The organism is Duganella sp. Root1480D1 (genome assembly GCF_001427305.1).
GTDB lineage: Bacteria > Pseudomonadota > Gammaproteobacteria > Burkholderiales > Burkholderiaceae_D > Rugamonas.
The window spans coordinates 57,246-113,936 of the sequence record NZ_LMFZ01000009.1 but is presented as its reverse complement, the minus strand read 5'-3'; the positions used below and the strand labels follow the sequence as shown (position 1 = coordinate 113,936).

The following is a 56,691-nucleotide window of genomic DNA, read 5'->3' as shown; positions in this document are numbered from 1 at the left end:
GCAGGGCCAGCACGGCCATTTTCGGACCCAGGTCGGAACCGCCGATACCAATGTTCACCACGTCGGTGATCGGCTTGCCGGTATGACCCAGCCAGCCGCCATTGCGCACCTTGTCGGTAAATACTTTGATGCGGTCCAGTACCGCGTGCACGTCGGCGTTCACGTCCTGGCCATCGACCGTCTGCACCTTGCCGCGCGGCATACGCAGGGCGGTGTGCAGCACGCTACGGCGTTCGGTAATATTGATTTTTTCACCGGCAAACATGGCATCGCGCTGCTCGGCCACGCCGCGCGTGCGGGCCAGGTGCACCAGCAGCTTGATGGTCTCGTCGTCGGCGCGGTTCTTGGAGTAATCCAGGAACAGGCCAGCCGCATCGACCGTCATGCGCGGGAAGCGGCCAGGGTCCTTCTGGAATAACTGGCGCATTTGCCAGTCGCGGGCATCGTGGGCGTGGTTTTCGAGGGCCTGGTAGGCGGCGGTGGAGGTCAGGGCGGGCAAGCGCATAATGTCCGGTGGCGTATGGTTTTGTGAATTGTGTTTAACTATACAGGAAAAACAGGTAAATTCACTACAAATCTTTTCGTGTGTAGGCGTATTGCGCCGCTTTCGGTCAGAATTCGGCCTGTTTTAGCGCAAGGATAGCGCTCGCGTTTGGAAATTTTGTAGTAAAATTTCCGGAAATTCATTGAAAAGGAACGATCATGCCGTTGCATCCAGTCCTGGAAAAAGTCACCGCACGCGTCATCCAGCGCAGCCGCGTTTCCCGCGGCGCCTACCTGGCGCACCTCCAGGCGGCCCGCGTTAAAGGCCGCACCCAGCGTGGCACCCTGTCCTGCACCAACCTGGCGCACGGTTTTGCCGCGTTCCCGGCAAACGATAAGCTGATCCTGAAGGAAGTAAAGCAGCCTTCCGTGGCGATCATTTCCGCCTACAACGATATGCTGTCGGCGCACCAGCCGTTCGAGACCTTCCCGGCCATCATCAAGGATGCGGTGCGCAAGGTTGGCGCGGTGGCGCAGTATGCGGGCGGCACGCCGGCCATGTGCGACGGTGTGACCCAGGGCCAGCCGGGCATGGAGCTGTCGCTGTTCTCGCGCGATGCAATTGCGATGTCGGCGGCGATCGGCCTGTCCCACAATATGTTCGACTCGGTGCTGTACCTGGGCGTGTGCGACAAGATCGTGCCTGGCCTGTTGATCGGCGCGCTGCACTTCGGCCACCTGCCGGCAGTGTTCGTGCCGGCCGGTCCGATGACTTCCGGCCTGTCGAATAAGGAGAAAGCGGCGATCCGCCAGCGCTACGCGCAAGGCAAGGCGACGCGTGAAGAACTGCTGGAAGGCGAAGCCCAGTCCTATCACGGCGCCGGCACCTGCACGTTCTACGGCACCGCCAACTCCAACCAGCTGCTGATGGAAATCATGGGCCTTCACCTGCCGGGTGCTGCCTTCATCAATCCGGGCACCCCGCTGCGCGATGCGCTGACTGCCGCTGCCGCCCAGCGCGCGGCGCAGATCACCGAGATGGGCAGCGAGTACATCCCGGTTGGCCATATCGTGGACGAGAAGTCCATCATCAACGCCGTGGTGGGCCTGCTGGCCACCGGCGGTTCGACCAACCACACCCTGCACCTGGTGGCAATTGCCAAGGCCGCCGGCGTGGTGATCGACTGGGACGATTTCAATGAGCTGTCGGCCGTGGTGCCGCTGCTGTGCCGCATCTACCCGAATGGCGACGCCGACGTGAACCACTTCCACGCCGCCGGCGGTACCGGTTTCGTGATCCGCGAACTGCTGGACGCCGGCCTGCTGCACGACGACGTGAACACCATCCTCGGCAAGGGCCTGCGCGCGCACTGCGCGGAGCCATTCCTGAACGAAGACGCGACCGGCGTGATCTTCAAGGAGGCGCCGCTCAAGAGCGCGGACGAGAAAGTGCTGCGCGGCGCAGCCGAACCGTTCTCGAAAGACGGCGGCATGGTGCTGGTACAGGGCAACCTGGGCCGTGCCATCATGAAGGTCTCCGCCGTCAAGGAAGAGCACCGCAGCGTGGAAGCGCCGGCGCTGGTGTTCGACTCGCAGGAAGCCTTCATGGCCGCTTACAAGGCCGGCACGCTGGATCGCGACTTTGTGGCCGTGATCCGCTTCCAGGGTCCGAAAGCCAACGGCATGCCCGAACTGCACACGCTGACCCCGGCGTTGGCCAACCTGCAGGACGCTGGCCGCAAGGTGGCGCTGGTGACCGATGGCCGCATGTCCGGCGCCTCGGGCAAGGTACCGGCTGCGATCCACGTGTCGCCGGAAATCCTGGCGGGCGGTCCACTGGGCCTGGTGCGCGATGGCGACATCATCCGCCTTGATGCCGCTTCTGGCACGCTCGAAGCGCTGGTCTCGTCCGACGTCTGGCACGGCCGCTCGATGGCGCAGGCCGACCTGTCGCCTAACCAGATCGGCATGGGACGCGAACTGTTTTCCATGTTCCGCAACATCGTGTGCGCCGCGGAGCAGGGCGCAACCAGCTTCCCGCTGCCATCGCCGATCCAAACGACCGTGCCGCTGCACGGCGAAGACAATGTGGGCAATACCATGCCCGGTTCCGATGAAGATTTCCTCGCAAAGAAAGCCTGACATGACCCTGCTTGAAATTATGCGTACTTCGGCCGTGATCCCCGTGATCGCGATTGACGACCCTGACCATGCCGTGCCGTTGGCGAAAGCCCTGGTGGCAGGCGGCATTCGCGTGCTGGAGGTGACCCTGCGCACCCAGCACGGCCTGGGCGCGATCCGCGCCATGAGCCAGGTGGAAGGCGCCATCGTCGGCGTCGGCACGCTGACCCAGCCTGAGGAATTCGCTGCCGCGCGCGATGCAGGCGCGGTGTTCGGCGTCTCGCCGGGCCTGACCGATGCGCTGATCGGCGCGGCCAAATCCAGCGGCCTGCCGCTGCTGCCGGGCGTGATGACCCCGTCGGAGGTGATGAAGGCGCGTGAGCAAGGCTTCAAGCAACTGAAGCTGTTCCCGGCGGTTCCGGCCGGCGGCGTGGGCATGCTGAACGCGATTGCCGGCCCCTTGTCTGACGTGGTGTTCTGCCCGACTGGCGGCATTTCGCAAGACACCGCGCCGGCCTTCCTGTCGCTGAAGAACGTAGCTTGCGTCGGTGGCTCCTGGCTGACCCCGAAAGACGCCATGCAGGCTGGCGACTGGGACCGCATCACCGCCATCGCCAAGGCGGCCAGCGCGCTGCGCCACTGATGGAAGTCATCGCCCGGCCATTGACGTCGGGTGAGATCGCGCTGGCCCGGCTGGTGTTCGGCGGCGCGATCGACTACCAGCGGGTGCGCATCCACAACACCCGCTTCATTCCTTTCCTGCAGCGCAAAGACGTCTGCATCACGCCAAACGGCGAAATGTATTTCCACATCTCCCGCTTCCGCGAAGACTTTTCGCGCACCACTGAGTGCGAACAGCATTGGTTCATGCACGAGATGGCCCATGTCTGGCAGTACCAGCTTGGCTACCCCGTGATGTGGCGCGGTGCGATCCGTCTTGGCCTGAGCTACGATTACGAAGTGTCGCCCGAATTGCGGCTGTGCGACTTCAATATGGAGGCACAGGCCGAAGTGCTGGCGGACTACTTCGCCACGGTCTACCTGCACAAGCAGGATGCGGGTTTATACCATGACATGCTGCGCGACTTCCTGCGCAATCCCTCATCTCCTGCCAACCTGCCGCGTATATTTTTTGCTAACAATGTGCTATCGTAGTTGCTTTAAGGCACATTTTCGCACCCATGACTAACCCGTACCAGGCACCAGCTGCCAACCTCGATCTCGCCGCGCAGCACAGCGCTAATTCAGACCAGCAAGTTGGCGGTTTCTGGCTGCGCGTCGCCGCCAAGCTGCTGGACTTCGTCATCATGTTGCCCTTGGTTGGGGTCACCTATTGGCTCAGTACCACTTCTCGCTTTTTCTACCTGTCCTGGATTGTTCCCGGCATCATTACCGGCTTGTGCTACTCGGTCTACCTGGTGGGCCGCTACGGCGCTACGCCGGGCAAGCTGGTGATGAAATTGCGCGTCCAGATGAAAGATGGCTCGCCGGTTACGTTCACGGCAGCGTTGATTCGCGAGGCACCGGTAATGCTACTGGGTGCCGCGATCAATCTCGGCCTTGGCCTGTCGGCCCTGTCGATGGATGACGGCACTTACCTCAATTATGGCTTCTTGGCGCGCAGCGAAGCCTTGATGGCGTCGGGGCCGGGCTGGCTCACGGCGGTGAATTGGATCATGCAGGGATGGACCTGGGTTGGCGCAATCGTCATGCTGCTGAATTCGCGCCGCCGCGCCGTGCACGACTTCCTGGCCGGCACAGTCGTCGTAAAAGTGGCACGATTGAGCTGATGGGCGATCGCACTATCAATCTCGCCAGCGCGGATACCAGCAATCCTTTCATTCAGCCTTCGGCTGTTGGCGCTGTCTTCGGCGGGCCTAGGGCTGAGGCTGTTAATTTGCTAATGATGTGATATCTTTATTGCCCTCGTAGATTTCCACATCAGTCGCCATGCAGAAAACTGCACTGATCATTGTCGATATGCAGGTCGGCATGAGCTGGCCGGAGCCGGCCGAGCGCAACAACCATCAGGCGGAGCAGGTCATCGCTGGCCTGCTGGGACGGTGGCGCGAACACGGTGCCCCGGTGGTCCATATCCGCCATATGTCACGTACCGTAGGATCGCCATTCTGGCCAGGCCAGCCAGGCGTCGAGTTCCAGGCTGCGCTGGCGCCGTTGGCGGGCGAACACGTGGTGGAAAAGAATGTGCCCGACGCCTTTATCAATACTGGGCTGGAGCGCTGGCTGCACGCGCGCGGGATTTCATCCGTGCTGGTGGTTGGGGTCAGCACCAACAACTCGGTGGAAGCGACCGCTCGCACTGGCGGCAACCTTGGTTTCAAGGTCTTTGTCGCAGCGGATGGCTGCTATGCCTATGCGCAAACCGATTATGACGGCGTGCGCCACAGCCCGCAGGTAGTTCATGCAATGGCCCTATCCAACCTGCACGGCGAGTACGCTACGGTCATTCAGTCGCAGGACGCCATTTCAACATTACTGATCAAGTAAGCTTAGGGGAAGAATAGATGGGACTCGAGATCGAAGCAGCTGGCGACCTGGTGACGGCCAGCCTGGTGGCCAAGGAAGTTGAAGGCGACACCGGCAAGACCGGCGAACATGGGCACAGCGCACCATGCGCCAACTGTGGCACCCTGGTCACCGCCAACTACTGCGGAAGCTGCGGCCAGAAGGGGCACCTCCACAAGTCTGTACTGCACCTGGGCGAGGAATTGATCCACGGCCTGCTGCATTTCGATACCAAGGGCTGGCGCACCCTGCCGCTGCTAGTTGCACGCCCAGGCCAGCTGACGCGCCGCTACATCGACGGCCAGCGCACACGCTTTGTGTCACCGCTGGCGCTGTTCCTGTTCATGATGTTCTTCATGTTCTTCGTCTTCTCGCTGACGATGGGCACCAGCTCGGGTCCAAGCACGGGCAAGGTCACCGAAGGCAAGAACGGCAAGGCGGCCTTCGAACAGAAGATGAACGAAAAGATCGCTGAGCAGAAGAAATTGGTTGCCGAGGCGGAGGCAGACCTGAAAGAGGCGGAACCCGGCACGGCGGAAGTCCCGGAAGCCCAGCACAAGCTGGATGAAGCAAAGAAAGCGCTCGACGGCCTGAATAGCGCCCTGGCAGCCGGCAAGATTGCCATGACCGGCACCGCCAAGTTCACGGAAACCATTAAACCGGCCAGCAGGAACGCGGGCAAGGAGACCGCGAAGGAAACGCCGAAGGATACGGCGAAGGAACCCGCGAAGGAAGCAACGACAGAGAACGCGACCACCAAGGAGCCCGGCATCCTTGAGGAGATTGTGCACGATGTCACCGAGGGGCTTACCGACCAGGACACGGCGGTCAACAAGAACTCCAGTCATTCCGAGTCCGGCTGGATCGGCAAAGGCATCCGGCATGCGGTCGATAACCCGGAACTGGCCAAGTACAAGCTGAAAAACGCGGCGTACAAATACTCCTTCCTGCTGGTGCCGATCTCGCTGCCTTTCCTGTGGCTGATGTTCTTCTGGCGCCGTGGCATCACGATGTATGACCACGCCGTGTTCTCGCTTTATTCGCTGTCGTTCATGTCGCTGCTGTTCACTCTTGTCGCGACCCTGAGCTACTTCGAATTCAGTGGCCTGGCGGCCAGCCTGTTCGCCTTCATCCCGCCGGTGCACATGTTCCTGCAACTGCGCGGCGCCTACGGCCTGTCGCGCTACGGCGCCTTGTGGCGCACCTGCTTCCTGCTGTTCATGACTTTTATCGTGTTGACCATGTACGCCCTGGTCGTATTGGCGCTGTCCGCTACTTAAGGTCCAGATGGAGTTTTACTCAAACACGCTGACGCCAAGAGAGCAATTCGAGGCTGAACGCGAGAGTCAAAACTGGAACGACCTGGAGCACCTGCAGGATGTGCTGAAGTATTACTCAGGATATTTTCGGCAAGCGGCTGTGGAGCGCTGCGAGAAGCTTGGACTTCCCGGGGCACTTCCGTTCGTGGCTTCGCGCTTGAACGACTGGGTGCCCCAGGTCCGACAGGCTGCCAGGAAAGCTGTGCTGGCAATGCTGGATGGGGCGAGCCTGAGCGAACAGCTTGCGACCCTGGTGATTGTGCAATCCCTGCGCAATGCGGGCAGGGTTGACCATGGGGAATGGATTTCGGAATTTGAACTCAAATTCCTGTCCACCATTGGGAAAGAAGATCTGTGGAACGCATTCAAAACTGGTCCGCGCAAACAGTCCCGCACCTGCTTCGACTTGATTCGCAGGCATGCGTTCATGCCCATTGAGCAATTGCTGGAATATGGAGTTGGGTCGAGGGTGGATATCGTCCTTGCTGCGAGGAGCGTGGAATTTGCAGCGCAACTGGATGCTCCTGCCAGGTCGGCTGTTTTAAAGCGAGGATTGGACTCCCATTTTGGTGCGGTCCGTCGAGCCGCCTTGCAATTGCTTTTGGCCCAAGGCGAGGCTGGAGCGATGGTGAACGAGTGCTTGCTGGACAAGCACGCCACTGTGCGTTCGCTTGCCATGAGCCATCTCGCGAGTCGTCAATTCGATCTCAAAGATTTCTATCGAGAGGCGCTGAACCCTGCGACTTCGCCAGCAGCGAACATAAGGATCGCCTTGCTGTCGCTGGCAGCTTTGGGCAGTGTTGAGGATCTTGATGCGATCAAGGCATATACCTCTGCTGCCAGCGCCGGTGTCAGGTTGGCCGCTTACATGGGCTGGTTAAGGCTTGTTCCCTCCGAAAAGGATACCCTTGTTTTACTGGCATTTGCCGATGTTGCGCCGTCCATTCGCAAGTTCGCACGGATGCTGCTTGAACGGTATGGAGCTTACGCGAATTTTGCTGACCTTTACCGGTTACTTGGACCAAGCGACGACTTGTTCAAAGTGATTTTCATGGTCCGAAGCCATAAATGGAACTGGCTGGAAGCGATAGCAATGCTTGCTCGCGATACCCCGCTGAATTCGCATGTGGCAGCCGAACTGGCGCGCGAGTTGCGTAGTTGGATTTCCAGTGCGCGGTGGGAACGCCACAGGCCAATAGGCAAGCAAGGGGAGGAATTGTCAGATCCGGCGACAATGGCGCACCTTGAGGCGTTGATTGCCGGTGAGAGCGAGCTCATAGAGCAGCTACGTGGGCATATTGCCTTGGGAACTGCGAACTGAGAATTCGAGGTTAGAATGCTCGCAATTCTGACGCAGGTTGCATATGAAAGTTGACATCGAACGAATCCGCGCTGGTGCTGCAGGCGCTGAGGCAGCGGGTTTCCTGCTGGCTGGCCAGCAGGCACTGATCCACCAGCAAGGCTGGCTGAAAATGCTGGCGCCGCGTGCCGCCGGTGGAGCGGAGATGCCTCTGCCGCAAGTGGTACGGCTGGAGGAGGCGGTCGCGGAAGCGGATGGCAGCATGGGTTGGGTGGTCACGCTGTGCGCGGGCGCGGGCTGGTTTGCCGGCTTCCTGCCGCCTGAGACGGCGCGCGAAATCATTTCGACGCCGAACGTCTGCCTGGCGGGCAGCGGAGCGCCGACCGGCTTTGCCGATAAGGATGGCGAGGGGTATCGCATTACAGGCCGGTGGGACATCGCCAGCGGTGCGCCGATGGCGACGCATTTCACGCTCAACGCGGCGCTGCGCGAGAATGGCCAGCCGCTGCCCGGACCGGATGGCGCGCCGCGGATTCGGGCCTTCGTTGTGCCGGCCGCGCAGGTGGTGGTCGAGCCGACCTGGCGCAGCTTTGGCATGAAAGGCTCCGCTTCGCACAGTTACCGAATCGAGGATGCCTGGGTGCCGGCGAGCCATGGCTTCACGATCGATCCAGCCCACGCTACGGCACCCGGCACGCTGTATCGCTTCCCGTTTATGCTGCTGGCATGGGTCACGCTGGCAGCCAACCTGTCCGGCATGGCGCGGCACTTCCTGGCCTTGGCACAGGAAATCGTTGCGGCGCGCCGCCAGCCGCCTGCCAGCGCACAGGATGCGCTGGCACGGGCTGCCGTGGCACTGGAGGGCGCGCGTGAAGGCATGGCCGTGTTGCTCGACCAGGCATGGGCACAGGCAGACGGCGATAGTGGACGTGTCGGCCAGGCGCTTGATACGCAGTTGCGCGAAGCCGCAATGGCGCTGGTACTGGCGGCGAGACGGGCGGTGGGCGACACTTATCCTTACTGCGGGCTGCGTGCCGCGCAAGAAGATTCCGACATCAACCGCGTCTGGCGCGATTTCCATACCGCCAGCCAGCATGCCCTGTTCACGCCATGATTGAATTCCTGTTCGAATTAATTGGCGAGTTCCTGATCCAGGTAGTGGTGGAAGCATTGGTGGAATTGGGCTTTCACTCGTTCGAAGGGGCGTCCCGGCGTCCGCTGAATCCCTGGGTGGCAGGCTTGGGCTACGCCATTTTTGGCGCCATTGCCGGCGGCATCACGCTCTGGCTGCTGCCCGATCACCTGGTGCGCAACGAGGTGCTGCGCAAGCTTAACCTGCTCATTACGCCGCTGGCGGCGGGCGGCATGATGTGCCTGATGGGTGCCTGGCGTGTCCGGCGCGGCGATGACGTGCTGCGCATCGACCGCTTCGCGTATGGTTATCTGTTTGCGCTGTCGCTGGCGCTGGTACGTTTTATTTTTGCACAGTAGGAGAGCCCTGATGGCCTGGCTGATTTTTAAATACCTGGTAACGGCCGGTGTCGTGGTCGCGGTGTCGGAATTCGCCAAGCGCAGCGATCGCCTTGGCGGCTTGATTGCCGCGCTGCCGATGGTGACGGTGCTGGCGCTGATCTGGCTGTACGTCGAGCGGCAGCCGCAGGAAAAAATCGCCAACCACGCCTGGTACACCTTCTGGTACGTGGTGCCGACGCTGCCGATGTTCCTGGTCTTCCCGTGGCTGCTGCCGCGCCTGGGCTTCTGGCCGACACTGGGCGTCAGCGTGCTGTTGACGGTTGCCTGCTTCGCCCTGTTCGCAATGTGCGTGCGTCGCTTCGGGATTGAACTGCTCTAGTCAGGCCGGCCGGATCAAAGCGAGTGCACGCGATTGCGGCCGCATGCTTTGGCCTGGTAGAGGGCGCGGTCGGCGGCGTTAATCAGCTCATACACTTCACCGGCATTGCTGCTGTCGCTGCTGGCCACGCCAATACTGATGGTGACGATGCGTTCCTCGGTGCGCGAGGCCTGGTGGGGGATGCGCAAGTCGCGCACCTTGCGGCACATGGCGTTGGCCATCATTACCGCCGCGTCGGCCGGCGTGTCGGGCAGGATCACTGCGAATTCCTCGCCGCCGTAGCGCGCGAACAGGTCGGCCGGGCGCTGCTGCATGGTGGATAGTGCAGAGGCCACCGCTTCCAGGCAGGCATCGCCTTGCTGGTGGCCGTAATGGTCGTTGTAGGCCTTGAAGTAATCGATATCGAGCATCATCAACGACAGCGGAGTGCCCATGCGCCGCGCACGCCGCGCTTCGCGGTCGATCGCCATGTCGAAGTGGCGGCGGTTGGCGACGCCGGTCAGGTCGTCCAGCAGGGTTTGCGAGCGCAGGGCCACGGCTTGCTCGCGCAGCAGGTTTTCGCGCTGCACGGCGGCGCTAACGTCGCTGACCTGGATCAGGCAGTAGCGTTCACTATTCCCCAGGTTGAGCGGCGTGACCGTGATCTGCTGTTGCATGCGTTCGCCTTTTTCGGCCGCAGACTTGTTGGCGTAGAGCGGCAGCGGCCAGCGGTTCAGCGTTTGCGACAGCAGGGAAGGCAGGTTGCTGCGCAGCGCCTGGCCGATGGCGGCCTCCAGCCGCTTGCCGCGCTGCTCGGGGAACAGGTCGAAGAAGCTGCGCTCCAGTGTTTCGGCGCCGAGCACGCCGGAGTGCTGGTCCATCCAGCGGTTCCACAACACCACGCGCTCGTTGGCGTCGAGCACCAGCGTGCCGACGTCGATGCAATCGATAACGCCCTGCAGAAGCGGCAGGGACTCGACCGAAGATTTCATGGCTGTGCTCCGCCGACCGATCGGTCGAGGAAGTTTGCCACATGCTGCTTCAAGTCGTGCAGCGCGGTCATGTCCATGATGAAGGCGACGTCGCCGGCAATCTGCTGGCGCTCGATGACGAATTCGATATGCAGCATCAGCACCGCGTTTTCGCCGCTGCCGGCATGGGCCAGGATTTCTTCACTGTAGCCGATGTGGTAAGCGGGCAGCGAGCCATGCAGCTCGTGCCCCAGCAGGTTGGCCAGCGAACCGACGCAGCTGTTCAGCAGGATATTGCCGATCTCGCTCATCGCTTCCTGTTCCATGGCCGACAATTCGGCCAGCGGCATCGCTTCGCCCACCATCAGGCGCACGATTTCCTGGCTCTTCTCTTCCGGGAACATCAGGATCGCTTGCGTGTCGAAGGCACCGCTGTAGTGCTGGCTGATGCCGCACAGGCGGCCGTTGCCGGCGCTGCGGCTGGTCAGCAATTTGGCGGCGGTGGCACGGGTCAGGAAGCTGATGGCAGGCACCGACATGGTGACCGTTTCGTTGACGATCTCGCTCATGGCGGAGGCAGCCTGGCCCACGCCAATATTGAACAGCTCGACGAGGGCGTCGTGCTCCAGTTCGGTGAGCCGGACCATGGTCAGGCTTCCAGCGGCGCAATCAGTTGCGCGATGCGCTCGGCGGTAATCGGTTTCTCCATGAAGCCGACGCCGATTTCCTCGGCGCGCTGGCGGGTGGCGGCCTGGACATTGGCAGTCAGCAGGGAGATGTGGGCATTGGGCAGCATCGCACGCAGTGCGGCGGCGGCATCGACGCCATTCATGCCCGGCATATTCACGTCCAGCAGCACCAGGTCGGGCTGCAAGCCCTTGGCCTTGGCGATGGCCTCGTCGCCGGTGGCGGCTTCTTCAACAACCCAGTCGGCATGGCGCACCTGGATGTGCTGGCGGGTCAGCATGCGCGACACGCGGCTGTCATCCACGATTAATACGGTACTTGGCTTCATTGGCGTTTTTCCCGGCTTCAGTTGGCAGTTCGGATAAAATAGGCAACCTTTATTGAATCCATTGTAACTATGACGCAAGACAAATTGAAACAGGCTGTTGCTATTTCGGCGATCGAGTACGTGATCGACGGCGAAATCATCGGCGTTGGCACCGGTTCCACTGCGAACTTCTTCATTGATGAACTGGGCAAGATCAAGCACCGCATCAAGGGGGCTGTTGCCTCGTCGGAAGCGACTGCAGCGCGCCTGGCCGGTCACGGCATTCCTGTCTATGATCTTAACGAGGTTTCGGAAATCGCGGTGTACATTGACGGCGCCGATGAGATCAATGCGGCAGGCCACATGATCAAAGGCGGTGGCGCAGCCCTGACCCGCGAAAAGATCGTGGCTTCGGTGTCGAAGCAGTTCGTCTGCATCGCCGATGGTTCCAAATTGGTAGAGACCCTGGGCAAATTCCCGCTGCCGGTGGAAGTGCTGCCAATGGCCCGCAATGCGGTGATGCGCCAGCTGGCAGCCCTGGGCGGCCAGCCTAAGGTTCGCAGCAAGGCCGGTTCCGACGAAATCTTTGTGACCGACAATGGCGGCAATATCATCGACGTGGCTGGCCTGTCGATCACCGACCCGGTCGCCCTGGAAACCACGATTAACCAGATCGTCGGCGTAGTAGCCGTCGGCCTGTTCGCTGCCCGCGGCGCCAATGTGTGCCTGCTGGGTACCCCAGACGGCGTGCGTACCGTCAAATACTGATTCTTCCCTTTAGAAAGAGCCTATGAAACGACTGTTCCTGCTGTTGCTGGCTGCTGGTGTGTTGAGTGCTTGTGCTACCAAAAAACAGGTCGCCGAGGCGCCTGTGAAACGCAAATCTGTGCTGGAGGCGGAAGCTGCCGCCAGGCGCGCGATGATTGATGGCGTGCCGGTGGAAAAAGTGGAATTCCGTCCAGGTATTTCGTCGGCAACGGTGGAGCGCCTGGCCAATGCGGAAGAATGCCGCGGCGGCCGTGGGGCCGGGCTGGTGACGGAGCGAGGTCCGGTGGAGATTTACCGCATGTCCTGCAGCAACGGGAAAGTCTTCATGGCGCGCTGCGAGCTGCGCCAGTGCAAACCGATGAATTCTGACGTGGCAAGCCGCTAAAATTAAATGGGGACGTACCCCATTTAATTAGCAACAAATAAATGGGGTACGTCCCCATTTAATTTCAGGCGCTGGGCGGCACGTAACCTGCCGCCTGGTCGGCGCCTTCGCCGAAGAAATGCTTCTCCATCTGCGCGGCCAGGTATTTGCGCGCACGCACGTCCGCCAGGTTCAGGCGGTTTTCGTTCACCAGCATGGTCTGGTGCTTGATCCAGGCAGCCCAGGCTTCCTTGGACACGGATTCATAAATGCGCTTGCCCAGCTCGCCCGGATATGGCGGGAAGTCCAGGCCTTCGGCTTCCTTGTTCAGTTTGATGCAATGGACGGTACGGGCCATCTTCGGTGCTCCTAAAAAAGTCAATTATAAGGTCTTGATCAAGACTTGCGACTTGCGCTGCCAGTTGTAGAGGCGCTGGCGGTCTTTCGGCAGTGCGTCCACCGTGGCAGGGATGAAGCCGCGCTTGATGAACCAGTGCGCGGTGCGGGTGGTCAGCACGAACAGCTTGCTGATGCCCTGCGCCCGGGCGCGGTTTTCCATGTGCTTGAGGATGCGCTCGCCGTCGCCCTGGGTTTGCACGTCGGGGTTGACGGTAAGGCATGCCATTTCGGCCATTTTTTCTTCCGGGAAGACGTACAGTGCCGCGCAACCGAAGATCACGCCATCGTGCTCGATGACCGAGAACATCTCGATTTCGCGCTCGATCAGCTCGCGGCCGCGCTTGACCAGGGTGCCGTCGGCTTCCAGCGGCTCGATCAGCTTGATGATGCCGCCCACGTCTTCGATGGTGGCCGGGCGCAGCGATTCCAGGTTCTCATGCGAGATCATGGTGCCCACGCCATCGTGGGTGAACAGTTCCAGCAGGGCCGAGCCATCCATCGCGAACGGCACGATGTGGGCACGCTCGACGCCATTGCTGCAGGCCTTGACGCAGTGCTTCAGGTAGTAGGCGGTGGCGTCGGGCAGGAAGCCCGCCTGCAACACGGCTTCCGCCTGGTGCGAGGACAGTTCGCGGATTTCGGTGCCGCCGGCGTCGGTCATCATCTCGGTTTCCGTGATGAACACCAGCTTGTCGGCATGCAGGGCGATGGCGGCGGTGCAGGCCACGTCTTCCATTGTCAGGTTGAATGTCTCGCCGGTCGGGGAGAAGCCCAGTGGCGACAGCAGCACCACGCCATCCGACCCCATGATGGAGTGGATGGTTTCCGCGTCCACCTTACGGGTCAGGCCGGTCAGCTCGAAGTCGACGCCGTCGATCACGCCCAACGGGCGGGCAGTGATGAAGTTGCCGGAAATGATACGGATCGCGGCGTGCGACATCGGGGTATTCGGCAAGCCCTGGCTGAAGGCGGCCTCGATGTCGAGGCGCAGTTCGCCGGCGGCTTCCTTGGCGCATTCCATGGCGGCCGTGTCGGTGATGCGCACGCCGTTGTGGAAGCGGCCTTCCACGTTTCGCAGCGCGAGCTGCTCGGCGACCTGGGGACGCGAACCGTAGACCACGGTGACGTTGATGTCCAGCGCATGCAGCAGGGACAGGTCGTGGGCCAGCACTGAGAGGGCGCCGGCGGCAACCAGTTCACCAGGGAAGGCGACTACGAAGGTCTTGCCGCGGAAGGCGTGGACGTAGGGGGCGACGGAGCGCAGCCAGGAGACGAATTGGATAGGGTTTTCCATTATCCGCGCATTATAATGCGCTGCGCGGTTTTCGCGCCCAAACTATGTAAAAAACGATGTCTGAAGCAAGCAAGAAAAATCCTCCCCAGCAACCTGCCGGCCAGCCAGGCCAGCCAGCCCGCCGCGCCCCGGCGCCCCAGGCTGCGCAAGCGCGCCAGGGCGGGGAGCCGCGCCGTGGCGAGCGCCGGGAGCGCGAGAGCGCGGAACAGCGTGCCGAACGCGAAGCCGCGCGCGCATTCCGCAACCCGCTGCCGCCGATCATCTTCCCTGAAGAATTGCCGGTCTCCGGCCGCCGCGCAGAAATCGCCGAAGCACTGACCAGGCACCAGGTGGTCATCGTCTCCGGCGAAACCGGCTCCGGTAAGACCACGCAGCTGCCGAAGATCTGCCTGGAACTGGGACGCGGACAGAAAGGCCTGATCGGCCACACCCAGCCGCGCCGTATCGCCGCTTCGTCGACAGCAAAACGCATTGCCGTGGAACTGGGCTCCCCGCTGGGCGAGCACGTCGGCTACAAGGTGCGCTTCAACGACACCTTGAGCAAGGGTGCCTCGGTCAAGCTGATGACCGACGGTATCCTGCTGGCCGAGACCCAGACCGACCCGCTGCTGAAAGCTTACGACACGATCATCATCGACGAGGCCCACGAACGCAGCCTGAACATCGATTTCCTGCTTGGCTACCTGAAGCAGATCCTGCCGCGCCGCCCGGATCTGAAGGTGATCATCACCTCCGCGACCATCGATGCCGAACGCTTTGCCCGCCACTTCACGCAAGAGGGCAAGCCGCCGGTGCCGGTAATTGAAGTCTCCGGCCGCCTGTACGCGGTGGAAGTGCGCTACCGCCCGGTGGAACGCGACCAGGTCGTGGCGCCCGGTGCGCAGCAAGGCGCCGACGCCAAGGGCGCCCGCACCGCCGCCGCGCGCGAAAAACGCGACCTGATGGAAGCCATCGTCGACGGCGTCGATGAACTCTGCCGCATCGGCAGCGGCGACGTGCTGGTGTTCCTGCCAGGCGAACGCGAAATCCGCGACGCTGCCGAAGCCCTGCGCAAGCACCACCCGCCGCACGTGGAAATCCTGCCGCTGTTCGCCCGCCTGTCGGTCGAGGAGCAGGACCGCGTGTTCCGTACCACCAATGCGCGCCGCATCGTGCTGGCCACCAACGTGGCGGAAACCTCGCTGACCGTGCCGGGTATCCGCTACGTGGTGGATGCCGGCCTGGCGCGCGTGAAGCGCTACAGCTACCGCAACAAGGTCGAGCAACTGCAGATCGAACCGGTGGCGCAATCGGCCGCCAACCAGCGCGCCGGCCGCTGCGGCCGTGTCGCCGATGGCGTCTGCATTCGCCTGTACGACGAGCAGGATTTCCTGCAGCGTCCGAAGTTCACCGATCCGGAAATCCTGCGCTCCTCGCTGGCCTCGGTCATCCTGCGCATGAAGTCCCTGCACCTGACGGACGTGGAGAGCTTCCCGTTCATCGAGCCGCCGCCGGGCCGCGCAATTGCCGACGGCTACCAGCTCCTGCAGGAACTGGGCGCGGTCGATGACGACAACCAGTTGACGCCATTGGGCCGCAAGCTGGCCAAGCTGCCGCTGGACCCGCGTGTGGGCCGCATGATCCTGGCGGCGCAGGAATACGCCTGCCTGACCGAGGTGCTGATCGTGGCATCCGCGCTGTCGGTGCAAGATCCGCGCGACCGCCCGGTGGAACACCAGGGCGCCGCCGACGAGGCGCACAAGAAGTTCGCCGACGAGAAGTCAGAGTTCCTCAGCTACCTGAAAATCTGGAAGTGGTTCGAGGGCGCCATTGAGCACAAGAAGTCGAACCGCCAGTTGATGGATTCGTGCCGTGCCACCTTCCTGAACCAGCTTCGCCTGCGCGAATGGCGCGACGTGCACTCGCAACTGCTCACTATCGTGAAAGAGCAGGGCTGGCGCACCAACGAACTGCCGGCAACCTACGACCAGCTCCATATGGCGCTGCTCACCGGCCTGCTGGGCAACATCGGCTTCAAGGGCGAGGACGAACCGGGCGGTGCCTATCTTGGCGCGCGCGGCATCAAGTTCCATATCTGGCCTGGCTCGCACTTGTCGAAGAAGCCGGGCAAGTGGATCGTCTCCGCCGAATTGGTCGAAACCACGCGCCTGTACGCGCGCTGCGTGGCCCGCATCGAACCGGAATGGATCGAGAAGATCGGCGGCCACCTGTTGAAGAAATCCTGGGGCGAGCCGCGCTGGGAGAAGCGTCCGGCGCAAGTCACGGCCTCCGAGCGCGCCACGCTGTATGGCCTGGTGGTCTACAGCCAGCGCCGCATCAACTATGGCCAGAAGAACCCGGTCGAAGCGCGCGAGATTTTCATTCGCGATGCGCTGGTCGGCGGCGATTACGACACCCGTGCGCCGTTCTTCGCCCACAACCATAAGCTGGTGCGCGAGATTGAAAACCTCGAGCACAAATCGCGCCGCCAGGACGTGCTGGTGGACGACCAGTTGATCGAAGCCTTCTACGATAAGGAAATTCCGGCCGACGTGGTGAACGGCGCCGGTTTCGAGAAGTGGTACAAGGACGCCTCGGCCGACAATCCGAAGCTGCTGTACCTGATCCGCGACGACTTGATGCGCCACGAAGCGGCCGGCATCACGACCGACCTGTTCCCGAAAAAGATGATGGCAGCGGGGCTGGAGATGCAGCTTTCCTATCACTTCGAACCGGGCACGCCGCGCGATGGCGTGACGCTCACCGTGCCGCTGTATGCGCTGAACCAGCTCTCGCGCGAACGCTGCGAATGGCTGGTGCCGGGTATGCTGAAGGAGAAGGTGCACCTGCTGCTCAAGACCCTGCCGCAAAAGCAGCGCCGCCACATGGTGCCGCTGCCGGATTATGCTGCCAGGTTCTGCGAGCGCACCGAGTTCGCGCGCGGCGACCTGATCGACGCGATCATTGCCGACATCCGCAAGCAGATCACGATCGGCGTGCTGACTTCCGACTTCAAGCCGGAGCAACTGCCGGCGCACCATTTCATGAATTTCAAGGTGGTGGACGAGCATGGCCGCCAGCTCGACATGGGACGCAACCTGGCCACGCTGCAGGCGGAATACGGCCTGCAGGCGCGCCAGAGTTTCCAGCGCATGGCCGAAGGCGGCAACAGCCCGGCTTCCGCCGCGCAATTGGCCCAGCTCGCGGGCGCCGCCGCTGCTCCGGCCAGGCCGAAGCACGGCGGCATCGCAGCCGATGCTACACGTAGTACAAGCCCGGCCCGCGCGCCTGCAAGCGCACCGGCCGCTGCTGCGCCGGGCGCTCCTTCGCAGCATACCAACATCACCACCTGGAGTTTCGGCGAGTTGCCGGAATTGCTGGAAATCACGCAGGGCAAGCTAAGCCTGATCGGCTTCCCTGCGCTGGTTGACAAAGGCACCCACTGCGACCTGGAAGTGTTCGACGATCCGAACGTTGCCGCCCGCACCCACCGCATCGGCCTGCGCCGCCTGTTCATGCTGCAGATGCGCGACCAGATCAAGTTCGTCGAGAAATCGATTCCGAACCTGCAGCAGATGGGCATGCAGTTCATGTCCATGGGCACGCAGGAGGAATTGCGCGACCAGATCATCGCCAAGGCCATCGACATCGCTTGCCTGCAGGACCCGCTGCCGGTCGACGAAGCAAGCTTCATCAAGCGCAAGGACGAAGGCAAGTCGCGCATCGTGCTGCTGGTGAACGAGATCGCCCGCCTGGTATCGCAAGTGCTGACCGAGTACCACGGCCTGCCCAAGCGCCTGCAAGGCATCAACCAGCAGGTGGCGCAGGACATGCAACAGCAACTGCAAGGCCTGGTGCACAAGCGCTTCCTGATCGAGAACGAGTTCTCGCAGCTATCGCACTTCCCGCGCTACCTGAAGGCGATGAATGTGCGCCTGGAGAAGCTGCGTGCCGATGCCGCGCGCGATGCCAAGGCCATGTCGGAATGGAACCAGGCCGCAGCGCCTTACCAGCGCCTGATGCGCGACAAATCGGCCGGCAAGAACACCGACCCGAAACTGGTGGAATACCGCTGGATGCTGGAAGAGCTGCGCGTGTCGCTGTTCGCCCAGGAGCTGCGGACGCCGATGCCGGTCTCCGTCAAGCGCCTGATGAAGGTGTGGGAATCAATGCAGCGCTAACGAAAGAACCGCCTGATGTCGAACTGGAAAAGTCGCTGTGCAGTCTCCTTGCTTGGACTGGCAGCCGTTGGCGCCTTTGCTGGCGATATACCTGATGCCGACCCGTATGACCATAAGTCCGCTGGTCCCATGGTCATTTTGCCGGCCGATACCGACGGCGCGAGCGACGGGGCATTGTCGATGCATCTTGCCGGCCGCGAATACCGCTCTGGCGCGGGCTGGTGGGCGCTGCGCTGCAATGATGCATGTGAGTTGCTTCCATTGAGCCTGACGGTCAGTTCAAAAGACCATGCGGTATACGATGCTCCACCCATGCGTGGACAGCTGCTGCAGTTTTCCCCGCGCTTGCAGGTGGACGGGGTCATCGCCGTGCTCAAGCCGTTTCGCGCTCCACTGGACAAGCTGCAGCTGAAAGCCGGGCCGGTGGCATCGTGGGTTCCCGGACGGGAGTGCAAGCCGAAAAAAGGGATACGGCGTGAGGGCGGGCATATCATGGGCGGCGAGTTGGTTTTGCCTGGAGGTGAAAAATTCCTGTTCGTGCCGCGCCAGGAGCCGCTATCGAAGGCGGCGGCCCAAGCCGGAATCGCGCCCGAGTACTGGCTGGAGCTTCAGTCGGGCGGCAAAAAGCAGCGGATTGGCGAATTCGAATTCGACATCATGTGGGGCGAAGGCAGCACGCTGGAGCCATCGGCATATATTCGCTGGGTGGGCGACCTGGATAACGACGGCAAAGCTGATTTCATCATCGATACGGGCGCGATCACGAAGAAACTGACGCTCTACCTGTCCTCGCTGGCGGGGCCGGGCGAACTTGTCGGGATGGCCGGCAGTTTTGACTACCTCGGGCCGGACGAGGCGGGCTGCTAGATACATCAGCGCCCTGAAAAGCGCTGGCGATATTCACCGGGACTGACGCCCAGCAGGCGCTGGAAAGTGCGGCGCAGGTTCTGTTCCGTGCCATGCCCGGTGGTGCCGGCAATAGCCTTGAGGGGCAGCGTGGTCTCTTCCAACGCACGCCGGGCAGCTTCGAGGCGCATCGTTTCTACGGTGCGCGCAGGGGTGCATCCTGTTTCGCTGGCGTAGCTGCGGGCAAAGCTGCGCGGACTCATTTTTGCCTGCTCCGCCAGGCGTTCCACGCGCAGGTCGTTATGCAGGTTCATGGCGATCCACGCGTGAAGGTCGGAAAATTTACCGTTCTCGCGCGCCTGCGCTGCCAGCGGTGCGCTGAATTGCGACTGCCCGCCGGCGCGCTTCATGAATACCACCATCTGCCGGGCGGTTTCGATGGCGACGCGGTGGCCATAGTCGTCGTTGATCAGGGCAAGTGCGAGATCGATGCCGGCGCTGACGCCAGCCGATGACCACACCTCGCCGTCGCGGACATAGATCTTGTCCTGGTCGACTGCTATTTGCGGATGCAGCTTCCGCAGGCGCTCAGCCCACTCCCAGTGTGTCGCCACACGGCGCCCGTCGAGCAAGCCGGTCGCGGCCAACATGAAGGCGCCGGTGCAAACCGATGCCAGGCGCCTTAACGACGGCGCACGCTGGCGTATCCAGTTCACCAGTGCCCGTGGTGCAAAGTAGGTATCGCCAGCGCAGCCGCCCGCCACCAGCAGGGTGTCGATTGCGCTGCCGTCGAGCGAGGCGAGGGGAACTGTCATGCATGCCAGGCCGGCGCTGCTGGTCACCAATCCGCCTTCGGCCGAAGCGACGATCAGTTCATACAAGGGCGGCCTGCCGGCCGAGTGGCGGCGGGTGGCGCTGGCGAAGGCCTGCAATGGACCGGTAAGGTCCAGCAGGTTCATGTCTTCATACGCGAGTAGTACGATGCGGAGGGAACGTGGCGGCGGCATGCCCCCAGTTTACCTCACCGGATAGCCGGGGTATTCGAACTCCAGCGCAACGCGTTGCGCGGTGCGAGCCCCATGGGAGTCGGCGATATTTGCCAGCACGCGGTCGAGCGAGCCGGCAAGGACCGGCAGCATGGCAGTTGGCGCGTCGGCTGCGCCGGTAACGCGGTCAGGCAATATTCTCAATCCATGCCGGCTTGCCAGGGCAGCGTCGCTGGCAGCCACTATCAGCACCCGGCTGCGATGCGTGCGGGTATAGGCGTCGCTGGTGTAGGCGAGGGCGATTTCATCGAAGCCTTCGGATAACGGCAGGCCGATGTCGTTCACGCCGTGCAGCCATTGGTCGGTGTAATGCGTGAGCCAGACAGACAGGTTGTGGCCGAACTTGGGGGCGTACACGCCGCTGTCGTGGTGGCTGCTCCAGTCGTCGCCCCCCAGGCCTGCCGCGACGCTCGCGGCCTTTTCACGGCCGGCAATGGCTTCCACCAGTGCCAGCGCCAGAGGTTGGGCGGCGCTGATGCCGGCGCTGGAAATGACGTTGCCATCGGCGACATAGCGCACGTTTTGCAGCCATTCGGTTTCGGGGTATTTCTCGACGCGATGGTCATGGGTGGCCCAATGCGCCGTGCCGCGCCGGCCTTTCAGCAAGCCGCTGTTGGCCACGACCAGCGCTCCATCGCAAATGCTGACCACTGTGGCACCCTTGGCCGCTTGCGCCCGCAGCCAGGCGAGCAAAGGCGCGAATTGCACGCGGCGCATGGCTGGCACGATGATGTAATCCGCGCCTTCGGGAAAGCGCTGGTCGAATCCTGCGGCATCGAGATCGGGCTGCACGCGCAGCCCGGTATTCATGGTGATGGCGGCCCCATCGTCGGCAACGGCCAGCACTTGTGCGATGCCGGCGCGCTGCAGCACGCCGTAAGGCAGCATGAAGTCGGTAATTTCGGTGGAAACGCTGTCGCCGAGGATCGCGATCACAGGGCGTTCGTGGCCGGGACGGGGCTGGTAGGCCGGCAACTCGCCCGCATGGGCGCAGGACAATACGAACAGCAGGAAGGCAAAGAGTAAACGCATGGCGGATAATCGGCTGGTGGATCGGCAGCCGATTATCCGCGCTGGGTGAGGCTCAGGACTGACAGAAAACGTTCAAATCCTGCCAATCAATAATTGCCCTTGTCGCCGCTCGAGCTGCCGGTGGAGCCGCCGCTATAGCTGCTGCCGCTGGTCGATCCGCTTTGCATGGTGCTGGTGCCTGAACCCATCACGCTGCCGGTCGAGGTACGCATGCCGGTGGCGCTGGTGCCATAGAAATTATGGATCTGCGTACTAAATTCTGGGTTTGCCATGTCTGGCCAGCGGTCCTTGTCGAAGCCTGGTGCGTTTTCCAGTTTTTCCTTGGTGCAGTCAAGGACAAATCGCTTGTTGACAGTGTCGAGCTGCAATGCCTGCCATGGCACGGCAAACAGCTTGTCGCCCATGCCCAGCACGCCACCGAAAGACAGCACCGCATAAGCGATCTGGCCGGTCTGCATGTCGAGCATGATTTCCTTGATGTCGCCAAGATCTTCTTCCTGGCGGTTATAGACGTCTTCACCCATCAGCGTGTCGGCGCCCATCAGGCGTGGGCCTGGTCCATCGTTGTCGTCACGGTCGCGATAGATGCCGAATTTGTCGCGGTCTAGATAGCTCATTCTGCTCTCCTCATTTGTGTGATCGAGTGAGGCCAGAATAGCCCAAGCCGCGTGTGCAAGGCGCGCGCTACGCTAGTGCGGCGTAGTCCTACAAGAAGAACGCAATGGCAGCAACTGCAGTCGGCGCAAGGGCTCCCGCCAGCAAGCCAAGCGCGCTGATTGATTCATCGCGGAATCCTTTGCGCAGCAGCGAGATGCCGGCGGGATTCGGTGCGTTGGCGATCACCGTCAGGCCGCCGCCGGCAACGGCGCCTGCTACCAGCATGTATTGCGCATGCGGCGAGATGCCGTCGATCAGCGAACCGAGATAGGTGAGGGCGGCGTTGTCGGTGATGGCAGTTAAGCCCAGCGCGCCGAAGAAGAGTGCCAGTGGCTGCAGGCTTTCGACAATTGGTTGCAGCCACCATTGCTGCATGCTGCCCAGTACCACCAGGCCGGCCAGGAAGAAGCCGACCAGCAAGGCTTCCTTCAGGATCAGCGGCGACTGGTGTTGCGGATAGGCGGTGGTGAAGCCGAGGAAGAACAGGAACAGGCCGAGGAACAATACCGGATGGTGCGCCAGCATGACCACCGCTGCGAGGAAGGCGAGGTGGATCATGCTGGTCAGCATAGGCGCGGGCGCGCGGGCGGTGAGTGCTGGTGCGTCGCCTTTGTTGGCGCCATTGCGCAGCTGTTCGCGCAGAAGCCAGGTCACGGCGGTGGCGTTGACCAGCACGGCCAGCGTCGCTTTCCAGCCAAAGTTGGCGGCCATGAAGGCGCTATCCCATTGCCAGGTTGCGGCGACCATCAGCACGGGTGGCGCGGCGTAAGCGGTCAGCGTGCCGCCGATCGAAACGTTGACGAACAAAACGCCAAGCGCGGCGTACTTCTGCCATTCAGGCACGCCATCACGGAAGATTTGCGGCGCCAGCATCAGTGCGGCGAGCGTCATGGCGGCAGGCTCGGTGATCAGTGAGCCGGCCAGCGGCACCAGCGCAAGGCCCATCCATGCCTGCAGCAATGGACGGCCGCCGGACAGCACATCGACCAAGCGCTGTACGAAGTCCAGCACCGGCCGCGAGGCCGCCACTACCATCACCACGAAAACGAACAGCGGCTCGGTGTATTGCTGCGTTTCCGCGTAGGCGATGGCATTCTGCGGCCCGGCCACAAAGGCCATCACCACCAGCAGAACCATGGCCCAGAAACCAAACACCACCTCCACCTCGCCCAGCAAATGCAGCAAGCCTGCATGGCGCGAGGATTTGTGGGACATGCGCTCGAACGCTTTCGCGCTGAAGGTGTGCAATAAGGCAAGGGCAAACAGGATGGCGCCGATCAGTTGCATGGCAGGTGGTTTTTAGTTGGCAATATTGCCGATTCTATCAGTCAAGCGCTATCCGATGGGTTCTTGCGTTGACCGGTATCGGCGTTGCATCGGAGGCGCTAGGCTGCCTCCATGGCCGATCACTACGATAGCCCTTGGAAGAAGGTGCTCAAACATAACTTGGTAGCGCATTTGCTTGCCCGCCAAAGTCGAGTTTGTACGCCACATGAAGTCCTGTCTTCAGACGACTACGCTATGGCTGGCACGGACGGAATCATCGAGAGGAGTGAAATACCTTGCATTCAGTGTTGCGTTGCAGCAGACTGCAAGAACGTGGTGATGTAATGGGCGTTTTGCTGTTGATCGGTGTGTTCTTGAACAGACGAATCTCACTGGACTGACCATGATTACGACGGGAGCGATTGCTTCACACCGGGTGGGTGAATATATGAGCGTCGACTTCGAGCGAATGGCTGTGACGTTTTTGCAATACTGGCTTCCTAAAAGAAACTAAAATCGTACCGATATTGGTGCTACACTAAGACTAGGACAGGTTCGTTGCTGGAGGGCATCATGGATATTTATCAATTGGCTGCACAGGTGGGACAGCCTTCCCTGCACAGGATCGTTCTCAAGGGCTTCAACGGTCCTTATAGTCTTGGAGTCGGTAAGGCTCAAAACTCCGATGAGGCGGTCTTGGTTTTAATGGTTCCGCCGTCTGCTCGCGAAACTTTCCCCAGTGCAGTCAAGATCGGCAATGATTCGGTTTCGGTTGTTGTGAAACGCGACTTCCAACAGCCTGTTCCGCTCGGTTCGCGAGGAGGAAACCTGGTCTCAATTTGACTAAAGGGGCCGAAGACTCCCGGGGAGGGAGCCTCTGGCCAGCTACGTCAGCTGATCAAACAAGCTTGCACTGCAACGCTGCGAGGACCAGATTAATGTCGCACGCGTAGGTCTGGGTCCCATTGCCAGCATATAGCAGACCGACGACTGCACCATCGTTACGAAGAATGGCCGATCCAGAGTCGCCATGGTCGGAGAACAATGTTCCATTATTTCCTTCGATGATAATGTTGTTGCGGAACCAACATGGGCCTGGCGTATATCCAACAGGTCCAACAACCGCTCCGATTTGTTTTATGGTCCCCCAGGTCAGGCCTGTGGTGCGACCAACCTTATATACAACATCACCTACTGCAGCAGCCGCAACACCATTGGGAGCCGCCACGCCACCAGGAGCGGGCGGCAATCGTGTCGGCAAATACGATTGCTGAGCTTGTGTGGAGTAGTTAGGTGTGACTAGCGCAATTGCTGCATCGACGTCGTTCAAAATCGCGGTGCCTGCAGCGACAGTCGCAGCTACTGGACTGGGCTGCAGTAGGACAAAGTCGGTAAGCGTTGCGACCTGCCGATTTGGATCGAATGTCGGACCACCCGGGTGCAGAATTCGGTCCGTGCTCTTCTTGCCGCTGTTTTCGCCAGCCAATACGTGGTTGTTTGAAAGGATCGCGACTTTTCCTTGGTATTCGACAAAACAGCCCAGCGTGCCGACAATCATGTGTCCGCCGTTGATTACGCCTTTGCGGATATCGTCGTCGAAGTTCTGCAGTTGCAAGCCACATACAAGTGGGGTGTTGAAAAGTTGCTCAGGGACGACGCTGCTTGCCCCGGGGCTGCCAGGACCCGAGTGAGGCAGGCGCACCATGCACATGGGATCATTTTGGCTAGATACGTATTCGATGGGAATTCCTTCGAAGGCCGAGGATGGGGCTGCTGCCTGCCCGGCTGCCAACGGCAAAATCGCTTTCTCGTTTCTAATTGCAATGAAGCCGTATCCGCCGGTCGTCTTACCAACACCGACAGAACGGACTTTAGGATCCGAGCCAAACACGTGGGCGGCCGCCTGTTCAATCAATCCAAGCGCTTTTTCAAGTTTCGTAGACATGTCGCCCCCATAAGGTGGTTTGGATTATCAGCAAGACTTCTCTTGATCGCGCATTGCGGCTGTTCTAGCGTGTCTTGTGAGTCGGTCCGCTCTCCATAAAGCGAAACACTCCGCGCTTCTGTCTAGGGTACAAGTTGCCGAATTGCAAAGCAATCTTTTGGTAATTGGTATTGGATTTGATAGTTGGCATTTCCGCGATACCGTGAGTAAGCGGTTAGCCGTCCCACCTGTTCAGCGGGTTTAGGCGGCAAACAGCGCTTTGTAACCAGCGTAGTCATCAACCATAGGATGCCGCGCCATCCCTCCAGGAAGGCTCCTTGCATGCGCTGGTGCGCTGCAAAGCGGTTGACCATCCAAAATTTCCTTGGCCGTGCCAAGCTCCTTTCCTTAACTTTAATTTCCTGTTTCTGATTAAATTGCAAATAACACTGCTCCAACCTTGAAACAGGTTTTTTCCTCGCGCCGGTAGGATTATACTGTATGCATATACAGTATGTTTCCTCATGGCGCTTCTTGACCCCCAACCCCTGCACCCGGCCCTCTGGCTGGCCTCCCAACTCACCAGGGGAGCCACGTCCTGTGTGGATACCGGCATACCAGTCCTCTCCCATCAGTTGCCGGGAGGAGGCTGGCCCACGGGCGTCCTGACGGAGTTGCTACTCCAGCAACCTGGCATCGGTGAATTGCGCTTGTTGAAAGCCACCCTGGCCAGCCTGACCCGCCCTGCGGCCTTGCTACAGCCGCCATATGCCCCGCAAGCGCTCGGTCTCGACTTGCCTCCGCAGCAACTGCTATGGATTCGCAACACCGGCAAAGCCGCCGACAGCCTGTGGGCGGCCGAGCAGATCCTGCGCAGCGGCAGTTGCGGCGCGGTGCTGTTATGGCAACAACACATCCGCGCCGAATCGCTGCGCCGCCTGCATCTGGCAGCCCAGTGCGGTGAAACGCTGTTCTTCCTGCTGCGGCCGATTGCTGCCGCCCAGGATTCCTCGCCCGCGCCGCTGCGGCTGGCGCTGCGGCCGGCGCCGGGCGGCATCAATATCGAATTCGTCAAGCGCCGCGGACCGCAGCGCGACACGCCGCTGTTCCTCCCATTAACCCCAACCCTGTTGCAACGCCATGCGTCTGTGGATCGCCCTCTACCTGCCCCGGCTACCGCTCGAAGTGTTCTGTCCGAACTGGTCGGATGACCTGTGCAGCGTCGTGCTGGAACAGGAGGGCGTACTCGCGGTCTCGTATCGCGCCCATGTGATGGGCGTGCGTCCCGGCATGCGTCGCAGCGGTGCCCTGATGCTGGCGCCTGAAGCGCAGATGCACGAACGCGCCCCGCAACAGGAAAGGGAAGCCTTGCAGGCAGTCGCCATGGCCATGCTGCAATACACGCCGCAAGTGGCGGAAGGCGAGGGCGCCACCCTGTTGCTGGACGTGGGCGCCAGCCTGCGCCTGTTCGGCGGCATTCGCCGCCTGTGTCGCCTGGTGAGGGACAGCCTGCAAAAGCTCGGTTTCAGCGGCGTGCTGGGCGTGGCACCCACCGCGCGTGGCGCCTGGCTGCTGGCGCGCGCCGGCGGCGGCCGCATGCTCAAGCTGGATAGCCTGCTGCGCCGGCTGCATCGCCTGCCGGTAGGCTTGCTGCCGCCGCTGCAGCGCCACCAGCGCTGGCTGGACGGCATCGGCTGCCTCAGTATCGGTGACCTGGTGCGTTTGCCGCGTCCCGGCCTGCAACGCCGCTGCGGCATCGAGGTGCTGGACATGCTCGATGCCGCGCAAGGCCTGGCGCCTGAAATGCACGAATGGATCGAAGCACCGCCCAGCTTCAAGGCCAAGCTGGAACTGTTCGGCCGCATCGAGAATACCGACCTGCTGCTGGCCGGCGCCTGCCGCCTGCTGCAGCAGCTGACCGGCTGGCTGTGCGCCCACCAGTTCGCCGTCTCGCGCATACGCCTGTTGCTGGAACATGAGCGCGGCCGCGAAGCCTGTCCGCCGACTCCGGTGGAAGTGATGTTGGCCGAACCTACCTGGCGCGACGAGCACATCGTGCGCTTGCTGAAGGAACGCCTGGCCAAGGTGGAGCTGCCGGCACCGGTGATCGGGCTGGCGCTGGAAGCGGCCCAGGTCGAGCCGATGGCGCCGCTCAGCGATTCGCTGTTCCCCGACCCCGGCGGCAGCCCGCAGGACCGCCAGCGCCTGTTCGAAGTGCTGGTGGCGCGCCTTGGGGCGGAGAACGTGCTGCAGTCATATCCCAAGGCCGACTACCGCCCCGAAGTGGCCAACCGCTGGGTGCCCTTGCACGAGAAGGTGCGCCCGGCCGATGTGGCGAGCCAGATGCCGCCGCGCCCCTTGCCGCGCCCGGCCTTCCTGCTGCCCAAGCCGATCCCGCTCCTGATGCGCGACCACCGCCCGTTCTACTGCTCGCCGCTGCGCATGGTGTCGACCCCCGAGCGCATCGAGGCCGGCTGGTGGAGCGAGACGCAAAGCCGCGACTACTTCATCGCCGAGGGCGAAGACAATGCCTACTACTGGGTATACCGCGAACGCACCCCAGGCACCGAGGAAACGCGCTGGTACCTGCATGGTTTGTTCGCCTGACCCTGTTATTTGTTGACCTTCCCCGGCAGCGACAAGTTGCCTGAAGCGACCTTGAACACATTCGCCACACACAGCAGCGGGCTATGGACGCTGGCGTTCACCCGAAGTGCAGCGGTCACGCCGTCAAAGCTGCTTGCCTCGACGACGCCGATATCGTCGAAGGGAACGCGCACGTCGACCGACCCATCCTTGAAGGCGGGCGACCAGCCGGGACTGTCGATCAGCAAAGGCAGGCCAGGCCAGGTCTTCGGCAGGCGCGGCTTGCCGCCTTCCGGAATATCGACCACCTTCAGCGCGTCTTTGCCGCATTGGGCGTCCGGCTTCAAGACGACCCAGTGCGAATGCCAGACATCGCCGTCATTGTCGAGGCGGCCATCGCCGTTTTCATCGAACAGCGGCGTGTCGTCAAAGTCTGGATGGGCGGTCACGGCAAATGCCAGGATGCCAGTCTTTGCTTCGAACCCGACGACGGAAGGATCGAGGCTGGTGGGCCAGACGTAGGAAAATACGGAACTGCCCGCCAGCTTGCCCGACTTCGCAGGATGGGACGAACCGGCACTGCCTGAAACTGCCATGTGAAAAATCGCTGCGTTGCCCTGGGTGCTGATGCGGGTATGCACGATGTCGAACGGGGCCATGACTGCCTGGTTTTTGGCCGTCGGGATGCCGCCGTGATGGGCGCCGTCATGTGCAGTTGCCGCGCAGGTAATGCCAGCCAGCAGGGCGCCCGCCAGCCGGGCAGTTGGGAACGATCGCATATTTTGTCCTTTCAGTTGCTTGTTTGGGAGGACGTAGTATGTGGCTCTGGAATGTATAATTGGGTTCAATTTGTACTGTATTCATACCAATTCGTTCAAATGCCTGTTCCAGACCCTATTGATCGCCTATCCGGCATACTCGGCCGCTTCCGCATCCAGGCACAACTGCATCACGCCGGCGCCTTGTGTGGCCTCAGCCATTTCGATGCGAGCGAAGGGCATGGCTACCTGCATGTCCTGCGGCGCGGGGAGCTCACGGTAAGCCACCCTAGCGCGCAGGACGCGCCGGCATCGCTTCGCTTTGATGAACCGGCAGTCTTGCTGTACCCGCGCCCATTTACTCACCTGTTCCACAATCCCCCAGCCGAAGGCTCGGACTTTACCTGCGCGCGCCTGACCTTTGAAGGAGGGCTGGACAACCCTTTGGCACGGGCGCTTCCTCCGGTCATCGCACTGCCGCTGGCGCGCGTGCCGGGACTGCAGGTGGTCCTTGACTTGCTGTTTGCCGAGACCGAGCAGGTTCGCTGCGGCCATCGGCTGCTGGCCGACCGCCTGTTTGAAGTCGCCGTCCTGCAGTTGTTGCGCTGGCTGCTGGACCATCCACACGAAGCAGGAATACGTCCTGGCCTTATCAACGGCCTGTCGGACCCGCGACTGGCCCGCGCCCTGGTGGCAATGCACGATGCACCAGGCGAGGCCTGGACTCTCGAACGAATGGCTCAGCAGGCGTGCATGTCCCGCACGGCGTTTGCCAACACCTTCCGTGAACTGGTGGGACAGACGCCTGCCGACTACTTGACCGGATGGCGCATCGCCATTGCACGGAACCGTTTGAAAGAAGGACGGCCGATCAAGCTGCTGGCGGACGAATTGGGCTACGCAAATCCCTCGGCGCTGTCACGCGCGTTCGCGGCCAACGTCGGAATGTCGCCGCGCGACTGGTTGGCGAGTACGCGCACTGAAAGCAGTTGAAGGAAGGCGTATGATGGGCGCAAATTGGGAGGAGCGCACATGTACGCACAACGACTCGAATTCCCTGGCGCAAATGGGCAAATGCTGGCGGCGCGGCTGGACTCGCCGGAAAATGGCGTGCGCGCCTATGCCCTGTTTGCGCACTGTTTCACCTGCGGCAAGGACGTTTTCGCCGCCAGCCGCATCTCGCAGTCGCTGACGGATCACGGCATTGCGGTGCTGCGCTTCGACTTCACCGGCTTGGGGGCCAGCGAAGGCGATTTTGCCAACACCAATTTTTCTTCCAATGTGGCCGACCTGCAGGCAGCCACCGATTTTCTGCGGCGCGAATTCCAGGCGCCGCGCATCCTGATCGGCCATAGCCTCGGTGGCGCGGCGATACTGGCCTTTGCCGGCAGCGTGCCGGAAGCGCAGGCCGTGGTCACCATTGCCGCACCAAGCGACCCGGTGCACGTTACCCATTTGTTCGGCGACCAGATCGATGCGATCACGGCACAGGGCGAGGCCATGGTGCAACTGGCAGGGCGGCCGTTCCGCATCAAGCGCCAGTTCCTGGAAGACGTGGCGGAGAACAGCTTGCGCAACAAGATCGCCAATATGCGCAAGGCTCTGCTCATCATGCACGCGCCGGGCGACACAACGGTCGGTATCAATAATGCGCTGGAAATCTTCACCGCGGCCAAGCATCCAAAGAGTTTTATCTCGCTCGATACGGCGGATCACCTGCTGGCCGTTCGCGAGGATGCCAGCTACGTGGCAGGTCTGATTGCGGCCTGGAGTGAACGTTACCTCAAGGATTATCAGGCTTCCACGCCATCGCTTTCTTGACGGCGGGACGGTCGCCAACCTGGGCCAGCCAGCGTTGTACTGCGGGCTTGCCGGACAGGTTCAATTCCAGGTGCGAAGCCGCCGCCTCCGTCCACGGGTAGCAGGCAATGTCGGCGATCGTGTAATGGTCGCCGGCCAGGTAGGCATTGCCGGCCAGTGCGCGGTCGAGCACATTCAGCAAGCGGTCCGCCTCGGCCGTGAAATGTTCTTTCGGCAGCGCCAGGTCCGCTTTCGAGAAGAAGCCCAACTGGCCCAGCATGGGGCCCAGGCCGCCGACCTGCCAGTACAGCCATTGCAGGGTGCGGTAGCGTTCGGGCCCTGCCGGCGCGAGAAAGCGGTCGTATTTTTCGGCGAGGTAAGTCAGGATTGCACCGCTTTCGAATAACGTCAGCGCGCCATCCTGCAAGGCCGGGATCTTATTGTTGGGGGAAATGGCCAGGAAGTCCGGTGCGAACTGCTCATGCTCGCGCAGGTTGACCGGCACCACTGCATAAGGAAGGTCGAGTTCTTCCAGCAGGATCAGCGGCTTGCGCCCATTGGGCGTGGACCAGGTGTAGACGGTGACCATGATGGCCACCACTGTAGCGCGGGCAAAAGAAAACGGGCGCACCGCAGTGCGCCCGTTGGTGCTGACTTACTGTCGCGGCGCCAGGATGGCTTCCAGTCGGTCAGGCGCGCCTTCAATGCGCTCCAGGCGCGGATACTTCAAGCCTTCGTAGTATTCCAGCGCGACGGTGCTGTATTGCTGGCCGTGTTTCACCAGCAGCTCGACCGGCTTCTTGCTCGCCTTGGCTTCGGTGATCGCCTTGCGCAGCACGTCGGCCTTGTAGGCACGGCCATTCACTGCCAGCAGGGTGGTATTGCCCGACAGGCCAGCCTTGAAGCCCACGCCTTCCCACTGGATGCTTTCGATCTTGCCTTCACTGCCGACATTGAAGCCCAGCGAGTAGGTGAAGTCGGCAGACTTGCTGCGGTCTTCCGCGGCCTTCAGGAAGTCGGTCTGCTTGTCGGCGAATACCAGCTTGTAGCCGGCGCGGGTGATGCCGTCCATCGGCACCGGACCCAGGTCTTCAATGCGGGTACGCAGGAACGTGGCCCAATCGTGCGGCTGCACGCTGTTGAGCGCCTTGACGACGTCTTCGAAGGTGTAGTGCAGGGCGGTATTGCGGCCATCATCCACGCCGAAGAAGCTGGTGGAGAAGTCGTCCAGCGAACGCTTGTCGCCCGACAGTTCGCGGATCTTGGTATCCACGTCCAGCCAGATCAGCATGCCTTCGGTGTAGTAGTCCTCGCTGCGCTGGTAGTTCGACCAAGGGATGGCGCGGCGCGCGTTGATGATCGGGTCGTAGGTGGTGTCCTGCACCGAGCGCCATTCGCGGCCCTTTTGGATGCTGTAGCGCGCAGCGGTGGCGGCGATGGTGTCCTTGATGCTGGCAGCCTTCATCAGGCCTGAGCGCGAAGCGAGTACCTCACCGTAGTACGTGGTCTGGCCTTCGTATACCCACAGCAAATCGTTTTGCAGCGGCTGGTTGAAGTTCAGCACGTCCTGGCCTTTCGGGCGGCGGAACTTGCCGTTCCAGGAGTGGGTGAATTCATGCGGCAGCAGGCCTCGCTCGGATTCGGTCTTGTTCCAGTCGGTGAAGTAGTCGGTCTTCAGCGCGTTCTCGCTGGACTGGTGGTGTTCGCGGCCCACGCGGCCGAACTCATCGCTCAGCGCGAACAGGAAGTCGTAATGCTTGTAGTGCTGGGAACCGAACACCTTGTAGGCTTGCTTGACCAGGTTGCGGTGCAGTTCAATCTGCTCCGGCTTGGCTTCCAGCGCCTCCGCGTTGTCGGCCACCACGTTCAGGTGCACCGGCACCCTGGCACCCGGGTCAAGGTCAAAGCGCTTGAAGTAACGGCCAGCGAACAGCGGCGAGTCGACGAAGGTTTCCACGTCGGTGGTCTTGAAGGTCACCACGTCGCCCTTGCGTTCAGCTTCTTCCAGCGCGGAGCCGTACTGCCAGCCGGCCGGCAGCGTCAGCGTTGCCTGGATCGGGATGCGGCGGGTGGCATAGCCGGCCGGGTACATGGTCAGCGATTGCCACTGGATGCCCAGCATGTCAGGCGTGATCGAGGTGCGGCCCTGCGCGGCTTCGGTCGGGGCCAGGTGCTGGTATTCCACCTCGATCGCCTTGGCGCCGGCCGGCACCTCGATGTGGAAGGCGTACACGTTCACGTTGTCGCGGCGCCATGGCAGGCATTTGCCGTTGACCGATACCTTGAAGCCGGCAAACTGGTTCAGCGCACCGGTGGGGCCGTGCTGGGCCGTCACCCACTGTGGGAACAGCAGCGTCATCTTGCCCGGCTTGGCGGGAATGGTCTGCTGGATGCGGTAGATATTCTGGGCGGTATTCGATGCATCGACCTTCATCACGATGGTGCCAGGGTAAGGCTGGTCGGCCGGGGCAGGGATGGCCTGGCCGGCGTGGGCGCTGAAGGCGGAGCCCAGCAGCAGGGTGAGGGCGGTGTTGGTGAACAGTTTCATTTATTTCAACGTGGAAAGTGTGACGGGCGAGTTTAGCACGCAGGGTCAGGCAAATTGTTTCGGAACGTAACGCAAAAAAGACCCTTGAAATCCTTTTTTGGGCACTTATATCGGAATCAGCGGTTGCCCAGCCGGGGACCGCCGGACCTTATATCGCTTAACCTTGAAAGGATATGAAAATGCGTACTTTTGACCTGACCCCACTGTATCGTTCCGCCATCGGTTTTGACCGCCTGGCCCAGATGCTGAATGACTCGCATCGCAGCGACCAGCCCAGCTACCCTCCGTACAATATCGAGCTGGTCTCCGAAGACCAGTACCGTATCGTGATGGCGCTGGCCGGCTTTGACCGCAGCGAAATCGATATCACTTCCGAGCGCGACTCCCTGGTGGTGATTGGCCGCAAGCAAAAAGATAGCCAGGAAAAGACCTTCCTGCACCGCGGCATCGCCTTCCGCGATTTCGAGCAGCGCTTCCAGCTCGCCAACCATGTGAAGGTGACCGGCGCATCCTTCGACAACGGCATCCTCACCATTGAACTGGTGCGCGAAGTGCCGGAAGCCCTGAAGGCCCGCAAGATCGCCATCGACGGTGTCGTCAACCACACTGCACTGGAGCAGAAAGCTGCCGCCTAAGCACGCGTAGCTCCCATGAAAAGGCCGGATTTCCGGCCTTTTTTGCATTAAGACGCGTCTAAGTTTGATGCCGCATATTAGAGCCGTTGAGAAAGACATTTCATCAGGAGTCAAATCATGCGCAACACCACCACCATGTTCCTCGCCCTGGCCACCGCCGGTGTTACCGGTGCCGGTGCAGCCATCGCTATCCAGCATAGCCAGGCCTTCGCCGCCCCCCAAGCCGTCATTACCGCCCCGGCCAATGCCGCCCAGGGCGCGCCGGCGCCCGTGCCCGCGCCGATGATTTCCCTGCCTGACTTCAGCGTGATCGCCTCCCGCAATGGCCCGGCTGTTGTCAATATCAGCACGGTGGGCAGCACCAAGGAAGCCAATTTCCGTGGCGACGCCGATGCTGAAAACGATCCTTTCTTCGAATTCTTCCGCCGCTTCCAGCAGCCTGGCCAGCGCGGCCGCGGCGGCGCGCCCACCCCAACCCATGGCGTCGGCTCCGGCTTCATCGTCAGCGCCGACGGCATCATCCTGACCAATGCCCACGTGGTGCGCGACGCCAACGAAGTGACGGTCAAGCTGACCGACCGCCGCGAATTCCGCGCCAAGGTGCTGGGTTCGGACCCGAAAACCGACGTGGCCGTGCTGAAGATCGAGGCCAAGAACCTGCCTGTGGTGCCGTTGGGCCGCTCCACCGACGTGAAAGTGGGCGAGTGGGTGCTGGCCATCGGCTCGCCGTTCGGCCTGGAAAACACCGTCACCGCCGGCGTGGTGAGCGCCAAGGGCCGTTCCCTGCCTGACGATTCGAACGTGCCCTTCATCCAGACCGACGTGGCGATCAACCCTGGCAACTCGGGCGGCCCGCTGTTCAACACCAAGGGCGAAGTGATCGGCATTAACTCGCAGATCTACAGCCAGAGCGGCGGCTACCAGGGCCTGTCGTTCTCGATCCCGATCGACGTGGCGACGCGCGTGCGCGATCAGGTGGTTTCGACCGGTAAGGTGGTGCATGCACGCCTGGGCGTGATGGTGCAGGAAGTGAACCAGGGCTTTGCCGATTCCTTCGACCTGGAGTCGCCGGAAGGCGCGCTGGTGTCCAACGTGGAACGCGGCGGCCCGGCCGATAAGCTTGGCCTGAAGGCGGGCGACGTGATCCGCAAGATGAATGGCCAGAAGATCGTTGCTTCCGGCGACCTGCCGGCAATGGTGGGCCTGGCCATGCCGGGTGATAAAGTAGCGCTTGAGGTCTGGCGCCAGGGCAAGACCGTGACTCTGGAAGGCAAGCTGGGTAATGCCTCCGAGCGCAATGTGGCCGCGCTGCAGAACGATGAAGCAGCGGCCAAGCTGCGCCTCGGCCTGTCGCTGCGCCAGCTCGACCCGCTGGAACGCCGTGAATCGGGCCTGGCGTCGGGCTTGCTGATCGAAGATGCCGGCGGTGCGGCCGCCAGCGCGGGCGTGCAGCCGGGCGACGTGCTGTTGTCGGTGAACGGCAGGGCTGTCACTTCCGTCAACGATGTGCGCGACCTCGTGGCAAAATCGACGAAATCCGTAGCGCTGCTGATCCAGCGCGGCGAGGACCGCATCTTTATCCCGGTGCGCCTCGGCTAACAAAACAAGAAAGGTAAGACAATGCGCCTCCTGCTGGTAGAAGATGACACGATGATCGGCGAGGTAGTGCTCGACCTGCTGAGGGCAGAGCACTACGCCGTCGACTGGGTCAAGGATGGCGCGATGGCCGACACGGCACTGCAAACCCAGACCTACGACCTGGTGTTGCTGGACCTGGGTTTGCCGAAGAAAGACGGCCTGGAAGTGCTGCGCTCGATGCGCGCGCGCAAGGAGCTGACGCCGGTGCTGGTAGCCACCGCGCGCGACGCGGTGGAGCAGCGCATTGCCGGGCTGGATGCCGGCGCCGACGACTATGTGCTCAAGCCTTACGACCTGGACGAACTGCTGGCCCGCATCCGCGCCTTGCTGCGCCGCGCCGCCGGCCGTGCCGAACCGGTGTTCGAGCACAAGGGCGTGTCGATCAACCCGCAAACGCGCGAAGTGATTGCCAATGGCCAGCCGGTCAGCCTGTCGGCCCGCGAATGGGCAGTGCTGGAAGCGCTGATCGCGCGTCCCGGCATCGTTCTGTCGCGCGCCCAGCTCGAAGAAAAGCTGTATAGCTGGAAGGACGAAGTCAATTCCAACGCGGTTGAAGTATATATCCACGGTCTGCGCAAGAAGCTCGGGTCGGAACTGATCCAGAACGTGCGCGGCCTCGGCTACATGGTGCCCAAGGCATGATGATGGCGGTCCCGAAAGTCAACGTCACGCACTCGCTGCGTGGGCGCCTGCTATGGTTTTTGCTGGCGGCGATCACCATGGCTGCCGTGGCGCAGGCCATGATCGCCTACAGTTCGGCGCTGAGCGACGCCGACCAGATTTTCGACTACCACATGCAGCAGATGGCGATGTCGCTGCGCTCCAATGCGCCGATGGCGGCCACCGGTAACCGCGACCCCAATGACCCGGGCAACGACGAGATGGTGGTGCAGGTGTGGACGCCGGACGGCATCCAGGTGTTCCGCTCGCTGTCGCGCGCCGAGCTGCCGCAACGGGCGGTGCTGGGCTTCTCCAATGTGCGCGCCAATGGCACGACTTACCGCGTGTTCTCGGCGCAGACCGCGACCCAGACCATCCAGATTGCCCAGGACCTGGCCGTGCGCAAGCGCATGGCCGGTACGCTGGCCTTGCGCACGGTCGGTCCGATCGCGCTGATGGCGCCGGTGCTGATGCTGGTGGTGTGGTGGGTGGTTTCGGGCTCGCTGGCGCCGGTGGCGCGGGTGCAGCGGCAACTGGCATCGCGCAAGGCCGACGATCTGTCTGAAGTCTCCGATGCCGACCTGCCGGATGAAGTGCGGCCGCTGGTGCAGGAATTGAACCTGCTGTTCTCGCGCGTGCAGACTGCGTTCGAGGCGCAGCAGAACTTCGTGGCCGATGCGGCGCATGAGTTGCGCACGCCGCTGGCGGCACTCAAGCTGCAGATCCTCAGCCTGGCCCGCGCCGATTGCAGCGAAGCGCGCGACGTGGCGATTGGCCGCCTGTCGGCGGGCGTCGAGCGGGCCTCGCGCCTGGTCGAGCAATTGCTGGTACTGGCGCGCACGGAAGCTGCCGACGCCAAGCTGGAACCGGTCAGCCTGACCGGCCTTGCCAAGCGTGCGGTGGGCGACATGGCAGGCGCCGCGCAGGCACGCAGCATCGACCTTGGGCTGGAGCAGGCTGACGAGGCGACGGTGCAAGGGCAGGGCGATGCGTTGGTGATCCTGTTGCGCAACCTGGTCGACAACGCCGTCAAATATACGCCGGCCGGCGGCACGGTCGACGTCTCGGTGCTGGGCACTGGCACCGCGGGCGGCCCCGGGGCGCGGCTGGTGGTGGAAGACAGCGGCCCCGGCATCGAACCGGAAGAACGCGAGCGCGTGTTCCACCGCTTCTACCGCGTACCCGGCAGCGAAGCCCAAGGCAGCGGGCTTGGCCTGGCCATCATCCGCGCCATCGCCGAGCGGCATGGCGCCAGGCTGGCGCTGGACGCCTCGGAGCGCCTTGGCGGCCTGAAAGTGACGGTGGAGTTTGCCCCGCGCTAGAATGTCGTTTTCAACAATCGGAGCAGGGCATGCAGAAGATCGGTTTCTCGGGGACTCTGGACCCTATCACCAACGGCCATATGTGGGTCATTGGCGAAGCGCGTTCCATCGCGGAGGAAGTGGTTGTCTTCCTGTCCGAGAACTCCACCAAGGCGCCTAAATTCTCGGCCGAGGAGCGCAAGGCCATCGTGCTGGCCAGTTGCGCGGAACTGGGCTGGAATAATGTCAGCGTGCAGATCGTGAAAAGCGAATACACGGCGCGCGTGGCCAAGCGCAACGGCGTCGACTACCTGATCCGCGGCATCCGCAGCACTGCCGATTTCGATTACGAAAACCTGATCCAGCAAACCAATGTAGAAGTGATCGGCGGCGCCAAGACGCTGTTCGTGATGCCGCCGCGCGACCTGGGTTCGGTGAGCTCCAGCTTCGTCAAGGCGCTGGAAGGTCCGGTGGGCTGGAACTGGACCATGAAGAAATTCGTCCCCGCGCCGGCATACAAGGCGTGGATCCTGGCCTGGCTGCGCAAGGAATGGGACAGCCTGTGGCGCGAGCGCCCGCATGCGGCCGACTGGTTCGAACGGGTGACCGGCGAGGCGGCCTACGGCGGCGCCGACCGCCATTACCATAACCTCGACCACCTGGTGCACGGCCTGGCGGAAATCCGCGCCTGGGCCGCCAATACCGGCGCCGCGCCGGCCGACGTGGCCCTGGTCAAGGCCGCCTTCTGGTTCCATGACGCGGTGTATGCCCACGGCGCAGGCGATGTATCGAATGAAGAAGCCAGCGCCCGCCTGTGGCTGGGCAGCGGCCTGGAGCCCGATGCGGTGCGCGCCGACGAGGTGGCGACGCTGATCCGCGCCACCGACCACTTCCAGGGTGCTGCCATCGCGCACCCGCTGAAAGACACCATGCTGTCGGTCGACCTGGCCATCCTCGGCCAGGAGGCCGAGGTGTACCAGGCCTATGCACGAGGCATTCGCGGCGAATACGCCCATGTGCCGGAACAGCACTACAACAGCCAGCGGGCCCAGGTCCTGGCGCATTTGCGCGGCAAGGCCGAAGTGGGCACCTTGTTCGCCGACCCCTTCTTCACCGACAACTACACGGCCGCGGCGATTGCGAACATGGGCGCCGAGCTGGCGCTAATTTCGAAGAGGTAGGGGGAGCGCGAGCTCGCGCCAGAAGGTCTCGACTTCCTCCAGTGCGTTCGCTTTCGCGCATTTTTCGGACACGGCGCTGAGGATGAATTCTTCCGCCGACATATGCTCTACCGGAGCCCATTTGGCGATTGCGGAAATAACGTCGCCAGCCAGGTGGATCGTCATTGCAGCCATAGCACCTCCTCCGAGTGGAATGTGATTCCACATTGCATCAATTGACCGGAGCAGTCTTTGCGCTACATCAAACCATACGCAAGAGCCCGTGTCCCACCCTGGGGTCACACCCCAAAGGTGACACGGGCTCTGCTTTGTTGCGGATGTGTCCGTGTCACACTTAGGGTGTGACCCCAAGGTGTGACACGGGCTGGGCCGTTGTGGTGCTTAGAACTTTACGTGCAGGCGTGCGAAGTAGGCCACGCCGTTCAGGCCGAATTGCACGCTCTCGTACTTGAAGCCGTTATCGGTTTCGTTCGGATCCTGGGTGCTGGGGTGCACGTTGAAGATGTTGGCGGCGCCGATGCTCAACTTGGCGTTCTTGTTGAACGCGTAGGTGAAGCCCAGGTCGGCCGAGGTCTTCGCTTGGTACTTCTGGTTTGGCACGCCGGCTGCGGTGCCGCTCCAGGTGCCCAGGGTTTGCGGGCCGAAGTGGATGATCTTGAAGTTGGTCTCCAGCGGGCCGGTCACGTAGTCGAAGCCCAGGGTGGCCTTGCGGCGCGGGCCGCCCTGTTCCAGGAACAGGCGTTCGCGTTCGGACAGCAGCACGTCTTCAAAGCCTTGCAGCGCGGCCGGGGCGTGGACGTCGGTCACTTCGGTCTTGCTGAAGTTCGCGGCCAGGAAGGTGGTCAGCTTGTTGCCGAACAGGGTGCTCTTGTGTGATGCGGTCAGGTCCAGGCCCTGGGTCTTGGTGTCGACCGAGTTGACGAAGAACTGCGCCGCGCCCACCCCCATGGTCGCCAACCTGTCCGCCAGGGCAGGATAGTTTTGCTGATTGAACTGGCCGGACAGCACGATGCGGTCCTTGATCTTGATGTGGTACAGGTCGGCGGTGACGGACAGGTCCGCGTTCGGTGTCCAGGTGGCACCCAGGGTGAAGCTGCGCGATTTCTCTTCCTTCAGCGGATCGAGGCCGGCTGCCTTGCCCACCGGGCCGGCGGCCGGGGTGATCGAGATATCGGTCGGCACGCCGCCCACGAAGTCGGTGTAGGTCGAGGAGAAGTATGCCTGTTGCAGCGACGGTGCGCGGAAACCGGTCGATGCGGATGCACGCAGCAGGACAGGATCTGCAACGCGATAGCTGCCGGCGATCTTGCCGGTGACGGTGGAGCCGAAGTCGCTGTATTTTTCCCAACGCAGGGCGCCTTGCAGGCGGGCCTTCGGGGTCAGGTCCGCTTCCAGGTCGATGTAGGCGGCGTTGCTGTGGCGCCTGGCGTCAGTCGCGTCGCCAGGACGGAAGCCCGGGAAGCCCTGGCTGCCGGCGTTGCCGCCAGTGCCGACACCGTCCGCGTCGATATAGGAGCCAGGTTCGCCAGCGTAGATCTTGTACTTCTCGGCACGGTACTCGGCGCCGAATGCCACGTTCAGGCCTTCGCCCACCAGGCCTTCGAAGTAGCGGTTCATGTCGAAGTTGGTGGTCGACTGCTGGAAGGAGAAGCCGCCGGCATTGAAGGAGCTCGGGCTGATCCCCTTGCCGCCGTTCATTAGGTCGAGGTTGGCGATGGAGGCGTTCAGCGTGTTGCTGATGTTGTACTTCAGGCGGTTGTAGCCGTAGGTTTGCGACAGGTCGGCATTCCAGTCTCCGATCTTTTGCTTGTAGCCGAAGATGGCGTAGCGGTCATCCAGGTCGCCATTGATGAACGGGACGAAACCGTTCGGGTACATGGCGGCCGAGTTGCGGGTCGGGATGTCGGTGTCGCCATTGCGCGCCCAGGCGCCGCTGGAGGCATCGCGCTGCTGCATGCCGCCGGTGAAGTAGACACGGCCAGGACCGGCCGGGATTTCGCCGTTGACGTAGACGGTCTTGTTCCTGGACTTGGAGTCGCCGATGGTGCGCGGGTTGCCGTCTTCAGCGCGGTTGGAGCGGCCGCGGTCCAGGTATTCGCCGGTGATGCCGACGGTGCCGCCGGCCACGGCGAAGCCGCAATAGGCCGATGCCAGCCAGTTCTTGCCGTCGCCCGCGCCGTACTGGCCGTAGCCGACCGCCGATTCGCAGCCCACGTTCTTTTTCAGACCGATGTCCATCACGCCGGCAATCGCGTCGGAGCCGTATTGCGCTGCGGCGCCATCGCGCAGCACTTGCACGTCCTTGATTGCCATCACCGGGATGGCGTTCATGTCGGTGCCGGTGGCGCCGCGGTTGCGTGCGCCGAAGATGTTGACCAGCGAGGAGGTGTGGCGGCGCTTGCCGTTCACCAGCACTAGGGTCTGGTCCGAGCTCAGGCCGCGCAGCGCGGCGGAGTCCACCAGGTCGGCGCCGTCGGCGCCGGTCTGGCGGGTCGAGTTGAACGATGGCGAGATGAAGGTCAGGGTCTGTGCCAGGTCGAACTGCGCGCCTTGTTCGGAAGCCTTGGTCAGGGAAATGACATCGACCGGCGCTACGGTGTCGGTGAGGGAACTGGTCGCGCGGCGCGAGCCAACCACGTTCACCACAGTCATGTCACCGGAGGCGGACTGGGTTTGCGCCGCCACAGGCAGGGCGGACAGGGCACCCGCGCCATACAGGGCGGTCAGGACGGCTTTACGCAGAATCGAATGACTTGGCAATTTTTTGCTCCTAGGAAAAATTGCCTTTGATTCTAGCTGAAGTGCATTTATGTAGCGTTCACAAATGACAAGTTTACGTTGCAACTACGCCACGACCGCGCTGCGGATCATACGTATTCCGCGGCGCCGCCGACCAGGATTTGATCGCCGTCGAGCCTGGTGCGCAGCAGGCAGGGGTGGCCGCGCTGGGCGCCCTGGTACAGGTCGAGCGCGCGGCCCAGGTGGACGGTGAGGGCGCCGGCGGCAACGCCGGTGGCGCTGTCTTCGATGGCGGGATCGAGGTGGTTGAAGTTGCGGCCTTCGAAGGCGCCGTCGGTGCGGCGGCACCAGGCATAGATGCCATTCACACCATTTGCCTTGCCCCAGTCGACAATCGCGGCGAGGTTGGGATGCAGCGCTTGCAGTGTGGCGCTGTTGGCAACTTCAACCAGCATCTTGGGGCTGCCCACCGATGCGACGGCGGGAGGCGTGACGATTGCCAGGCCGGGTGCCGCCAGCAGGCGTTCAGCCAGGTCGGCCGGCGGCGCGACCTCCGGCGCAGCCTGCGGTGCCAGGCTGGCGAAGATGGCGGCGCCGCTGCGCCTTAGTACCAGCTCCTGCCCGTGCATGGCCGTGCGCACCGTCAGCGCGCCGGGGGAATCGGCGAGCAGCACGCGCGCGGCAGCCAGCGTGGCATGCAGGCAGAGCGCAGAGCGCGTGTGCGGGTAGTAGTAATCCAGCGTGGCGCCGTCGACAAACACGCAGGCACTCTTGTTGGCTGCCTTGGCGAAGGCCTGCCTTTCCTCCGCGGCGGCAGGGCCGTCGAAGACTACCAGCGCCGCATTGCCCTGGCCGGGCCGGGCGCCAAAACATTTCAGTTCGTAAATAGCCATCGGCGCAGCATACAACACGGTGGCGCAGCATGCAGGAGGCGGTGTAAAATACTGTATGGATACACAGTTAGCGCGCGCCGGGCTGCCCGCCTATGCGGAGCTGTTTTGCCTGACAAACTTTTCATTTTTGCACGGCGCCTCCCATGCCGAAGAACTGGTGGAGCGCGCGGTAAAGCTCGGCTATAGCGCGCTGGCCATCACGGACGAATGTTCGCTGGCCGGCGTGGTGCGCGCGCATGGCGAGGCCAGGCAGGCCGGCCTGAAACTGCTGATCGGCGCCCATTTCCACCTGACCCATGCCGACGGCAGTCCCGCGCTCTCCTTGCTGGCGCTGGCCAGCAACCGCAATGGCTACGGCAACCTGTCCGAAATGATCACCCTCGGCCGCATGCGTGCCGACAAGGGCAGTTACGAACTGCACCCGGACGATTTCGCCAACCCGCCGCCCGAGCGCGAACATTTGCGCGGCCTGCCGGATTGCCTGCTGCTCCTGCTGCCGGAATACCCGGCCGAGGTGGAACGCCTGCACCGCCAGGCGTCCTGGATGGCCGCCACCTTCGGCAAGCGCACCTGGCTCGCCACGACCATGCTGGGCCGCGCCTTCGACGAAGCACATGGCGCGGCGATCGAGGAAGTCTCGCTGCAGCACGCCCTGCCGATGGTGGCGGCCGGCCACGTCTGCATGCACGTGCGTTCGCGCAAGCCGCTGCACGATACGCTGACGGCGGTGCGGCTTGGCAAGCCGGTCAGCGAATGCGGTTATGAACTGGGGCAGAACGCCGAGCAGCATTTGCGCTCGCGCCTGCGCCTGGCCAACGTCTATACGGCGCAAATGCTGGAAGAGACCGTGCGCATTGCCGATCTGTGCCAGTTCTCGCTGGAAGAGCTGCGCTACGAATACCCGAACGAGCTAATCCCGCCGGGCCATACGCCGTCCAGCTTCCTGCGGCAGGAAACCTATATCGGCGCCCATCGCCGCTATCCGGCCGGGGTGCCGGCCAATGTACAGAAGCAGATTGAGGAAGAGCTGGCACTGGCTGCGCAGTTGAAGTACGAGTACTTCTTCCTGACGGTGTACGACATCGTGCGTTATGCCCGTTCGCAGGAAATCCTGTGCCAGGGGCGGGGATCGGCTGCCAATTCGGCTGTCTGCTACTGCCTTGGTGTCACCGAAGTCGACCCGGCGCTGGGCAACAGCGTGGTAGGGCGCTTCATGTCGATCGAGCGTGACGAGCCGCCCGACATCGATGTCGATTTCGAGCACCAGCGCCGCGAGGAAGTGATCCAGTACATCTACCGGAAATACGGCCGCCACCGCACGGCGCTGGCTGCGACAGTCATTTGCTACCGGACCAAGAGCGCACTGCGCGATAGCGGCAAGGCGCTCGGCGTGGACCTGGAAATCGTCGAGAAGGTGGCCAAATCGCACCGCTGGTTCGACCGCAAGCATGAACTGATGGAACGCTTTGCCGAATGCGGGCTGGACCCCGAATCGCCGCTGGCGCACCAATGGGCCCACCTGGCACTGCAATTCCTCAGCTTTCCGCGCCACCTGTCGCAGCACGTCGGCGGCTTCGTCATTTCGCAGGACAAGCTGTCGCGCCTGGTGCCGATCGAGAACGCGGCGATGGAAGAGCGCAGCGTCATCCAGTGGGACAAGGACGACCTGGAGGAACTGGGCTTGCTGAAGGTGGACGTGCTGGCGCTGGGCATGCTGTCCGCGCTGCGTCGTGCGTTTGACCTGGTCAGCGCGCGCCGCGGAGAAGTATTCACCATGCAGGATGTGCCGCGCGAAGACGGCCCCACCTACGAGATGATCTGCCAGGCCGACACCATCGGCGTGTTCCAGATTGAATCGCGGGCGCAAATGAGCATGCTGCCGCGACTGAAACCGCAAGTGTTCTACGACCTCGTGATCGAGGTCGCTATCGTGCGGCCCGGCCCGATCCAGGGCGGCATGGTGCATCCCTACCTGCAGCGGCGCATGGGCAAGGCCAAGGTCGACTACCCGGCGGGACTTGAGAAAGCGCTTGGCCGCACGCTGGGCGTGCCGATTTTCCAGGAGCAGGTGATGCAGGTGGTGATCGACGCCGCCGGCTTCACGCCGGGCGAAGCCGACCAGTTGCGGCGCTCGATGGCAGCCTGGAAGCGCAAGGGCGGGCTGGAGAAATACCAGACGCGCATTGTGTCGGGCATGGTGGATCGTGGCTATGACGAAACCTTTGCGCTGCAGATCTGCCAGCAGATACAAGGCTTCGGCGAATACGGTTTCCCCGAGTCGCATGCGGCCAGCTTTGCATGGCTGACGTATGTCAGCTCATGGATCAAATGCCACGAACCGGCTGCCTTCCTGTGCGCGCTGCTGAACAGCCAGCCAATGGGCTTCTACTCGCCATCGCAACTGGTGCAGGATGCAAAGCGGCACGGCATCGAGGTGCGGCCGGTCGACATCAGCTGCAGTGGCTGGGAATCCGCGCTGGAAGAACGCGATGGCGAGGCGCAGCCTGCGGTGCGGCTCGGCATGGCGCTGTTGCGCGGCATGCGGGCAGAAGCCGCACAGCGCATCGAAGAGACGCGCGCGATCCGGCCATTTGCCAGCGTGACTGAACTGGCGCGGCGCGCCGACCTGGATCGCCATGACCTGCAGGTACTGGCCGGCGGCAACGCCTTGCGTTCGCTGGCGGGCAACCGCCGGCAAGCGCTGTGGGATGCGGCCGGTGCGGTGCCGGACAAGGATCTGCTGCGGCCGACCGAAGTGGAGGAGGAGGCGCCGCAACTGGTGGCGCCAACCGAAGGCGAAGAAATCCTCGGCGACTACCGCTCGCAAGGCTTGACGCTGGGGCGCCACCCGCTGGCGCTGCTGCGGCCCGCGCTATTGGCCAAGCGTTTCCTGCCAGCCGACGTGCTGAACACCTTCAGCAATAATCAATTGGCGCGCGGTGCCGGCATCGTCACCGGCCGCCAGCGGCCAGGCACCGCCAAGGGCGTGCTGTTCGTCACCATCGAAGACGAGACCGGCTACGTCAACGTGATCGTCTGGCCCGACCTGGTGGAAAAATACCGGCGCGAGGTGCTGGGATCTTCGCTGCTTGGCGTGTACGGAGTGTGGCAGCAGGAGGGAATCGTGCGCCACCTTGTCGCGCGCCGCCTGGTCGACCTGTCGCATCTGCTGGGCCGCCTGCCCACCGCCAGCCGCGATTTCCAATAATGGCCAGGGGTTGCGCAGTGAGTTTTGTTGACATTGTGCGCGGGTGGGAGATGATAAAATTTTTGCATGAATGGAAAATTGATATCACTTATTGCTTTGTGCCTGCTGGCTTCTTGCCAGAGAGTTCCAGAAACCAAACCGGTTGCCCCGAAAGACCTGGCCGCTGCCGCTCCCAAAGAAGAACAGGATCTTGAAAAGACCTTGTCGCGTGCCGTATTCGGCACTGCCGCCGAGGTCAACGGCCGCGAAGTGCTGGGCTTTAAAGACCTGGGGAACGGCAAGGCGGCGTTGGTCATCGGCGAAATTCCTCCCGATAGCCCCGAGCCCGGCATGCGCGACATGGCGCAGCAGGCGACCATCAGCGCCTACCTGCTGGATAAAGTCGATGGGAAATGGATGCTCACCCGGCGCCATGAATCGATCACCAACATGGGCAGCAACGGCTTCGCCGGAGAGCTGACCTGGGTGGCGCTGGGCGCGGGCAGGCCTGGCTTTGCGATCGTCGATGAGAGCGGCAATCGCGGCCAGTCGGTGAAAACGCTGGCGCTGTTCGACCTGACAGCGAAAGACATGCGCGCAATGGCTGGCAAGCGCGTTCTCGTTCACTCGGACAACGAGGGCGACTGCGGTGATGAACGCCAGCATTGCTGGGATGTCAGCGGCCAATGGCAGCTTGTGCAGAAACCTGGGCAGCCTTTTGCGGACCTGGAGATTGCATTCACGGGCTTTGACGAAAAACGGCCGGAAGAGGCTCAGCAAAAGGCCGACGCGATGGCAAAAGCTGCCGAGGTCGAGCCTTCCTACGAAGAGTATGTCGCCGCACTCGGGCCGCGCGACAAGCAGCCAATCAAATCAACGGCTCGCTACTCCCTGAATGAGAAGGGTCTTCGTCTCGTTGCCGGTGAAAATTCTGCGGAGGTATCTCAAAGTGAATAAGCTCGTATTGCTTGGCGCAGCGTTGATGCTCGCGGCCTGCACCAAAAAAGCGGAGCCGCCAGCGGTGGGCGAACCAGCGTCGGCATCAGCTGCGGCGGTGGCGGTGGAAGCGAAGCCGGTGGTCGACCCTAAGACCGCCCGCATGATGGAGCTTTTGCGGGTCGTGTATGGCGACAAGGCGGCGCACGAAAACTACCTCGACGTTGAGTTGCCGGATGTGGAGAAGCGCGACGAACTAAGCCTCTACCGCCTCGAACCGGTCGCAATGCGCGAATTGCCGGATGGCCGGGCCGTCGTCGTCGCCAACGCCCAGATGGTCGATTCGAACGGCGACGCGATGGCTTACCACGTCAGCACCGGCCTGCTGAGTGCCTACATCCTGCGCAGGGATGGCGATAAATGGAAGGTCGAAGCGCGTCACGAAAACGTCGCCTCGCTCGGATCGAGCGGTACCTTTGGTGAGGTGGAGTGGGTTGCGCTGGGCGAGGGCAAGCCTGGATTCATCGTGCAGCATGGCGGCATCTGGCAGGGGTATTCGATCAACCTGATTTCCGTCTTTGACCTGGCCGATGGCAGCTTGCACGACTTGGCCGGCGACGTGTCGCTGTCTTCGGAAAATGAAGGCGCCTGCGGCGAGGAAACCTCGCGTTGCTGGTCAGTCGAAGGAAAATGGAAATTCGAGAAGCGGGAAGGCGCGCCATATGATGACCTGGTGCTGCGCTTTACCGGCTACGACGAGGAGCGTGCGGAGAATGCTTCGGAAACGGAAGCGCGCAAGCGAAAGGACGTAGCCGGCATGGCGCGCTACAAATTCGATGGCGGCCGCTATGTACTGGTTGAAGGAGAAAACATTGTCCCGGGAGTTTGAAATACGGCCGGCAGTAGCCGCTGACGCAGCGGCGATCAGCGCATTGATCCTGTCGCTGCAGCCTTACCTGACGATCGAGCCGGATGGAAGCGGCGCGGAAGAATTCCTGCTATCGCTGTCGCCCGATATCATCCGCCGCAACCTGCAAGACGCGAACTACCGCTACCAGTTGGCCTTCGAAGGCGGCGCGTTGGCCGGCGTGGTCGCGCTGCGCGACAACTCGCACCTGTTCAGCCTTTACGTGGGATCGGCATGGCATGGACAGGGCGTAGGCAGGCGGCTGTGGGAGCTGGCCCGCGATGCTGCGCTGGCGCGCGGCAATCCGGGCAGCTTCACCGTCAATTCTTCAACCTTTGCCGAAGCCATGTACCGCCACCTGGGCTTCACGGCTACCGGCCCGGTGGCGGAAATGCACGGGATTCGCTTTATCCCGATGCGGTTGGAGCTTTAGCGCGAGCTCTGGTCAAGGTGGCTCGGGCCGCTGGTCGAGCCGCTGGTGCCGTAGAAATTGTGCAGCTCGGTGGCCCAGGTCTGGTTGGCCATGTCGGGCCAGTGGTTCTTGTCGAAGCCAGGCGCCTGTTCGATGCGCTCCTTCTCGATATTCAGCGTCATGCGATGGTTGGAGGTGTCAAGCGACAATGCCTCGAACGGTACCGCAAACAGCTTTTCGCCGATGCCCAGCACGCCGCCGGATGCCATCACCACATAGGCGATGTGGCCGGTCTGCATGTCGAGCATGATCTCCTTGACCGTGCCCAAATGCTCATTCTGCAGGTTATGGACATGGTCGCCGATCAGGGTGTCCGCGCCCATCAGGCGGGGACCTGGACCCTGGTGGCCAGTGTCGACATAGTTGCCATATTCGTCGCGATCCAGACTCATGGTGGCCTCCTGTTGAAATAATGTCATTGTTGCGGCTTGGCGGGGCCTGGGTCTGTTCGGTGTCGCACGCATTTGACCCCAAAATAGGCTATAATTTCAATTTCCCGCTGCGCGCCTCCCCGGCGCCGATCTCGCAATGACCAAATTTGTCTTCGTCACTGGTGGCGTTGTGTCGTCCCTTGGTAAAGGGATTGCCGCCGCCTCCCTCGCCGCGATCCTTGAATCGCGTGGCCTCAAAGTCACCATGCTCAAACTGGACCCGTACATCAACGTGGACCCAGGCACCATGAGCCCAATGCAACACGGTGAAGTTTTCGTTACCGATGATGGTGCTGAGACCGACCTGGACCTGGGTCACTACGAGCGTTTCATTTCCACCCGCATGCGCAAGGTGAACAACTTCACCACTGGCCAGATTTACGAATCCGTGATCCGCAAGGAACGCCGCGGCGAGTACCTGGGCAAGACCGTGCAGGTGATCCCGCACATCACCAATGAAATCCAGGATTACATCCGCCGTGGCGCGGAAGGTTACGACGTCGCCCTGTGCGAAATCGGCGGCACGGTAGGCGATATCGAATCGCTGCCATTCCTGGAAGCCGCCCGTCAGCTGTCGCTGCGCGCCGGCCGCAAGAACTGCGCCTTCGTTCACCTGACCCTGGTGCCGTACATCGCATCGGCCGGCGAACTGAAGACCAAGCCTACCCAGCACTCGGTACAGAAGCTGCGCGAAATCGGCATCTCCCCGAACGCGCTGCTGTGCCGCGCCGACCGCAAGATCCCGGAAGACGAAGTGGCGAAGATCTCGCTGTTCTCGAACATCGAAGAGCGCGCCGTGATTTCGGTGTGGGACGTGGACACCATCTACAAAGTGCCGCAAATGCTGCACGACCAGGGCCTGGACGCGATCATCTGCGAAGCATTGGACCTGAACCCGGCGCCGGCCGACCTGTCGATGTGGGCAAAGCTGATCCACAACCTGGAGAACCCGAAAGCGGAAGTATCGATCGGCATGGTGGGCAAGTACGTCGAACTGACCGAATCCTACAAGTCGCTGACCGAAGCGCTGCGCCACGCCGGCCTGCATACCGAGTCGCGCGTCAACATCGAGTACATCGACTCCGAAGAGATCGAGAGCAAGGGCGTTGCCGAGCTGGCCAAGTTCGATGCGATCCTGGTGCCGGGCGGCTTCGGCAAGCGCGGCGTGGAAGGCAAGATCAAGGCGGCGCAGTTCGCCCGTGAATCGAAGGTGCCTTACCTGGGCATCTGCCTGGGCATGCAGGTTGCGCTGATCGAATACGCGCGCCACATGGCCGGTTTCAGCAAGGCCAACTCCACCGAGTTCGAGCCGGACACCGAGCAGCCGCTGGTGGCCCTGATCGACGAATGGCAGAACGAAGACGGCAAGATCGAGAAGCGCGACGCCAACTCCGACCTGGGCGGCACCATGCGCCTGGGCGCGCAGACCTGCGAAGTGAAGCCGGGCACCCTGGCCTCCGAGATCTACGGCAGCGTGGTGACCGAGCGTCACCGTCACCGCTACGAAGCGAACAACCATTACCTGGCCCGTGTTGAAGAAGCCGGCCTGGTGGTGGCAGCGCGCACCCCGAACGAGAACCTGTGCGAAATCATGGAACTGCCGCGCACTGGCGCTAACGCGCACCCATGGTATATGGGCGTGCAGTACCACCCTGAATTCAAGTCGACTCCGCGTGACGGCCACCCGCTGTTCACCTCCTTCATCAAGGCAGCCCTGGCGCATAAAGCCGCGGCAGGCAAGCCGGCTCTGAAGGCAGTCGAAACCAAGGAGAACGTAGCATGAAGCTGTGTGGATTTGATGTAGGCCTGGATAAACCATTCTTCCTGATCGCCGGTACCTGCGTGATCGAGTCGCGCCAGATGGCGTTCGATACTGCCGGCGCGCTGAAGGAAATGACTGCTGAACTGGGCATTCCGTTCATCTACAAGTCGTCCTTCGACAAGGCCAACCGCACCTCCGGTACCTCGTACCGCGGCCCTGGCATGGAAAAGGGCCTCGAGATCCTGGGTGACGTGAAGCGCGAACTGCAGGTTCCGGTGCTGACCGACGTGCACACTGTGGAAGAAATCGCCGCCGTGTCGTCCGTGGTCGACGTGATCCAGACCCCGGCCTTCCTGTGCCGCCAGACCGACTTCATCACCGCCTGCGCCGAATCCGGCCTGCCGGTCAATATCAAGAAGGGCCAGTTCCTGTCGCCGCACGAGATGAAGAACGTGATCGACAAGGCACGCGCCGCCGCCAAGGCCAAAGGCCTGAATGAAGACAACTTCATGGCATGCGAGCGTGGCGCTTCCTTCGGCTACAACAACCTGGTGTCGGACATGCGTTCGCTGGCCATCATGCGCGAAACCGGCGCACCGGTGGTGTTCGACGCAACCCACTCGGTGCAGCTGCCGGGCGGCCAGGGCGGCTCGTCGGGCGGCATGCGCGACATGGTGCCTGTGCTGTCGCGCGCTGCCGTGGCAGTGGGCGTAGCCGGCCTGTTCATGGAAACCCACCCGGTTCCTGCACAAGCGCTGTCGGACGGCCCAAATGCCGTGCCGCTCGGCCGCATGAAAGAACTGCTGTCCGTTCTGATCGAACTGGATCGCGTCACCAAGAAGGCTGGCTTCCTCGAGACCAACTTCAACTAAGCTTTATCCAAAAGAGCCGCATTGTTTGCGGCTTTTTTTTAAACCGGTAAACCAGTGTCAGACACTCGTGTCTGACACTGTCTGCTCGGCGGCCTGCGGCTTCGGCACCGGGATACCGGTTTTGTCATGGTCTGTTATTCTTGCAACAATTTTGCCCCAGATATTTGCTTTAACTTTGGAGAAAACACATGAGTGCAATCGTTGACATCATCGGCCGCGAAGTAATTGATTCGCGCGGCAATCCGACCGTGGAATGCGACGTCCTGCTGGAATCCGGCGTAATGGGCCGTGCCGCAGTGCCGTCCGGCGCCTCGACCGGTTCGCGCGAAGCGATCGAACTGCGCGACGGCGATGCCAAGCGCTATTTCGGCAAGGGCGTGCTGAAAGCCTGCGAAAACATCAATACCGAAATCTCGGAAGCCATCATGGGCCTGGACGCCAATGAACAGGCTTTCCTGGACCGTACCCTGATCGAACTGGACGGCACCGAGAACAAGTCCCGCCTGGGCGCCAACGCCATGCTGGCAGTGTCGATGGCCGTGGCCAAAGCCGCTGCTGAAGAAGCCGGCCTGCCGCTGTACCGCTACTTCGGCGGCTCCGGCGCGATGCAGATTCCCGTGCCGATGATGAACGTGATCAACGGCGGCGCGCACGCCGACAACAACCTGGACATCCAGGAATTCATGATCATCCCGGTGGGCGCTCCATCCTTCAAGGAAGCGATCCGTTATGGCGCCGAAGTGTTCCACACCCTGAAGAAGATCCTGCACAAGAAGGGCATGAACACCGCCGTGGGCGACGAAGGCGGCTTCGCTCCTTCGCTGGCTTCGCACGAAGACGCGATCAAGCTGATCATGCAAGCAATCGAAGAAGCCGGCTACGAGCCAGGCACCCAGATCGCCATCGGCCTGGATTGCGCTGCTTCCGAGTTCTACAAGGACGGCAAGTACCACCTGGAAGGCGAAGGCATGGTGCTGTCGGCTGAAGAGTTCACCAACCTGCTGGCCACCTGGTGCGACAAGTACCCGATCATCTCGATCGAAGACGCGATGCACGAAGGCGACTGGGCTGGCTGGGCGCACCTGACCCAGGCCCTGGGCAAGAAAGTGCAGCTGGTAGGCGACGACCTGTTCGTCACCAACACCAAGATCCTGAAAGAAGGCATCCAGAAGGACATCGCCAACTCGATCCTGATCAAGATCAACCAGATCGGCACCCTGACCGAAACCTTCGCTGCCATCGAAATGGCCAAGCGCGCCGGCTACACCGCCGTGATCTCGCACCGTTCCGGCGAAACCGAAGATTCGACCATCGCCGATATCGCTGTCGGCACCAACGCGCTGCAGATCAAGACTGGCTCCATGTCCCGTTCGGACCGCATGGCCAAGTACAACCAGCTGCTGCGCATTGAAGAAGACCTGGGCGATATCGCTTCCTACCCGGGCCGCGATGCGTTCTATAATCTGAAGTAATTGTGTACCCACCGGCCGGGTCTTCCCGGCCGGTTCAGTTTTGACCCAATGCGCCTGATTTCTGTTGCCCTTGCCCTGTTGCTGTTGCTGATCCAATACCCGCTTTGGCTGGGGAAGGGCGGCTGGCTGCGCGTGGCGGAGCTGGAGAAGGAAGTCGCGGCTGCGCAGGAAAAGAATGAAGGCCTGCGCCAGCGCAATGCCAAGCTGGCCTCCGAGGTGAACGACCTGAAAGACGGCACCGGTGCTGTCGAAGAACGGGCGCGCTTCGAGCTAAGCATGATCAAACAGAACGAAATCTACGTTCAAATCCTCGGCAAGGACCAGGCCAGGCCGGCCCCCGCCGATTCCCGTCCTTAATTACATACTGGTTGCCGCGATCCAGGCGTTGACGCGTGCTTCCAGCAGCGGCAGCGGCAGCGTGCCGTCGCCCAGGATGACTGCGTGGAAGGCCGGGTAGCTGAATTTGCTGCCCAATACCCGCTGCGCCTTGTCGCGCAATTCCAGGATCTTCAGCGAGCCGACCTTGTAGCTCAGGGCCTGCGCCGGCCAGACCATGTAGCGCTCGATCTGGTTCTTGGCGCGCGTTTCGGACACACCCTGTTTTTCAACCATGTAGGCAATGGCCTTTTCGCGGCTCCAGCCCAGCGAGTGCATGCCGGTATCGACCACCAGGCGCACGGCGCGCAGCATTTCGGCGTTCAGGTGGCCGTAGTACCAGACCGGGTCTTCGTACAGGCCGAAGTCCTTGCCCAGGGTTTCGGAATACAGCGCCCAGCCTTCGGTGTAGGCGGCGTTGTTCTGGTTCTCGGTGCTGAACATGCGGAAGTCCGGCAGCGGCATTTCCTTCAGCAGGGCGGCGTGGAAGTGGTGGCCAGGCACGCCTTCGTGCAGCAGCAGGCTGGCCATGCCGGTGCGGCTGTAATCTTTCGGATCGTTGACGACGGCCCAGAATACGCCAGGGTGCGAGCCGTCCGCTGCGGGAGGCGTGTAATGGTCGGAGGCGGTGGCGCGCGTCAGTTCAGGCTCCAGGTCGACGACCAGTTTCGATTTCGGCACCAGGGTGAAATAGGCAGGCAGCTTGGCTTGCACCGTGTCATAGATCTTGCGGTACTCGGCCAGCACTTCCGCCTCGGTGGTGAAAGGCTTGAACTGCTTCTGGTCGCGCACCCATTGCGGGAAGGCTTGCGCAGGGCCGTCGTAACCCAGCTTGCCCATCAGGGTTTGCATTTGCGCGCTGATGCGGGCGACTTCCTTCAGTCCCAGGTCGTGCACTTCCTGTGGCGTGAGCGGCAGGGTGGTGCTGTCGTTGATGCGGGCCTTGTACCACGCATCGCCGTTCGGCAAGGCGCTCCAGCCGGTGCTATCGCGGCTGGCCGGCAGGTATTCCGACTCCAGGAATTTCACCAGGCGTTCCAGCGCAGGATTGAGCTTTCCGACGGCGGCGCGGTAGTCCCGGGTCAGGCGCTGCTTGTCGGCGTCGCTGAACGAGGCGGGCATGCGCGTTACCGGCGAGTAGTAGACGCTTGCTTCAGGCGTAGCGCTGCGCAGGGCGGCCATTTGCGGCAGCATCGCTTGCGTGATCGGTTTAGGCTGAACGATGCCTTGCTTGATGCCTTCGCGCATATTGGCAATGGCCTGCTCGATCCATGGCGCCAGTTGGCGCACGCGGCTCAGGTAATCCTGGTACTGCTTGACGGTGCCCAGCGGCTGCGAGCCGGTGCCGCCGGCGTAATTGGCAAGGGTGCTGGGGATGTTATCGAAGTGGTTTAACGGCAGCAGATGCTCCGGGAAGGGCGCCAGCGCCAATGCTGCATCCAGTTCGTAGGCCAGCAGGTCCAGCGTCATCTGCTCCTGGTCCGCCAGTTTCGCACGCGGGATTTTCGCAAGGCGCGTTTGCATCTGGCGGTAGGTGGCGAACTGCTTGGCGCGCACGGCCGGTGCGATGGCCATCCCGATCTGGTCGTTGTAGCGCGGGTCGCCATTGGCGGTTGCAAACAGCAGCGGATCGAAATGGGCGCGGGCGACGTGGAAATCATTGGCCAGTTGCGCCAATTGGCGGCTGGCCTGGCTGGCTTGCTGTTTGGTGGCCGGCGCTGCCAGGGCGGGCGTGAAGGCGAGAGGGGAGGCCAGCAGGCTGGCGGCAAGGACTGCGGTCGAAAAACGGGTAGGCAGCATTGGTTATCCTGGGCAAAAACGGAAGGCGCTCAGGATACTCCAAATTTTCCATGCGAGGAGTGGATGCTCTTGCGAATGAGAATTATTCGCATTAAAATGATATTCCCCGTGCCAGCCTTGAGCCAGCATTTGACTGACTCACGACTGGACCATCATGAATGCATCCGTATTGCGGCCGCAGCGCCTGGCGCTGTTGCTGGCTGCTGCCTTGGGCGCGCACGCCCACGCCCAGGAGGCGGCCCGCCTCGGCGAAATCCTTGTCACCGCCAAACCTGAAGAAACCAAGACCCTCGACTCGCGCGAACTGGATAAGCGCGGCGTGACCGATATGTCGCAAATCGCCCGCTACGAAACGCTGGTCACCGTGCCGGCGGCGCTGAGCGGCGGCGCCAACATCTGGGATGGTGCGGGCAATACCGGCTTCAATATCCGCGGCGTAGAAGGCAACCGCATCGGCCTTGATCTCGATGGCATTGCGCTGCCGGATGCCGCGCCGCGGCCGGACAGCTCGACCCTGAACAGCTTCGGCGTGGGGCGCGATTATTTCGATCCCGAGACTTTCCGCGAAGTGCGCATTGGCGCCGGCAGTACGGCGGCCGACAGCGGCAGTGCGGGCCTGGGAGGCAAGGTGTCATTCGTAAGCAAGGCTCCTTCCGACTATGTCAGCGCCGAACGGCCTGTGTACGCCGAGTACAAGGCCGGCTACCAAGGCGCGAACAATGCACGCCTTCACGCCCTGACTGGCGCGGCGCAGTCAGGCTCCTTGCAGGCGCTGGCCGTGGCCGTGCATCGCAGCGGCGAGCAGGCGGAGAGCAAAGGCAGCGTTCCGCCTAATCCGGACGACTGGCGTTCCGACGCGCTGCTGGCCAAGCTGGCGTGGCGCCTGGCGCCAGGGCAGAAGCTGGGCTTTACCTTCGACGGCTTCCGCTCCGAGCACGAGCGCGAGTTCGAGAACAAGGTGGGCACCTCCTATCCGCAAGGCGCCATGCAATCCTCGCGAACGCACCGCAACCGTGTCAGCGTGGAGCACGAACTGGCTGCCGGGCCATGGCTGGTGGAGAGCCGAGCCTACGTGCAGGACGCCCGAGTGGAGGATCACACCAATGCCGCCTACGTTGTGGGTTCCCAGCGTTATGCGCGCAGCATCGACACGGCATTCCTCAACAAGAGCAAAGGCCTGGCAGCCAGCGCCACACGCCAAATCGGCGCCGACAGCATTGTGTTTGGCGCGATGGTCGAGGACCAGGAGTCCCGCCGTCCATGGCGTGAAGACCGCACGGTGCTGGCAACCGGCGCGCACCAGGTCACCAACAAGAACCGCATGGCGGACATGGACACCCTGAAGCTGTCGGCCTTCGTGCGGGGCGAGTATGTGTTCCCGCTGGCTGGCCTGCGCGCCACGCTGGCGCCGGGGCTGCGCGCCGAATACCGCAAGCTGGAACCGAAAAACCTGCAGAACTATGTGATCGCCGTGCCGGGCGTGGCCAAGGAGATCAAGCAGGACAGCGACGGCTACCTGTCGCCGAGCCTTGGCCTGACAGTGGCGCTGGCGCCGGACTTCGACGTGTACGGAAAATTCACGCGCGGCTACCGCATGCCGACTGCCGCCGAACGTACCGGCACGTATGACTCGTTCAGCTACACGGGGGCCGGCAATGGCTACGCGACGCTAGGCAATCCGGACCTTGGCAAGGAAAGCAGCAATGCTTTTGAACTGGGCCTGCGCGGGCAGGCAGCGCGTTGGCTGAAGGTCGGCGCTTCCACCTTCTACAACCGCTACAAGGACTTCATCGAGTACGTGGCGCAACCGGCCGATCCGGTCAACTTCCCGACGATCACATTCGGCTTGTTCCGCCCTGAGAACATCGGCAATGCCCGCAGTTGGGGCGCCGAGTTTTCGGCGGTGGCTGAACTGGGCAAGCTCGCGCCGTCGCTGCAAGGCTTCAGCGCCTCGCTGGCGGCCGGCGCATCGCGCGGCACGCTGGAAAACCAGCGCACTGGCAACAAAGCCGGCATGAATTCGATCCAGCCTTACAAGACGACTGCAAGCCTGGCCTGGGACGATCCACAGAAGCGCGGTGGCGCATCGCTGACGGCCTTCCACACGCGCAGCAAGCAGGCGGAACCCGAGGTGGCGGCAGCGCAGTCGCAACCGGCCGCTTATTTCGCCGTGCCTGCGGCCACGGTGGTCGACCTGGCGGGCTACTGGAAGATCGGCAAGCACGCAGAACTGAATGCCGGCATCTACAACCTGGGTGACAAGAAGTACTGGGACTACGGCGGCGTGCGCACGCTGGCCGCCGGCACCACGGCCATCGCGCAGGCCGAAATCGAACGACAAGCGCGACCTGGCCGCCATGTGGCTGTCAATTTCAAACTGATGTACTGATAAGGAGAAGAGTATGAAGACCAGGAAGATATACGCATTGCTGGTGCT

At 62.2% G+C, this 56,691-nt stretch carries 53 protein-coding genes (2 of these 53 running past the window's edge); 34 read left to right on the top strand and 19 right to left on the bottom strand.

The genetic code is table 11. The features are described from left to right. Positions 1-505, bottom strand: the start of a protein-coding gene (pgi, locus tag ASD58_RS11490) for a glucose-6-phosphate isomerase (protein ID WP_057261275.1). Its footprint begins 1,145 nt before the window's first position; only the first 505 of its 1,650 coding nucleotides appear in the window; it begins with the start codon at positions 503-505; the stop codon falls past the left edge of the window. A gap of 197 nt (positions 506-702) precedes the next feature. On the opposite strand from pgi, the gene edd reads away from it, so the two are divergent. From edd to ASD58_RS11440, 10 genes are all read left to right on the top strand, one after another. Continuing rightward, positions 703-2,625 carry a phosphogluconate dehydratase gene (gene edd / locus ASD58_RS11485; RefSeq protein WP_057261274.1) on the top strand — a complete coding sequence of 641 codons (1,923 nt, stop codon included), beginning with the start codon at positions 703-705 and terminating at the stop codon, positions 2,623-2,625. A 1-nt stretch (position 2,626) separates the two neighbouring features. After that, positions 2,627-3,247, top strand: coding sequence for a bifunctional 4-hydroxy-2-oxoglutarate aldolase/2-dehydro-3-deoxy-phosphogluconate aldolase (gene eda / locus ASD58_RS11480; protein WP_057261271.1), 621 nt, complete (start codon positions 2,627-2,629; stop codon positions 3,245-3,247). Then, positions 3,247-3,759, top strand: a complete 513-nt coding sequence (locus tag ASD58_RS11475) for a Rhs element Vgr protein (protein WP_200951599.1) — start codon at positions 3,247-3,249, stop codon at positions 3,757-3,759. Before eda ends, ASD58_RS11475 begins: the two co-directional genes overlap by 1 nt. 26 nt (positions 3,760-3,785) lie before the next feature. Beyond that, the gene (locus ASD58_RS11470) at positions 3,786-4,394 is read left to right on the top strand and encodes an RDD family protein (protein WP_057261269.1); all 609 of its coding nucleotides are present in this window, start codon (positions 3,786-3,788) and stop codon (positions 4,392-4,394) included. Positions 4,395-4,554: 160 nt separating this feature from the next. Next, on the top strand, positions 4,555-5,112 hold the full coding sequence (locus ASD58_RS11465; RefSeq protein ID WP_057261267.1) for a cysteine hydrolase family protein: 558 nt from the start codon (positions 4,555-4,557) through the stop codon (positions 5,110-5,112). Positions 5,113-5,129: 17 nt separating this feature from the next. Next, positions 5,130-6,410 carry a DUF3667 domain-containing protein gene (locus ASD58_RS11460; RefSeq protein ID WP_057261266.1) on the top strand — a complete coding sequence of 427 codons (1,281 nt, stop codon included), beginning with the start codon at positions 5,130-5,132 and terminating at the stop codon, positions 6,408-6,410. 7 nt (positions 6,411-6,417) lie between these two features. Beyond that, positions 6,418-7,770, top strand: coding sequence for a hypothetical protein (locus tag ASD58_RS11455; RefSeq protein WP_057261264.1), 1,353 nt, complete (start codon positions 6,418-6,420; stop codon positions 7,768-7,770). A 43-nt stretch (positions 7,771-7,813) separates the two neighbouring features. Beyond that, on the top strand, positions 7,814-8,863 hold the full coding sequence (locus ASD58_RS11450) for an acyl-CoA dehydrogenase (protein WP_057261262.1): 1,050 nt from the start codon (positions 7,814-7,816) through the stop codon (positions 8,861-8,863). Beyond that, complete coding sequence (locus ASD58_RS11445; protein WP_057261260.1) at positions 8,860-9,240, top strand: DUF2537 domain-containing protein; 381 nt, start codon at positions 8,860-8,862, stop codon at positions 9,238-9,240. The genes ASD58_RS11450 and ASD58_RS11445 overlap by 4 nt, the downstream gene beginning before the upstream one ends. A gap of 10 nt (positions 9,241-9,250) precedes the next feature. Beyond that, positions 9,251-9,601, top strand: a complete 351-nt coding sequence (locus ASD58_RS11440) for a DUF3147 family protein (RefSeq protein WP_057261258.1) — start codon at positions 9,251-9,253, stop codon at positions 9,599-9,601. A 14-nt stretch (positions 9,602-9,615) separates the two neighbouring features. Here the strand turns inward: ASD58_RS11440 and ASD58_RS11435 are convergent, their stop codons facing one another. From ASD58_RS11435 to ASD58_RS11425, 3 genes are read right to left on the bottom strand one after another with little or no spacing between them, the layout of a single operon-like run. Then, the gene (locus ASD58_RS11435) at positions 9,616-10,572 is read right to left on the bottom strand and encodes a sensor domain-containing diguanylate cyclase (RefSeq protein WP_057261256.1); all 957 of its coding nucleotides are present in this window, start codon (positions 10,570-10,572) and stop codon (positions 9,616-9,618) included. Beyond that, entirely contained in the window at positions 10,569-11,198 is a 630-nt protein-coding gene (locus ASD58_RS11430; RefSeq protein WP_057261254.1) for a chemotaxis protein CheC, read from the bottom strand. Before ASD58_RS11430 ends, ASD58_RS11435 begins: the two co-directional genes overlap by 4 nt. 2 nt (positions 11,199-11,200) lie before the next feature. Continuing rightward, the gene (locus ASD58_RS11425; protein ID WP_057261253.1) at positions 11,201-11,566 is read right to left on the bottom strand and encodes a response regulator; all 366 of its coding nucleotides are present in this window, start codon (positions 11,564-11,566) and stop codon (positions 11,201-11,203) included. 69 nt (positions 11,567-11,635) lie between these two features. On the opposite strand from ASD58_RS11425, the gene rpiA reads away from it, so the two are divergent. Both rpiA and ASD58_RS11415 read left to right on the top strand, forming a co-directional pair. Then, a complete protein-coding gene (gene rpiA, locus ASD58_RS11420) occupies positions 11,636-12,313 on the top strand; it encodes a ribose-5-phosphate isomerase RpiA (protein ID WP_057261251.1) in 678 nt (225 codons plus the stop codon). A 22-nt stretch (positions 12,314-12,335) separates the two neighbouring features. After that, positions 12,336-12,698 carry a hypothetical protein gene (locus ASD58_RS11415; protein ID WP_057261249.1) on the top strand — a complete coding sequence of 121 codons (363 nt, stop codon included), beginning with the start codon at positions 12,336-12,338 and terminating at the stop codon, positions 12,696-12,698. A 64-nt stretch (positions 12,699-12,762) separates the two neighbouring features. Here the strand turns inward: ASD58_RS11415 and ASD58_RS11410 are convergent, their stop codons facing one another. Together ASD58_RS11410 and argA are read right to left on the bottom strand one after the other, a co-directional pair. After that, positions 12,763-13,035 carry an oxidative damage protection protein gene (locus ASD58_RS11410; RefSeq protein ID WP_057261247.1) on the bottom strand — a complete coding sequence of 91 codons (273 nt, stop codon included), beginning with the start codon at positions 13,033-13,035 and terminating at the stop codon, positions 12,763-12,765. Between the two features lie 24 nt (positions 13,036-13,059). Next, positions 13,060-14,370 (bottom strand): amino-acid N-acetyltransferase, encoded by a 1,311-nt coding sequence (argA, locus tag ASD58_RS11405; RefSeq protein WP_057261245.1) that lies wholly within the window; start codon positions 14,368-14,370, stop codon positions 13,060-13,062. Between the two features lie 56 nt (positions 14,371-14,426). Here argA and hrpA point away from each other — a divergent pair, with 56 nt between their 5' ends. Together hrpA and ASD58_RS11395 are read left to right on the top strand one after the other, a co-directional pair. Further along, a complete protein-coding gene (gene hrpA, locus ASD58_RS11400; protein WP_057261243.1) occupies positions 14,427-18,530 on the top strand; it encodes an ATP-dependent RNA helicase HrpA in 4,104 nt (1,367 codons plus the stop codon). Positions 18,531-18,545: 15 nt separating this feature from the next. Then, positions 18,546-19,397 (top strand): hypothetical protein, encoded by an 852-nt coding sequence (locus tag ASD58_RS11395; protein WP_156401245.1) that lies wholly within the window; start codon positions 18,546-18,548, stop codon positions 19,395-19,397. Positions 19,398-19,402: 5 nt separating this feature from the next. On the opposite strand, the gene ASD58_RS11390 is transcribed toward ASD58_RS11395, so the two are convergent. The 4 genes from ASD58_RS11390 to ASD58_RS11375 form a co-directional block, all read right to left on the bottom strand. After that, positions 19,403-20,383 carry a GlxA family transcriptional regulator gene (locus ASD58_RS11390; protein ID WP_057261239.1) on the bottom strand — a complete coding sequence of 327 codons (981 nt, stop codon included), beginning with the start codon at positions 20,381-20,383 and terminating at the stop codon, positions 19,403-19,405. A 9-nt stretch (positions 20,384-20,392) separates the two neighbouring features. Next, positions 20,393-21,454 (bottom strand): DJ-1/PfpI family protein, encoded by a 1,062-nt coding sequence (locus tag ASD58_RS11385; RefSeq protein ID WP_057261238.1) that lies wholly within the window; start codon positions 21,452-21,454, stop codon positions 20,393-20,395. An 86-nt stretch (positions 21,455-21,540) separates the two neighbouring features. After that, complete coding sequence (locus tag ASD58_RS11380; protein ID WP_057261237.1) at positions 21,541-22,071, bottom strand: PRC-barrel domain-containing protein; 531 nt, start codon at positions 22,069-22,071, stop codon at positions 21,541-21,543. A gap of 88 nt (positions 22,072-22,159) precedes the next feature. Further along, positions 22,160-23,398, bottom strand: coding sequence for a putative Na+/H+ antiporter (locus ASD58_RS11375; RefSeq protein WP_057261236.1), 1,239 nt, complete (start codon positions 23,396-23,398; stop codon positions 22,160-22,162). A gap of 552 nt (positions 23,399-23,950) precedes the next feature. Here ASD58_RS11375 and ASD58_RS31185 point away from each other — a divergent pair. Then, positions 23,951-24,220 carry a hypothetical protein gene (locus ASD58_RS31185; RefSeq protein WP_156401244.1) on the top strand — a complete coding sequence of 90 codons (270 nt, stop codon included), beginning with the start codon at positions 23,951-23,953 and terminating at the stop codon, positions 24,218-24,220. Positions 24,221-24,275: 55 nt separating this feature from the next. Here ASD58_RS31185 and ASD58_RS11370 read toward each other — a convergent pair whose 3' ends face one another. Then, complete coding sequence (locus ASD58_RS11370; protein ID WP_156401243.1) at positions 24,276-25,322, bottom strand: hypothetical protein; 1,047 nt, start codon at positions 25,320-25,322, stop codon at positions 24,276-24,278. 503 nt (positions 25,323-25,825) lie between these two features. Here ASD58_RS11370 and imuA point away from each other — a divergent pair. Next, a complete protein-coding gene (gene imuA, locus ASD58_RS11365) occupies positions 25,826-26,512 on the top strand; it encodes a translesion DNA synthesis-associated protein ImuA (protein WP_057261234.1) in 687 nt (228 codons plus the stop codon). After that, positions 26,442-27,908, top strand: a complete 1,467-nt coding sequence (locus tag ASD58_RS11360) for a DNA polymerase Y family protein (protein WP_082565361.1) — start codon at positions 26,442-26,444, stop codon at positions 27,906-27,908. The genes imuA and ASD58_RS11360 overlap by 71 nt, the downstream gene beginning before the upstream one ends. Positions 27,909-27,913: 5 nt before the next feature. On the opposite strand, the gene ASD58_RS11355 is transcribed toward ASD58_RS11360, so the two are convergent. Next, on the bottom strand, positions 27,914-28,666 hold the full coding sequence (locus ASD58_RS11355; RefSeq protein ID WP_057261232.1) for a hypothetical protein: 753 nt from the start codon (positions 28,664-28,666) through the stop codon (positions 27,914-27,916). 99 nt (positions 28,667-28,765) lie between these two features. Between ASD58_RS11355 and ASD58_RS11350 the strand changes: the two genes are divergently transcribed. Next, positions 28,766-29,638, top strand: a complete 873-nt coding sequence (locus ASD58_RS11350; RefSeq protein WP_057261231.1) for an AraC family transcriptional regulator — start codon at positions 28,766-28,768, stop codon at positions 29,636-29,638. A gap of 39 nt (positions 29,639-29,677) precedes the next feature. Next, the gene (locus tag ASD58_RS11345; RefSeq protein ID WP_057261230.1) at positions 29,678-30,466 is read left to right on the top strand and encodes a S9 family peptidase; all 789 of its coding nucleotides are present in this window, start codon (positions 29,678-29,680) and stop codon (positions 30,464-30,466) included. On the opposite strand, the gene ASD58_RS11340 is transcribed toward ASD58_RS11345, so the two are convergent. Beyond that, positions 30,429-31,034: a glutathione S-transferase family protein gene (locus ASD58_RS11340; RefSeq protein ID WP_057261291.1), complete on the bottom strand. Its 606-nt coding sequence runs from the start codon at positions 31,032-31,034 to the stop codon at positions 30,429-30,431. The two genes, ASD58_RS11345 and ASD58_RS11340, sit on opposite strands and share 38 nt — an antisense overlap. A gap of 66 nt (positions 31,035-31,100) precedes the next feature. Continuing rightward, positions 31,101-32,993, bottom strand: a complete 1,893-nt coding sequence (locus ASD58_RS11335; RefSeq protein WP_057261229.1) for a M61 family metallopeptidase — start codon at positions 32,991-32,993, stop codon at positions 31,101-31,103. A 179-nt stretch (positions 32,994-33,172) separates the two neighbouring features. On the opposite strand from ASD58_RS11335, the gene ASD58_RS11330 reads away from it, so the two are divergent. The 5 genes from ASD58_RS11330 to coaD all read left to right on the top strand — a co-directional run bounded on the left by ASD58_RS11330 (position 33,173) and on the right by coaD (position 38,408). Then, on the top strand, positions 33,173-33,628 hold the full coding sequence (locus ASD58_RS11330) for an Hsp20 family protein (protein WP_057261290.1): 456 nt from the start codon (positions 33,173-33,175) through the stop codon (positions 33,626-33,628). A gap of 117 nt (positions 33,629-33,745) precedes the next feature. Then, positions 33,746-35,227 carry a Do family serine endopeptidase gene (locus ASD58_RS11325; protein WP_057261228.1) on the top strand — a complete coding sequence of 494 codons (1,482 nt, stop codon included), beginning with the start codon at positions 33,746-33,748 and terminating at the stop codon, positions 35,225-35,227. A gap of 21 nt (positions 35,228-35,248) precedes the next feature. After that, the gene (locus tag ASD58_RS11320) at positions 35,249-35,908 is read left to right on the top strand and encodes a response regulator transcription factor (protein WP_057261227.1); all 660 of its coding nucleotides are present in this window, start codon (positions 35,249-35,251) and stop codon (positions 35,906-35,908) included. Then, positions 35,908-37,248, top strand: coding sequence for an ATP-binding protein (locus tag ASD58_RS11315; protein ID WP_156401247.1), 1,341 nt, complete (start codon positions 35,908-35,910; stop codon positions 37,246-37,248). The genes ASD58_RS11320 and ASD58_RS11315 overlap by 1 nt, the downstream gene beginning before the upstream one ends. Positions 37,249-37,277: 29 nt before the next feature. Beyond that, positions 37,278-38,408, top strand: coding sequence for a pantetheine-phosphate adenylyltransferase (gene coaD, locus ASD58_RS11310; RefSeq protein WP_057261225.1), 1,131 nt, complete (start codon positions 37,278-37,280; stop codon positions 38,406-38,408). Here coaD and ASD58_RS11305 read toward each other — a convergent pair. From ASD58_RS11305 to ASD58_RS11295, 3 genes are all read right to left on the bottom strand, one after another. Continuing rightward, positions 38,391-38,582, bottom strand: coding sequence for a hypothetical protein (locus ASD58_RS11305; protein ID WP_057261224.1), 192 nt, complete (start codon positions 38,580-38,582; stop codon positions 38,391-38,393). The genes coaD and ASD58_RS11305 overlap by 18 nt on opposite strands. A 207-nt stretch (positions 38,583-38,789) precedes the next feature. Then, entirely contained in the window at positions 38,790-41,168 is a 2,379-nt protein-coding gene (locus ASD58_RS11300; RefSeq protein ID WP_057261223.1) for a TonB-dependent siderophore receptor, read from the bottom strand. 107 nt (positions 41,169-41,275) lie between these two features. Continuing rightward, positions 41,276-42,040, bottom strand: a complete 765-nt coding sequence (locus ASD58_RS11295) for a PhzF family phenazine biosynthesis protein (protein WP_057261222.1) — start codon at positions 42,038-42,040, stop codon at positions 41,276-41,278. Between the two features lie 55 nt (positions 42,041-42,095). Here ASD58_RS11295 and ASD58_RS11290 point away from each other — a divergent pair, with 55 nt between their 5' ends. From ASD58_RS11290 to ASD58_RS30485, 4 genes are all read left to right on the top strand, one after another. Beyond that, positions 42,096-45,248, top strand: coding sequence for an error-prone DNA polymerase (locus ASD58_RS11290; RefSeq protein ID WP_057261221.1), 3,153 nt, complete (start codon positions 42,096-42,098; stop codon positions 45,246-45,248). Between the two features lie 66 nt (positions 45,249-45,314). Beyond that, positions 45,315-46,184, top strand: a complete 870-nt coding sequence (locus ASD58_RS11285) for a hypothetical protein (RefSeq protein WP_156401242.1) — start codon at positions 45,315-45,317, stop codon at positions 46,182-46,184. After that, positions 46,177-47,052 (top strand): hypothetical protein, encoded by an 876-nt coding sequence (locus ASD58_RS11280; protein ID WP_156401241.1) that lies wholly within the window; start codon positions 46,177-46,179, stop codon positions 47,050-47,052. Before ASD58_RS11285 ends, ASD58_RS11280 begins: the two co-directional genes overlap by 8 nt. Continuing rightward, positions 47,036-47,503: a GNAT family N-acetyltransferase gene (locus ASD58_RS30485; RefSeq protein ID WP_162253009.1), complete on the top strand. Its 468-nt coding sequence runs from the start codon at positions 47,036-47,038 to the stop codon at positions 47,501-47,503. The genes ASD58_RS11280 and ASD58_RS30485 overlap by 17 nt, the downstream gene beginning before the upstream one ends. Here ASD58_RS30485 and ASD58_RS11270 read toward each other — a convergent pair. After that, complete coding sequence (locus tag ASD58_RS11270) at positions 47,500-47,934, bottom strand: PRC-barrel domain-containing protein (protein WP_057261218.1); 435 nt, start codon at positions 47,932-47,934, stop codon at positions 47,500-47,502. The genes ASD58_RS30485 and ASD58_RS11270 overlap by 4 nt on opposite strands. 136 nt (positions 47,935-48,070) lie before the next feature. On the opposite strand from ASD58_RS11270, the gene ASD58_RS11265 reads away from it, so the two are divergent. The 4 genes from ASD58_RS11265 to ftsB all read left to right on the top strand — a co-directional run bounded on the left by ASD58_RS11265 (position 48,071) and on the right by ftsB (position 52,436). Then, entirely contained in the window at positions 48,071-49,756 is a 1,686-nt protein-coding gene (locus ASD58_RS11265) for a CTP synthase (protein WP_057261217.1), read from the top strand. After that, entirely contained in the window at positions 49,753-50,607 is an 855-nt protein-coding gene (gene kdsA / locus ASD58_RS11260) for a 3-deoxy-8-phosphooctulonate synthase (protein WP_028104865.1), read from the top strand. The genes ASD58_RS11265 and kdsA overlap by 4 nt, the downstream gene beginning before the upstream one ends. Positions 50,608-50,795: 188 nt before the next feature. Beyond that, positions 50,796-52,079, top strand: a complete 1,284-nt coding sequence (gene eno, locus ASD58_RS11255; RefSeq protein ID WP_057261216.1) for a phosphopyruvate hydratase — start codon at positions 50,796-50,798, stop codon at positions 52,077-52,079. A 48-nt stretch (positions 52,080-52,127) separates the two neighbouring features. Then, positions 52,128-52,436 carry a cell division protein FtsB gene (gene ftsB, locus ASD58_RS11250; RefSeq protein ID WP_057261215.1) on the top strand — a complete coding sequence of 103 codons (309 nt, stop codon included), beginning with the start codon at positions 52,128-52,130 and terminating at the stop codon, positions 52,434-52,436. On the opposite strand, the gene ASD58_RS11245 is transcribed toward ftsB, so the two are convergent. Further along, a complete protein-coding gene (locus ASD58_RS11245; RefSeq protein ID WP_057261214.1) occupies positions 52,437-54,254 on the bottom strand; it encodes a DUF885 family protein in 1,818 nt (605 codons plus the stop codon). 154 nt (positions 54,255-54,408) lie between these two features. Here ASD58_RS11245 and ASD58_RS11240 point away from each other — a divergent pair, with 154 nt between their 5' ends. Both ASD58_RS11240 and ASD58_RS11235 read left to right on the top strand, forming a co-directional pair. Continuing rightward, on the top strand, positions 54,409-56,643 hold the full coding sequence (locus ASD58_RS11240) for a TonB-dependent receptor domain-containing protein (RefSeq protein WP_057261213.1): 2,235 nt from the start codon (positions 54,409-54,411) through the stop codon (positions 56,641-56,643). Between the two features lie 13 nt (positions 56,644-56,656). Further along, positions 56,657-56,691 carry the 5' portion of a hemin-degrading factor gene (locus tag ASD58_RS11235; RefSeq protein WP_057261212.1) on the top strand. It continues 1,096 nt past the right edge of the window, so only the first 35 of its 1,131 coding nucleotides appear in the window; the start codon lies at positions 56,657-56,659; its stop codon lies beyond the right edge, outside the window.

Coding starts and splice junctions, on each gene's coding strand:
- edd (WP_057261274.1), top strand. CDS start 703: ATGCCGTTGCATCCAGTCCTGGAAAAAGTCACCGCACGCGTCATCCAG.
- eda (WP_057261271.1), top strand. CDS start 2,627: ATGACCCTGCTTGAAATTATGCGTACTTCGGCCGTGATCCCCGTGATC.
- ASD58_RS11475 (WP_200951599.1), top strand. CDS start 3,247: ATGGAAGTCATCGCCCGGCCATTGACGTCGGGTGAGATCGCGCTGGCC.
- ASD58_RS11470 (WP_057261269.1), top strand. CDS start 3,786: ATGACTAACCCGTACCAGGCACCAGCTGCCAACCTCGATCTCGCCGCG.
- ASD58_RS11465 (WP_057261267.1), top strand. CDS start 4,555: ATGCAGAAAACTGCACTGATCATTGTCGATATGCAGGTCGGCATGAGC.
- ASD58_RS11460 (WP_057261266.1), top strand. CDS start 5,130: ATGGGACTCGAGATCGAAGCAGCTGGCGACCTGGTGACGGCCAGCCTG.
- ASD58_RS11455 (WP_057261264.1), top strand. CDS start 6,418: ATGGAGTTTTACTCAAACACGCTGACGCCAAGAGAGCAATTCGAGGCT.
- ASD58_RS11450 (WP_057261262.1), top strand. CDS start 7,814: ATGAAAGTTGACATCGAACGAATCCGCGCTGGTGCTGCAGGCGCTGAG.
- ASD58_RS11445 (WP_057261260.1), top strand. CDS start 8,860: ATGATTGAATTCCTGTTCGAATTAATTGGCGAGTTCCTGATCCAGGTA.
- ASD58_RS11440 (WP_057261258.1), top strand. CDS start 9,251: ATGGCCTGGCTGATTTTTAAATACCTGGTAACGGCCGGTGTCGTGGTC.
- ASD58_RS11435 (WP_057261256.1), bottom strand. CDS start 10,572: ATGAAATCTTCGGTCGAGTCCCTGCCGCTTCTGCAGGGCGTTATCGAT.
- ASD58_RS11430 (WP_057261254.1), bottom strand. CDS start 11,198: ATGGTCCGGCTCACCGAACTGGAGCACGACGCCCTCGTCGAGCTGTTC.
- ASD58_RS11425 (WP_057261253.1), bottom strand. CDS start 11,566: ATGAAGCCAAGTACCGTATTAATCGTGGATGACAGCCGCGTGTCGCGC.
- rpiA (WP_057261251.1), top strand. CDS start 11,636: ATGACGCAAGACAAATTGAAACAGGCTGTTGCTATTTCGGCGATCGAG.
- ASD58_RS11415 (WP_057261249.1), top strand. CDS start 12,336: ATGAAACGACTGTTCCTGCTGTTGCTGGCTGCTGGTGTGTTGAGTGCT.
- ASD58_RS11410 (WP_057261247.1), bottom strand. CDS start 13,035: ATGGCCCGTACCGTCCATTGCATCAAACTGAACAAGGAAGCCGAAGGC.
- argA (WP_057261245.1), bottom strand. CDS start 14,370: ATGGAAAACCCTATCCAATTCGTCTCCTGGCTGCGCTCCGTCGCCCCC.
- hrpA (WP_057261243.1), top strand. CDS start 14,427: ATGTCTGAAGCAAGCAAGAAAAATCCTCCCCAGCAACCTGCCGGCCAG.
- ASD58_RS11395 (WP_156401245.1), top strand. CDS start 18,546: ATGTCGAACTGGAAAAGTCGCTGTGCAGTCTCCTTGCTTGGACTGGCA.
- ASD58_RS11390 (WP_057261239.1), bottom strand. CDS start 20,383: ATGCCGCCGCCACGTTCCCTCCGCATCGTACTACTCGCGTATGAAGAC.
- ASD58_RS11385 (WP_057261238.1), bottom strand. CDS start 21,454: ATGCGTTTACTCTTTGCCTTCCTGCTGTTCGTATTGTCCTGCGCCCAT.
- ASD58_RS11380 (WP_057261237.1), bottom strand. CDS start 22,071: ATGAGCTATCTAGACCGCGACAAATTCGGCATCTATCGCGACCGTGAC.
- ASD58_RS11375 (WP_057261236.1), bottom strand. CDS start 23,398: ATGCAACTGATCGGCGCCATCCTGTTTGCCCTTGCCTTATTGCACACC.
- ASD58_RS31185 (WP_156401244.1), top strand. CDS start 23,951: ATGGATATTTATCAATTGGCTGCACAGGTGGGACAGCCTTCCCTGCAC.
- ASD58_RS11370 (WP_156401243.1), bottom strand. CDS start 25,322: ATGTCTACGAAACTTGAAAAAGCGCTTGGATTGATTGAACAGGCGGCC.
- imuA (WP_057261234.1), top strand. CDS start 25,826: ATGGCGCTTCTTGACCCCCAACCCCTGCACCCGGCCCTCTGGCTGGCC.
- ASD58_RS11360 (WP_082565361.1), top strand. CDS start 26,442: ATGCGTCTGTGGATCGCCCTCTACCTGCCCCGGCTACCGCTCGAAGTG.
- ASD58_RS11355 (WP_057261232.1), bottom strand. CDS start 28,666: ATGCGATCGTTCCCAACTGCCCGGCTGGCGGGCGCCCTGCTGGCTGGC.
- ASD58_RS11350 (WP_057261231.1), top strand. CDS start 28,766: ATGCCTGTTCCAGACCCTATTGATCGCCTATCCGGCATACTCGGCCGC.
- ASD58_RS11345 (WP_057261230.1), top strand. CDS start 29,678: ATGTACGCACAACGACTCGAATTCCCTGGCGCAAATGGGCAAATGCTG.
- ASD58_RS11340 (WP_057261291.1), bottom strand. CDS start 31,034: ATGGTCACCGTCTACACCTGGTCCACGCCCAATGGGCGCAAGCCGCTG.
- ASD58_RS11335 (WP_057261229.1), bottom strand. CDS start 32,993: ATGAAACTGTTCACCAACACCGCCCTCACCCTGCTGCTGGGCTCCGCC.
- ASD58_RS11330 (WP_057261290.1), top strand. CDS start 33,173: ATGCGTACTTTTGACCTGACCCCACTGTATCGTTCCGCCATCGGTTTT.
- ASD58_RS11325 (WP_057261228.1), top strand. CDS start 33,746: ATGCGCAACACCACCACCATGTTCCTCGCCCTGGCCACCGCCGGTGTT.
- ASD58_RS11320 (WP_057261227.1), top strand. CDS start 35,249: ATGCGCCTCCTGCTGGTAGAAGATGACACGATGATCGGCGAGGTAGTG.
- ASD58_RS11315 (WP_156401247.1), top strand. CDS start 35,908: ATGATGGCGGTCCCGAAAGTCAACGTCACGCACTCGCTGCGTGGGCGC.
- coaD (WP_057261225.1), top strand. CDS start 37,278: ATGCAGAAGATCGGTTTCTCGGGGACTCTGGACCCTATCACCAACGGC.
- ASD58_RS11305 (WP_057261224.1), bottom strand. CDS start 38,582: ATGGCTGCAATGACGATCCACCTGGCTGGCGACGTTATTTCCGCAATC.
- ASD58_RS11295 (WP_057261222.1), bottom strand. CDS start 42,040: ATGGCTATTTACGAACTGAAATGTTTTGGCGCCCGGCCCGGCCAGGGC.
- ASD58_RS11290 (WP_057261221.1), top strand. CDS start 42,096: ATGGATACACAGTTAGCGCGCGCCGGGCTGCCCGCCTATGCGGAGCTG.
- ASD58_RS11285 (WP_156401242.1), top strand. CDS start 45,315: ATGAATGGAAAATTGATATCACTTATTGCTTTGTGCCTGCTGGCTTCT.
- ASD58_RS11270 (WP_057261218.1), bottom strand. CDS start 47,934: ATGAGTCTGGATCGCGACGAATATGGCAACTATGTCGACACTGGCCAC.
- ASD58_RS11265 (WP_057261217.1), top strand. CDS start 48,071: ATGACCAAATTTGTCTTCGTCACTGGTGGCGTTGTGTCGTCCCTTGGT.
- kdsA (WP_028104865.1), top strand. CDS start 49,753: ATGAAGCTGTGTGGATTTGATGTAGGCCTGGATAAACCATTCTTCCTG.
- eno (WP_057261216.1), top strand. CDS start 50,796: ATGAGTGCAATCGTTGACATCATCGGCCGCGAAGTAATTGATTCGCGC.
- ftsB (WP_057261215.1), top strand. CDS start 52,128: ATGCGCCTGATTTCTGTTGCCCTTGCCCTGTTGCTGTTGCTGATCCAA.
- ASD58_RS11245 (WP_057261214.1), bottom strand. CDS start 54,254: ATGCTGCCTACCCGTTTTTCGACCGCAGTCCTTGCCGCCAGCCTGCTG.
- ASD58_RS11240 (WP_057261213.1), top strand. CDS start 54,409: ATGAATGCATCCGTATTGCGGCCGCAGCGCCTGGCGCTGTTGCTGGCT.